The 57,671-nt window shown below is 42.6% G+C and carries 49 protein-coding genes and 2 pseudogenes (1 of these 51 running past the window's edge); 23 read left to right on the top strand and 28 right to left on the bottom strand.

The features are described 5' to 3' along the window. From phoB to O1D97_RS13900, 8 genes are all read right to left on the bottom strand, one after another. Positions 1-70, bottom strand: partial view of a phosphate regulon transcriptional regulator PhoB gene (gene phoB, locus O1D97_RS13935; RefSeq protein ID WP_269126487.1) — the 5' portion only. 629 nt of this gene lie to the left of the window's left edge; only the first 70 of its 699 coding nucleotides appear in the window; its start codon is at positions 68-70; its stop codon lies off the left edge, out of view. A gap of 143 nt (positions 71-213) precedes the next feature. Beyond that, a complete protein-coding gene (gene ubiA / locus O1D97_RS13930) occupies positions 214-1,008 on the bottom strand; it encodes a 4-hydroxybenzoate octaprenyltransferase (RefSeq protein ID WP_330221489.1) in 795 nt (264 codons plus the stop codon). After that, on the bottom strand, positions 1,005-1,565 hold the full coding sequence (locus O1D97_RS13925) for a chorismate--pyruvate lyase family protein (RefSeq protein ID WP_269126485.1): 561 nt from the start codon (positions 1,563-1,565) through the stop codon (positions 1,005-1,007). The genes ubiA and O1D97_RS13925 overlap by 4 nt, the downstream gene beginning before the upstream one ends. A gap of 49 nt (positions 1,566-1,614) precedes the next feature. Further along, positions 1,615-2,871, bottom strand: a complete 1,257-nt coding sequence (locus O1D97_RS13920; protein WP_269126483.1) for an HDOD domain-containing protein — start codon at positions 2,869-2,871, stop codon at positions 1,615-1,617. Between the two features lie 108 nt (positions 2,872-2,979). Beyond that, positions 2,980-3,759: an amino acid ABC transporter ATP-binding protein gene (locus O1D97_RS13915; protein WP_330221488.1), complete on the bottom strand. Its 780-nt coding sequence runs from the start codon at positions 3,757-3,759 to the stop codon at positions 2,980-2,982. A gap of 24 nt (positions 3,760-3,783) precedes the next feature. Beyond that, entirely contained in the window at positions 3,784-4,884 is a 1,101-nt protein-coding gene (locus O1D97_RS13910) for an amino acid ABC transporter permease (protein WP_269126481.1), read from the bottom strand. Positions 4,885-4,893: 9 nt separating this feature from the next. Continuing rightward, positions 4,894-6,069 carry an amino acid ABC transporter permease gene (locus tag O1D97_RS13905; RefSeq protein WP_269126480.1) on the bottom strand — a complete coding sequence of 392 codons (1,176 nt, stop codon included), beginning with the start codon at positions 6,067-6,069 and terminating at the stop codon, positions 4,894-4,896. Between the two features lie 101 nt (positions 6,070-6,170). After that, on the bottom strand, positions 6,171-7,193 hold the full coding sequence (locus O1D97_RS13900; RefSeq protein ID WP_269126478.1) for an amino acid ABC transporter substrate-binding protein: 1,023 nt from the start codon (positions 7,191-7,193) through the stop codon (positions 6,171-6,173). A gap of 561 nt (positions 7,194-7,754) precedes the next feature. Here O1D97_RS13900 and lrp point away from each other — a divergent pair. Next, the gene (lrp, locus tag O1D97_RS13895) at positions 7,755-8,231 is read left to right on the top strand and encodes a leucine-responsive transcriptional regulator Lrp (RefSeq protein ID WP_269126476.1); all 477 of its coding nucleotides are present in this window, start codon (positions 7,755-7,757) and stop codon (positions 8,229-8,231) included. A gap of 10 nt (positions 8,232-8,241) precedes the next feature. Here lrp and recG read toward each other — a convergent pair whose 3' ends face one another. Continuing rightward, positions 8,242-10,320: an ATP-dependent DNA helicase RecG gene (recG, locus tag O1D97_RS13890; protein WP_269126474.1), complete on the bottom strand. Its 2,079-nt coding sequence runs from the start codon at positions 10,318-10,320 to the stop codon at positions 8,242-8,244. 41 nt (positions 10,321-10,361) lie between these two features. Continuing rightward, positions 10,362-11,267 (bottom strand): hydrogen peroxide-inducible genes activator, encoded by a 906-nt coding sequence (locus O1D97_RS13885; RefSeq protein ID WP_269126472.1) that lies wholly within the window; start codon positions 11,265-11,267, stop codon positions 10,362-10,364. Positions 11,268-11,363: 96 nt separating this feature from the next. Here O1D97_RS13885 and O1D97_RS13880 point away from each other — a divergent pair, with 96 nt between their 5' ends. After that, positions 11,364-12,224, top strand: coding sequence for an NAD-dependent epimerase/dehydratase family protein (locus O1D97_RS13880; RefSeq protein WP_269126470.1), 861 nt, complete (start codon positions 11,364-11,366; stop codon positions 12,222-12,224). A 53-nt stretch (positions 12,225-12,277) separates the two neighbouring features. On the opposite strand, the gene O1D97_RS13875 is transcribed toward O1D97_RS13880, so the two are convergent. From O1D97_RS13875 to sbmA, 5 genes are all read right to left on the bottom strand, one after another. Then, positions 12,278-12,664, bottom strand: a complete 387-nt coding sequence (locus tag O1D97_RS13875) for a RidA family protein (RefSeq protein WP_269126468.1) — start codon at positions 12,662-12,664, stop codon at positions 12,278-12,280. A gap of 45 nt (positions 12,665-12,709) precedes the next feature. Then, positions 12,710-14,824, bottom strand: a complete 2,115-nt coding sequence (locus O1D97_RS13870) for a RelA/SpoT family protein (RefSeq protein WP_269126466.1) — start codon at positions 14,822-14,824, stop codon at positions 12,710-12,712. 58 nt (positions 14,825-14,882) lie between these two features. Beyond that, positions 14,883-15,107, bottom strand: a complete 225-nt coding sequence (gene rpoZ / locus O1D97_RS13865; RefSeq protein ID WP_269126464.1) for a DNA-directed RNA polymerase subunit omega — start codon at positions 15,105-15,107, stop codon at positions 14,883-14,885. 57 nt (positions 15,108-15,164) lie between these two features. Then, a complete protein-coding gene (gene gmk / locus O1D97_RS13860) occupies positions 15,165-15,788 on the bottom strand; it encodes a guanylate kinase (protein ID WP_269126462.1) in 624 nt (207 codons plus the stop codon). 214 nt (positions 15,789-16,002) lie between these two features. Continuing rightward, a complete protein-coding gene (gene sbmA, locus O1D97_RS13855) occupies positions 16,003-17,304 on the bottom strand; it encodes a peptide antibiotic transporter SbmA (RefSeq protein WP_428981129.1) in 1,302 nt (433 codons plus the stop codon). 462 nt (positions 17,305-17,766) lie between these two features. Between sbmA and O1D97_RS19955 the strand changes: the two genes are divergently transcribed. After that, a complete protein-coding gene (locus tag O1D97_RS19955; RefSeq protein WP_428981130.1) occupies positions 17,767-17,985 on the top strand; it encodes an AraC family transcriptional regulator in 219 nt (72 codons plus the stop codon). Beyond that, positions 17,943-18,596, top strand: a complete 654-nt coding sequence (locus O1D97_RS13850; RefSeq protein WP_269126460.1) for an AraC family transcriptional regulator — start codon at positions 17,943-17,945, stop codon at positions 18,594-18,596. Before O1D97_RS19955 ends, O1D97_RS13850 begins: the two co-directional genes overlap by 43 nt. Before the next feature lie 26 nt (positions 18,597-18,622). On the opposite strand, the gene O1D97_RS13845 is transcribed toward O1D97_RS13850, so the two are convergent. After that, positions 18,623-19,687: a zinc-binding metallopeptidase family protein gene (locus O1D97_RS13845; protein WP_269126458.1), complete on the bottom strand. Its 1,065-nt coding sequence runs from the start codon at positions 19,685-19,687 to the stop codon at positions 18,623-18,625. A gap of 142 nt (positions 19,688-19,829) precedes the next feature. Next, positions 19,830-21,038: a bifunctional alpha/beta hydrolase/OsmC family protein gene (locus tag O1D97_RS13840; protein ID WP_269126456.1), complete on the bottom strand. Its 1,209-nt coding sequence runs from the start codon at positions 21,036-21,038 to the stop codon at positions 19,830-19,832. Positions 21,039-21,211: 173 nt separating this feature from the next. Here O1D97_RS13840 and O1D97_RS13835 point away from each other — a divergent pair, with 173 nt between their 5' ends. Beyond that, complete coding sequence (locus tag O1D97_RS13835) at positions 21,212-22,156, top strand: SMP-30/gluconolactonase/LRE family protein (RefSeq protein ID WP_269126454.1); 945 nt, start codon at positions 21,212-21,214, stop codon at positions 22,154-22,156. Between the two features lie 95 nt (positions 22,157-22,251). Beyond that, a complete protein-coding gene (locus tag O1D97_RS13830) occupies positions 22,252-22,974 on the top strand; it encodes a siderophore-interacting protein (RefSeq protein ID WP_269126452.1) in 723 nt (240 codons plus the stop codon). Positions 22,975-23,071: 97 nt separating this feature from the next. On the opposite strand, the gene O1D97_RS13825 is transcribed toward O1D97_RS13830, so the two are convergent. Next, the gene (locus O1D97_RS13825) at positions 23,072-24,139 is read right to left on the bottom strand and encodes a substrate-binding domain-containing protein (RefSeq protein WP_269126450.1); all 1,068 of its coding nucleotides are present in this window, start codon (positions 24,137-24,139) and stop codon (positions 23,072-23,074) included. Positions 24,140-24,382: 243 nt separating this feature from the next. Between O1D97_RS13825 and O1D97_RS13820 the strand changes: the two genes are divergently transcribed. From O1D97_RS13820 to O1D97_RS13805, 4 genes are all read left to right on the top strand, one after another. Beyond that, positions 24,383-24,907, top strand: coding sequence for a formate dehydrogenase subunit gamma (locus tag O1D97_RS13820; RefSeq protein ID WP_269126448.1), 525 nt, complete (start codon positions 24,383-24,385; stop codon positions 24,905-24,907). Then, positions 24,904-26,472: a formate dehydrogenase beta subunit gene (locus O1D97_RS13815; RefSeq protein WP_269126447.1), complete on the top strand. Its 1,569-nt coding sequence runs from the start codon at positions 24,904-24,906 to the stop codon at positions 26,470-26,472. Before O1D97_RS13820 ends, O1D97_RS13815 begins: the two co-directional genes overlap by 4 nt. A gap of 1 nt (position 26,473) precedes the next feature. Further along, on the top strand, positions 26,474-29,344 hold the full coding sequence (gene fdhF / locus O1D97_RS13810; RefSeq protein WP_269126445.1) for a formate dehydrogenase subunit alpha: 2,871 nt from the start codon (positions 26,474-26,476) through the stop codon (positions 29,342-29,344). Positions 29,345-29,459: 115 nt separating this feature from the next. Next, positions 29,460-29,690 carry a formate dehydrogenase subunit delta gene (locus O1D97_RS13805; protein ID WP_269126443.1) on the top strand — a complete coding sequence of 77 codons (231 nt, stop codon included), beginning with the start codon at positions 29,460-29,462 and terminating at the stop codon, positions 29,688-29,690. 835 nt (positions 29,691-30,525) lie between these two features. Here O1D97_RS13805 and O1D97_RS13800 read toward each other — a convergent pair. Continuing rightward, complete coding sequence (locus O1D97_RS13800) at positions 30,526-31,464, bottom strand: LysR family transcriptional regulator (protein WP_269126441.1); 939 nt, start codon at positions 31,462-31,464, stop codon at positions 30,526-30,528. Positions 31,465-31,659: 195 nt separating this feature from the next. On the opposite strand from O1D97_RS13800, the gene O1D97_RS13795 reads away from it, so the two are divergent. The 7 genes from O1D97_RS13795 to O1D97_RS13765 all read left to right on the top strand — a co-directional run bounded on the left by O1D97_RS13795 (position 31,660) and on the right by O1D97_RS13765 (position 40,390). Further along, a complete protein-coding gene (locus tag O1D97_RS13795) occupies positions 31,660-32,589 on the top strand; it encodes a tripartite tricarboxylate transporter substrate binding protein (protein WP_269126439.1) in 930 nt (309 codons plus the stop codon). A 3-nt stretch (positions 32,590-32,592) separates the two neighbouring features. After that, positions 32,593-33,174: a tripartite tricarboxylate transporter TctB family protein gene (locus O1D97_RS13790; protein WP_269126437.1), complete on the top strand. Its 582-nt coding sequence runs from the start codon at positions 32,593-32,595 to the stop codon at positions 33,172-33,174. Between the two features lie 10 nt (positions 33,175-33,184). Continuing rightward, entirely contained in the window at positions 33,185-34,684 is a 1,500-nt protein-coding gene (locus O1D97_RS13785) for a tripartite tricarboxylate transporter permease (protein WP_269126435.1), read from the top strand. A 5-nt stretch (positions 34,685-34,689) separates the two neighbouring features. Continuing rightward, positions 34,690-35,892, top strand: coding sequence for a CaiB/BaiF CoA transferase family protein (locus O1D97_RS13780; protein ID WP_269126433.1), 1,203 nt, complete (start codon positions 34,690-34,692; stop codon positions 35,890-35,892). Next, positions 35,892-36,749: an HpcH/HpaI aldolase/citrate lyase family protein gene (locus tag O1D97_RS13775; RefSeq protein WP_269126431.1), complete on the top strand. Its 858-nt coding sequence runs from the start codon at positions 35,892-35,894 to the stop codon at positions 36,747-36,749. Before O1D97_RS13780 ends, O1D97_RS13775 begins: the two co-directional genes overlap by 1 nt. 1,198 nt (positions 36,750-37,947) lie before the next feature. After that, positions 37,948-38,505 carry a hypothetical protein gene (locus tag O1D97_RS13770; protein ID WP_269126429.1) on the top strand — a complete coding sequence of 186 codons (558 nt, stop codon included), beginning with the start codon at positions 37,948-37,950 and terminating at the stop codon, positions 38,503-38,505. A gap of 94 nt (positions 38,506-38,599) precedes the next feature. Then, on the top strand, positions 38,600-40,390 hold the full coding sequence (locus O1D97_RS13765; RefSeq protein ID WP_269126428.1) for a hypothetical protein: 1,791 nt from the start codon (positions 38,600-38,602) through the stop codon (positions 40,388-40,390). Positions 40,391-40,418: 28 nt separating this feature from the next. Here O1D97_RS13765 and O1D97_RS13760 read toward each other — a convergent pair. Then, positions 40,419-40,877 (bottom strand): annotated as a pseudogene (locus O1D97_RS13760) (transposase); the annotation flags it as partial. Continuing rightward, positions 40,819-41,079 (bottom strand): type II toxin-antitoxin system RelE/ParE family toxin, encoded by a 261-nt coding sequence (locus O1D97_RS13755; RefSeq protein WP_330221492.1) that lies wholly within the window; start codon positions 41,077-41,079, stop codon positions 40,819-40,821. The gene O1D97_RS13755 and the pseudogene O1D97_RS13760, both read right to left, overlap by 59 nt. A 95-nt stretch (positions 41,080-41,174) precedes the next feature. Here O1D97_RS13755 and O1D97_RS13750 point away from each other — a divergent pair, with 95 nt between their 5' ends. Beyond that, positions 41,175-41,789: a LysE family translocator gene (locus O1D97_RS13750; protein ID WP_269126424.1), complete on the top strand. Its 615-nt coding sequence runs from the start codon at positions 41,175-41,177 to the stop codon at positions 41,787-41,789. 91 nt (positions 41,790-41,880) lie between these two features. Here O1D97_RS13750 and O1D97_RS13745 read toward each other — a convergent pair whose 3' ends face one another. From O1D97_RS13745 to O1D97_RS13735, 3 genes and pseudogenes are all read right to left on the bottom strand, one after another. After that, positions 41,881-42,615 (bottom strand): GntR family transcriptional regulator, encoded by a 735-nt coding sequence (locus O1D97_RS13745; protein ID WP_269126422.1) that lies wholly within the window; start codon positions 42,613-42,615, stop codon positions 41,881-41,883. Positions 42,616-42,803: 188 nt separating this feature from the next. Then, positions 42,804-44,063 (bottom strand): putative bifunctional diguanylate cyclase/phosphodiesterase, encoded by a 1,260-nt coding sequence (locus tag O1D97_RS19705; RefSeq protein ID WP_341850062.1) that lies wholly within the window; start codon positions 44,061-44,063, stop codon positions 42,804-42,806. Positions 44,064-44,180: 117 nt separating this feature from the next. Further along, positions 44,181-45,823, bottom strand: a pseudogene (locus tag O1D97_RS13735) (ammonium transporter); the annotation flags it as partial. A gap of 528 nt (positions 45,824-46,351) precedes the next feature. Here O1D97_RS13735 and O1D97_RS13730 point away from each other — a divergent pair. Further along, positions 46,352-47,422 (top strand): TRAP transporter substrate-binding protein, encoded by a 1,071-nt coding sequence (locus O1D97_RS13730; RefSeq protein ID WP_269126420.1) that lies wholly within the window; start codon positions 46,352-46,354, stop codon positions 47,420-47,422. Positions 47,423-47,506: 84 nt separating this feature from the next. Here O1D97_RS13730 and O1D97_RS13725 read toward each other — a convergent pair whose 3' ends face one another. The 4 genes from O1D97_RS13725 to O1D97_RS13710 all read right to left on the bottom strand — a co-directional run bounded on the left by O1D97_RS13725 (position 47,507) and on the right by O1D97_RS13710 (position 52,765). Next, positions 47,507-48,403: a LysR family transcriptional regulator gene (locus tag O1D97_RS13725; protein WP_269126418.1), complete on the bottom strand. Its 897-nt coding sequence runs from the start codon at positions 48,401-48,403 to the stop codon at positions 47,507-47,509. A 118-nt stretch (positions 48,404-48,521) separates the two neighbouring features. After that, positions 48,522-49,445, bottom strand: a complete 924-nt coding sequence (gene gcvA, locus O1D97_RS13720; protein WP_269126416.1) for a transcriptional regulator GcvA — start codon at positions 49,443-49,445, stop codon at positions 48,522-48,524. 98 nt (positions 49,446-49,543) lie between these two features. Then, the gene (locus tag O1D97_RS13715; protein ID WP_269126414.1) at positions 49,544-51,145 is read right to left on the bottom strand and encodes a BCCT family transporter; all 1,602 of its coding nucleotides are present in this window, start codon (positions 51,143-51,145) and stop codon (positions 49,544-49,546) included. A gap of 384 nt (positions 51,146-51,529) precedes the next feature. After that, a complete protein-coding gene (locus O1D97_RS13710) occupies positions 51,530-52,765 on the bottom strand; it encodes a M24 family metallopeptidase (protein WP_269126412.1) in 1,236 nt (411 codons plus the stop codon). A 352-nt stretch (positions 52,766-53,117) separates the two neighbouring features. Between O1D97_RS13710 and O1D97_RS13705 the strand changes: the two genes are divergently transcribed. The 4 genes from O1D97_RS13705 to O1D97_RS13685 are packed head-to-tail and all read left to right on the top strand — an operon-like array spanning position 53,118 to position 57,601. Then, the gene (locus O1D97_RS13705; protein ID WP_269126410.1) at positions 53,118-54,311 is read left to right on the top strand and encodes an aromatic ring-hydroxylating oxygenase subunit alpha; all 1,194 of its coding nucleotides are present in this window, start codon (positions 53,118-53,120) and stop codon (positions 54,309-54,311) included. A 57-nt stretch (positions 54,312-54,368) separates the two neighbouring features. Beyond that, on the top strand, positions 54,369-55,817 hold the full coding sequence (locus O1D97_RS13700) for an aldehyde dehydrogenase family protein (RefSeq protein ID WP_269126408.1): 1,449 nt from the start codon (positions 54,369-54,371) through the stop codon (positions 55,815-55,817). Between the two features lie 41 nt (positions 55,818-55,858). Then, positions 55,859-57,223, top strand: coding sequence for an FAD-dependent oxidoreductase (locus O1D97_RS13690; protein ID WP_428981128.1), 1,365 nt, complete (start codon positions 55,859-55,861; stop codon positions 57,221-57,223). 24 nt (positions 57,224-57,247) lie between these two features. Continuing rightward, the gene (locus tag O1D97_RS13685) at positions 57,248-57,601 is read left to right on the top strand and encodes a cupin domain-containing protein (protein ID WP_269126407.1); all 354 of its coding nucleotides are present in this window, start codon (positions 57,248-57,250) and stop codon (positions 57,599-57,601) included. The last annotated feature ends 70 nt before the right edge of the window (positions 57,602-57,671 follow it).

Raw genomic sequence — 57,671 nt, 5'->3', positions numbered from 1 at the left:
CTAATGCAACAGCAATCATTTCTCGAATTGATGATTCATCATCAATAATCAGTACAGTTTTTTCAGTCACAGAATCTACCCCCAAATCATAATGCTTCTATTAAAGCCTGCAAATGTGACAGTTAGATGAAAGTGTCACATTTCTGTCTTATGTTTATAAAAGATAGTTCAAAAAAAGGCCTAGGAACACACAGTAGCCAACACGGTTATTATCTAAAAAGATTTGAAGCAAGCTTGGCGTTCTCTATTTTTGGCTTGCTTAAACTGCAAATAGAATAAAGCGGCCGCCACAATAAGACTAATAAAATAGGGCCAGTGGAAAGATTCAAGAATCCCAACCCACATTAATAATGAAAGGGCGAACCCTTGTAATAACGTAATGATAAACAAATCGTATTGCGCGAATAAAATCGCCGTTGATTTAATTCCCACTTTCAAATCATCATCTCGATCCACAATAGCATAGTAGGTATCGTAAGCAATTGTCCAAAAAGCATTAGCCACAAATATCATCCATAAAATAGGGTCACTTAGCGATCCTCCTTGAGCGCTATAGGCCATCGGAATCGCCCACGAAAATGCTAGCCCCAGAAAGAGTTGAGGAAGGTGAGTATAGCGCTTCATAAACGGATACAGTGCCGCTAATCCAAGTCCAATAAAAGACAATAGAACGGTTTGAGTATCCGTCATTAATACTAATGCAAAGCTGCATAGACAAAGTAGGGAAAAAAGGGTTAATGCTTCTTTTTCTGAGACGACTCCTGATGGAATCGGTCGGTTTTTTGTTCTTTCAACACTGCCATCAACATGTCTATCAGCATAATCATTAATAACGCAGCCAGCTGAGCGCATAAAACACACGCCCAGAATAAAAATAATAACGATTTTCCAATCAGGGCTGCCGCTACTTGCTATCCATAATGCCCATAAAGTGGGCCACAGTAGCAACAATGAGCCAATGGGTTTATGAAAACGGGTCAGGTGTAAGTAAGCTTGGAATTTTGTCATGGGAGCAAATGTGTCGCTGGTAATGTTTTGATGGCAGGTAAAAAGGCCTCACAAACTAGCACGCCTTTATTATATTGTTTGAAAACCGAGCGACGAGCCCAAACAATTTCATTTATATTGTGAAAGCAATTAACGGGAAGAAGGGCTATTTCAATGGGGCTGCGGAGGAGGTTTTTATTTTTGAAAAGATAACCTCCTAATGGCTGGTTTTTAAGCTGGCTAAGGTGGCGCCAATGACCAACCAGTGCTCTTGCTGGCACTATAGAGCGCGCGTAGATTACCGCCGTGCCATTCACCTTCAAAATCACTTCTCGAACTCTGGCCGCTTCACGGGGACGTAACCCTAAGGAGATTTGTTCTCTGTGGGTAGGCTGCCCCCACGTATCTTTAATAACATCAATGGATAAGCTCCCCATGCTCTTTAAGCGCGCCGTTAAAGAACCTGGCTCTGCAAGCCAGTACCTTAAATGTTTAGGAATACCTCCCATACGTGCCTGTGACAAAGGTTGCCAATGATAGTCAAATTGTTGGGTCGCACTGAAATTTAGCACAAACATTCTCTTTATTTTAAATAGTCATAGATGTCCAAACCAATGAATAAACCTATTACTTCAGTAGATTTACCATAGTTTGTAACTTACTGGAGGACGATTGTACTTCCTGGTAAACGGAAAGGCACTCCTCTTCTGATAAACCAATAATGTTAAATAGGTCTTTATCTATAGTTTGTTCATGGCATAAGCAATGACAACAGCGCAATAGACTGATGATAGTGTTTAATTCGCCGTCTTTTTTTATCTGTGGCGATTTTGCATAACGAATGGAGTTACAAATATTTTCTGGTAGTCCCCAATGTCGTAGTAACCATGAACCTAGTTGTTCTTTAGTGAATCGCAATAAATGCATTTCTATTAATTCTGTTGGAACATGAGCATTTGCTTCTAAATGGCGAGACAATACAGAAAAATGTGTTGGCATAACGTGACCAATAACGAGATAGCCAAAATTGTGCAGTAGACCCGCTAAATAAGCATGGCCAATTCTAGGTCGTTTCTTGGCAGGCATACGTTTTACTAATGACTCCATTAAACTAGAACGAAATACAGCGTTATACCAAAAATTTTGATAATGTCGAGGTCCATTTTTGGGTAAATCTAAGACATTTTTCATAGAAAGTCCTAGAGCTAAATTCATGACCATATCAAATCCTAATACTCGGATTATCGCGTCTTCTACGGATTCAATATCACCAGGTGCTCCATAGTAAGGCGAGGAGGCCCAACTTACGACTTGAGCGGCAAGGCTGGGATCGAGACTAATAACATCACATAACTCATCGGTGTCTACATTTTTTCGACTGCAGAGAGTAATGATTTTTTTAGCTGATACAGGTAGAGGAGGTAACTCTAATGTTTCTTCTAGTCTCTGCTTTAAGCGAATGGATTGAAAGCGCCCTAAAGCCTCGCTAAGGTACTCTTCATCAGAAGCGTGATGGCTATGTATTGGTGGAATAGTATGAGGTGGAATTGTAAAACTATCATATGAATAGGGTTGTGTTACAAACAGACCTTCAAATTCTTCTGTAGATAACTCGATAAAATCAGATTGCGAGTCATAAAGAATGGATACTTTTTCTTTAGATAGAATATTCCGATCAATTAGTGTGGGTATTTTTATTGAACGAGTAAAAGGATCCCCTTTTTCATTAAAAAGAGAGGTAGGCTCTAAGCGACGCTTTGTTATTCTCGCTATGGCAGAAAGGTCAAGTACATCTGTATCTGCAAAGATAACCTGTAGCTTCCCTGTACTGTCCCCTAAGTGCACTATTCTAACTGCGATAGTATCAGAGACCAATGTTTGCATATAAATTCTAATCTATGTAAAAAATCAAAAACCAATTTAGCAAAAATACACAAATAAAAAAGCCCCAATGAAGGGGCTTTTTTACAAAACTTGTTATTAAGTGTGGATTTAGTGGTTCAAAATCTGACTTAAGAAGTTTTGTGTACGGTCATGCTGAGGATTATTGAAGAATTCATGTGGCTCATTAGCTTCCACAATTTCACCTGCATCCATGAAGACAACTCTATCGGCTACGGTTTTAGCAAAGCCCATTTCGTGAGTTACACAAATCATGGTCATTCCTTCTTCCGCTAATTGAACCATGACATCCAGTACTTCTTTGATCATTTCAGGGTCAAGTGCGGAAGTTGGTTCATCAAATAACATGATGCGAGGCTTCATACAAAGACCACGAGCAATCGCAACACGTTGCTGCTGACCACCAGATAATTGACCTGGAAATTTAGCGGCTTGATTGGCAATCTTAACGCGTTCTAGATAATGCATCGCAATTTCTTCAGCTTCTTTTTTAGGTGTCTTACGAACCCAAATAGGTGCCAAAGTTAAGTTTTCCAAAATGGTAAGGTGTGGAAAAAGGTTAAAGTGTTGAAACACCATACCTACATCCTTACGAATGGCTTCAATGTTTTTCAAGTTATCATTCATGGTAATACCATCAACAATAATCTCGCCTTTTTGATGCTCTTCTAGACGGTTAATACAACGAGTCATGGTTGATTTACCGGAACCAGAAGGACCACAAACAACGATGCGCTCACCTGATTTTACACTGAAATTGATGTTTTTTAAGACGTGAAAATCACCGTACCATTTATTAACATCGTTAAACTCGATAATTGTTTTTTCGCCCTGCTCTAATTGAGCCAGTGCCATATTGTGTTCTGTCATTTTTATAGGCCTCAAATAAATTGTCTAATTCCGTTTGTGTCCGGTTTCTAATTTGCGTTCTATCGCCATAGAATATCGGGACATACCAAAACAGAAAGCCCAATAAACGAAACCAGCAAAGGCATAACCTTCAACTGTTGTACCAAGCCAATTGGCATCGTGGTTTGCTAATTGGATAATACCCAAGAAGTCAAACATACCTACGATATAGACCAGAGTAGTATCCTTAAACAAACCAATGAAGGTGTTTACGATACCTGGAATGACCAATTTCAAAGCTTGAGGTAAAATTACCAGAATCATTGACTGCCAATAGGTTAATCCCATTGCGTCTGCGGCTTCATATTGACCTTTTGGTATCGCTTGTAAACCACCACGAATTACTTCGGCCATGTAAGCTGCAGAGAACAGAGTGATACCAATTAATATGCGCAGTAGTTTATTAAAGTTCAAGCCTTCAGGTAAGAACAAAGGAATCATTACTGATGCCATAAACATGATGGTAATTAATGGAACCGCACGAATTGTCTCGATGAAAACAACACAAACAGATTTAGCAATTGGCATATCTGAGCGTCGACCCAAAGCGAGTAATACGCCCAATGGGAACGAAGCTACAATACCAATAATACCCAGTAGCATGGTTAAGAACAGGCCACCCCAAAGAGAGGTTTCTACGTGTTCAAGGCCAAAAATACCGCCAGAGAACAAAGTAAATGCAACAATTGGGTAAACAAGAACGATAGAAAGTGACACTATCATTTTGTTTAAGCTTTTAACAAAGAATAACCCGGTATTGATTATTAGGAGTACCAATGCAAGGTTTACACGCCAGTATTCTTCAGGTGGATAGAGACCATACATGAATTGGTCAAATCTTACCTTAATGAAGGTCCAGCATGCGCCTCCCCCTGTACACGCTGACTTGGTATCACCAGAGATGGTGGCATCAATGATGCCCCATTGGATCATAGGTGGTAATAACAAATACAAAATGTACGCACTAAACAAGGTTAAGAAAACGTTTAGTGGAGAGGATAATAAATTTTGTTTTATCCAAGCTACGGCACCAACTGAATTAACTGGAGGTGGCAAGCTTGGTGAAGGTTTAAATATAATCGCCATATTCGCCTCTTATCGTTCAGTTAATGACATTTTCTTGTTGTACCAGTTCATAAATAGAGAAATAGATAGACTCAAAGAACCGTACACCAACATACATAAACCAATCGTTTCAATTGCTTGACCTGTTTGGTTCAATGTTGTCCCCATGACGACAGCTACTAGCTCTGGATACGCAATTGCGGCACCTAAAGAAGAGTTTTTCGCTAAATTTAGATACTGACTGGTTAACGGTGGAATAATCACTCGCAATGCTTGCGGAAGTACGATTAAACGTTGAGTTAAGCTGTCTGCTAAACCTAGAGAACGCGCCGCTTCTGTTTGTCCCCAGTTTACTGACAGAATTCCTGCTCGCACAATTTCAGCGATGAAAGAACCCGTGTAAGTGGAAAGAGCAATCAATACAGCAACAAACTCTGGAGGTAACACCATACCACCAGTCACGTTAAAGCGACTTTTTTGTGGTAAATCGAACTCAATTGGCGATCCTGCAATCCAGTAAGCAAGTAAGGTTACAACAATAATGATACCTAGAGAGCCCCAATAGGCAGGAAACCATAGCCCGGTTCTTGTTTGGCGTTTTTTAGCCCACACGATCAGAGAGATCGATGCGATTATAGCAATAATAAAACCAGCGATAACCATACCAAAACCATCTTGAAAAATTGGGTTTGGAGAGTATATGCCACGTTTATTCAGCATGAAGTCGCCAAATAAGATACTGTTTTTTGGTGATGGTAATGTCGCTAATACAGCGAAATACCAGAAGAACATTTGCAGTAGTAAGGGGATGTTTCGTAGGGTTTCTATATACACAGTGGCTAATCTAGCAACTAACCAGTTACGAGATAATCTCGCTAAGCCCATTATGATGCCGATAATAGTAGCGAAGAAAATACCAATAAAAGAAATTACGAAGGTATTTATTAAGGCTACAACAAAGGCACGTCCATAGGTATCGGCTTCTGTGTATTCAATTAAGTGAATTAGAACTGGGAATCCAGCAGGTTGGTTAAAGAAAGTAAAACCTGTAGATATTCCTCGGTTCGCCAAGTTAGCTTGAAGATTGCTGAATAGGTAATAACCTACAAAAACAACCAAGGCTAAAAGTGCTATTTGAAAAATGAGGGCTCGGTTGCCGGCATCATTCAGAAAGCTATTGTTACTAGTCGAAGTTTTATCGCTCATCTCGTTTCAGGCAAAAAGAATTGCTCGTCAGATGGAAAGGAGGGAGATGCACAGCTACTGATTGTAGCTGTGCGGTACCGTGGTTAACTTATATCTTGATATTAACGAACTGGTGGCGCATACAATACACCGCCTTCAGTCCATAGATTGTTTACGCCACGTGGTAGGCCAACTGGCGTGTTAGGACCAACGTTACGTTCAAAGCTTTCACCGTAGTTACCAACTTGAGCAATTACGTCGTAAGCCCAGCTTGCAGTAAGACCTAGCTGCTCGCCCATATTACCTTCAGCACCTAGAAGACGACGGATGCCTGGATCTTTTGTTTCAGATTTGATTTTTGCAACATTTGCAGATGAAATGCCCATTTCTTCAGCGTTAATTTGAACGAAGATCGCCCAAGTTACGATATCTTTCCATTGGTTGTCGCCGTGACGAACAACAGGGCCTAAAGGCTCTTTAGAAATAGTTTCTGGAAGAATCATGTGAGCATTTGGATCAGAAAGTTTTGAACGGTGAGCCGCAAGACCTGATTTATCCGTAGTGAATACATCACAACGACCAGATGCATAAGCCGCTAATGCTTCATCCGCTTTCTGTACAATTACAGGCACATAAGACAAACCGTTTTTACGGAAGAAATCCGCCATGTTTAATTCAGTTGTTGTACCTTGCTCAGTACATACTGTTGCACCGTCAAGATCCTTAGCTGATTCAACACCTAGATCTTTACGAGCCATGAAACCCTGGCCATCATAAAAGTTTACTGTTGTGAAATCTAAACCCAAGGACGAATCACGAGTGTAGGTCCAAGTAGTGTTACGAGATAGAACGTCAATTTCACCTGATTGTAGAGCGGTAAAACGTTCTTTTGCAGAAAGAGGAGTGAATTTAACTTTCGTTGCGTCACCAAAAACAGCGGCAGCAGCGGCACGGCATGAATCAACATCAATACCTGTCCAGTTACCTTTATCGTCTGCGTTGGAGAAACCTGGAACGCCCTGACTTACACCACATTGAATAAAACCTTTAGCTTTAACATCGTCTAGCGTACCTGCAGTTGCTCCTGCACTAACAGTAACGGCAATTGCGGCGGTAGAAAGTAACTTACTTACATTCGATTTCATTTTTTGAGCCTCCCAGGGCATTCTTCCATTGTTAACATTTACGTTATTCTATATTTCGTTTAGATTTATAAAGCAAAGCATGTGCCAACATTTTGTTATTCTTTTTGTTGTATTTATACAGCGGATTATTCTGTGAATGTCTCCACTTGCTATATAGAATGACTGTTCAGGTGCTGTAGTCAAGAGAAAAATACGTTTTTAGGTCAGCATTTGTGTTATTTAAAGTAACTAGAGACTAAAAAACGATCAATTCATTTATAAATATAATCATTTAAAAAATATTCTTTAAAGAAAACTATACCTAAACTTGTAAAAAAATAGTGTACAGTAGGCTCTTATAGTTTAAAAAAAATTGTGATTTTATAGATCAAAAGTGTATTTAACTGCAATTTCTTTAGCGCATTCCTCATAAGGGTTGTTCTATTTTGGTGCAAAAACATCAAATGGAGCGATATTCATTCTAATTATTTGCATTGATTCATTTTAGGCTTTCCATTTCCTATTCTCGCAATATACTTAGAGCCAGTTTAACCTTATTTGCTATAAGGAGATCCATGAACGATGGATAACTCATCAAAGCCGCTTGATCGGCTTGATAAAAAAATTCTTCGAGAGTTACAAATTAATGGGCGACTTTCTAATGTTGAATTAGCCAGTCGAGTTGGTTTGAGTGCGACACCGTGTTTAGAACGTGTTCGAAGATTAGAACGTAACGGTTACATTACGGGTTATTGTGCCCTAGTGAACCCTAGAAAAGTGGAAGCAGGGTTGCTTGTTTTTGTTGAAATTCGACTAAAAACAACGTCTCCCGAAGGCTTTCATGAATTCAAAGATGCGGTCACTAAAATACCGGAGGTATTAGAGTGCCATCTAATAGCGGGTGATTTTGAATACCTATTAAAAGCACGTGTTTCTGATGTAGATGCTTATCGACAGTTATTAGGAGAGACGTTACTTACCCTACCACATGTAAGAGAATCAAGAACGTATGTTGCTATGGAGGAGGTTAAAAATACTACGGTAGTGAATATTCGATAAACCTTTCTCTTCAAACATTTAAATAATCTTGTTGTACGGGTAACCAACGAGACAATAAAGGCTCAATATGTTCGTGATGCGATTGATGTATCAGTAGAGCGGCACTTTGTACTTGCTCTAACATGGCTTTGTCTCGTTGTAGGTCTGCTACTTTAAACTCCATTAACCCGGTTTGCCTTGATCCTAATAATTCTCCAGGCCCTCGTATTTCTAAATCTTTTTCGGCAATTTTAAATCCATCCGATGTTTCTCTTATTATTCCTAAACGTACTTTGCCATGCTGGCTTAAAGGTGTCTTATATAATAAGACACAATGGCTGGCGGCTTGACCTCGACCAACCCGCCCTCTCAGCTGATGTAGCTGCGCAAGACCTAACCGTTCAGGGTTTTCAATAACCATCAAACTGGCGTTTGGCACGTCGACACCGACTTCAATAACGGTAGTTGCCACTAGAAGCTGGATGTTCCCTTGTTTGAATTGCCCCATTATTTCTGCTTTTTCTTGAGGCTTCAGGCGCCCATGAATTAACCCTATGCTTAGCTCGCTTAATGCTTCAGAGAGTCTAATGGCGGTATCCTCAGCCGCCTGACATTGCAGAGCTTCCGACTCTTCAACCAGCGTACACACCCAATAGGCTTGCTTGCCATCGTTGCAGGCCACTTTTACTCTTTCCATGACTTCATGGCGGCGCTGATCAGAAACCGCTATGGTCGTTACCGGTGTTCTTCCAGGTGGCAATTCATCAATGATGGAGCAGTCTAAGTCAGCATAAGCAGACATAGCTAAGGTTCTAGGGATGGGGGTGGCTGTCATTATTAGCTGATGGGGCTGCAGTTTCCCATCGATACCTTTTGCTCGTAATGCCATTCGTTGATGCACCCCAAATCGATGTTGTTCATCAATAATAGCGAGAGACAAATTCTTAAAGTGAACACTGTCCTGAAAAAGTGCATGAGTGCCAACAACAATTAATGCTGAGCCATTAGCGATACTTTCTAATTGTGATGCCCGTGCGTTGCCTTTTAATTTGCCAACTAACCAAGCAACCTCAACCCCTAAAGGTTCAAACCATTGTTTGAAATTATTGAAATGCTGCTCGGCTAAAATTTCAGTAGGGGCCATGATGGCCACTTGACGTTTTTTTTCAATAAAGGTGGCGGCAGACATCGCTGCCACAAGTGTTTTTCCTGATCCAACATCCCCTTGTACCAGTCGAAGCATTGGGTGTCCAGAAGATAAATCTAGCATGATCTCTTGAAAAACACGCTGTTGAGCTTTCGTCGGCTGAAAAGGTAATGATGCGATGAGTTTTTCTAGAAAGGCGCCTTCTTCTTCAATGATGGGTGCACGCTCGAGTTTGGCTTTCTGCTTTTTACTGATCAAACTTAATTGATGGGCAAGCAGCTCTTCAAATGATAGGCGAAACTGTGCAGGATGCTTCCCTGATGCAAGTAATTCCGTGTCGGCTTCGGCTGGCGGCTTATGTAAATAATGAATGGAGTCTACTAAGGGAGGCAATTGAAACTGATGACGAATGGATTCAGGTAACCATTCTATTACATTGTATGGCGTGACTCGCTCTAATGCTTGCTCGCAGAAAGATCGCATTTTAATTTGAGTTAACCCTTCCGTTAACGGATAGGTTGGTGTTAATTGAGCACTTTCTGTGGTTGTCGTGAATTCATCGGCTAAGGAGTATTCTGGATGAAACATTTCATAACCAAAGCTACCGCGTTTAACTTCGCCAAAACAGCGTATGGATTTTCCAGACTCAAGTTGTTTTTTTTGTCCTGCCGTAAAATGAAAAAAACGTAAAATAAGGGTGCCAGAATGATCTTTAACTCGGCATAAGAGGCTTCTTCTTTTCCCCATTACCACTTCACAGCCAATAACGTCTCCTTCTATAACCACTTCATCCCCTAGGCGAAGTCGCCCGATAGGCACCACTTTGGTTCTATCCTGGTAACGTATAGGCAAATGAAAAATAAGGTCCTGCAGACTATAAATGTTTAGCTTTGCGAGTTTCTCCGCAACGGCACTACCAACCCCTTTCAGTTCAGTAACGGGTATGGTTTCTAAGCCTGACATAGGACCTCCCTATTTCAATATGGTTATCAATTTGACTGGCATTATAAAGACAGCTTTTGACAAGCGTACTTGATCGATTGACTCAGTGCTTCAATGGCCTTTGGTCTAGGAAAGCTCACCCGCCAAGCTAATGCAACGGTTCTCCTTGGGACTGGCGCCGTGAAAGGACGAACTTCCAGTAACGTGTTATCAATATGTGTTACAGCTGACTTTGGTAATACCGTAACGCCTAAACCTGATGCAACCATGTAGCGTATCGTTTCTAAGGAGCTGCCATTAACGATGGTACGAGCATTACCGTACTCATCTTCGTTTAAAATTGGACACGCTTCCATAACTTGGTCGCTAAAACAGTGTCCTTTCCCTAAGACTAATAAGTTGTCTGTACTTAATTGATCTGTATGGATAGCCTCTAGCTTTGTCCAAGGGTGATCTTTTGGCATTAAGACCACAAACTCTTCTTCGTAAATAGATTGAGTAACGACATCAGGTTCTTTAAAAGGGAGTGCGACAATAATGGCATCAAGTTCGCCGTTACGAAGCTTTGGTCTCAGGTTTTCGGTTAAGTTTTCCTCTATCATTAATGGCATTCCTTCTGTCAAGGAGTGCAAGGAAGGGATAAGGTGAGGAAAAAGGTAGGGTGCAATAGTGTAAATCGCTCCGACTTTTAACGGGCTGGTCAGTTGATTTTTACCTGAAGCCGCCAATTCTTTGATCACATTTGCTTGCTCTAAAACTCTTTTCGCCTGTTGGATAATTTGACTGCCAAGAGGTGTAATATAAACCGAGTTTTTGCTTCTTTCAAAAATAGCAGCGCCCAGTTCCTCCTCTAACTTTTTTACAGCAACACTTAATGTTGGTTGAGAAACGTTGCAATTGTTTGCGGCACGACCAAAGTGCTGTTCATCCGCAAGCATGACTATGTATTTCAATTCCGTTAATGTCATGGTGATTGTGCCCTTTATTAGTTCATTACTAATAACTATGATAATACATATTTTGATAAAGTATACTCTAAAAAAAGGAGTAAACTAGGAGGTTTCATGGCAAGAATACTAATCGCTGGTTGTGGTGATATTGGCTCACGACTTGCGTCCAATTTTATTAAAATGGGGCACTCTGTTACAGGAATTCGCTATCAGGGCAGAGAATTTCCCGCAGGCGTGCTTGGTATTACGGGGGATCTAGTCTCCATGGATGTAGCACTTTTACCAGATACCGATATGGTGTTTTTAATTATGACGCCAAAAGGTAGGACGACGGAGGGCTATCGAGACGCTTACCTGAAGACTGCACAACGTTTACTTGACCGTTATAGGAATAAGAACAAATCTAACCTTAAAGTTTTTTTTGTTTCTAGTACCAGTGTCTATGGACAGAATGCTGGCGAGTCACTAGATGAGACAATCCTAGCGTTGCCGAGTCGTGCTACGGCCCAGATCTTGCTGAATGCTGAGTCGCTATTATCAGAACAATTTTCAACAACCAGTATTCGTTTTTCCGGTATCTATGGACCTGGGCGCTTGAGATTGATCGAATCGGTAGCGAATAGGGAATGTTGGGCCGTCAATCAATGGACCAATCGAATACACAGAGACGATTGCGTTCATATTCTGGCTTTCTTAGCGAATAAACATTTGAGCGGGGTGGCGTTGGACGCTATTTATATTGGCACCGATCATAATCCGGTCAGTCAATGGGAAGTGAAACTGTGGTTGGCTAATCAGTTAAAAGTAGAGCCTAATTTGCCAACAGAGCTTGGTGTAGCGGCATTTTTACCTGTATCAGGTAAACAGTTATCTAACCTCAGAATAGTGGATTTGGGGTATCAATTTATGTATCCGAATTATATGGCGGGTTATAGAGGGCTATTAGAAGAATATCAAAATCGAATTTCACACTAAAGTTAGCGGATAGTACTTAGCTTTAGTGTGAAATTGCAAAGCCGTCAGAAGAATTAGTCTTCTAAGACCATTACCCCTTCAATTTCAACAGCAACGTCTTTTGGTAAAGCTCGTACACCAAGAGCCGCTCGTGCAGGGTAAGGTTCTTGGAAGAATTCCATCATGACTTCATTTACGGTAGTAAAATTACCCAAATCAGTCATGTAGATATTCAGTTTTACGATGTCTTTTAAAGAGCCGCCAGCGGCTTCACAAACAGCCTGTAGGTTAGTAAATACCTGAGTCGTTTGCTCTTTTACATCATCGCTGATGATTTCCATTGTTTCTGGAACAAGAGGGATTTGACCTGAAAGGTACACAGTATTGCCTGCGCGAACCGCTTGTGAATACGGTCCAATGGCTTTTGGTGCTTTGTCAGTGAAAATAACTTCTTTAGACATCTTAAAACTCCCTAATATAACGGTTGATTATTAATTCAATAACCATCATTTCGCAATAATGGTTTCTCGGATAACTTTATCGACACAACGAACAGATTTAATACGACGCATCACATCCGCTAATCCTATGCGACTGGAAACAGTAATGTTTAATCGTAAACGGCTAATTCGACCTCGCTCTATGATGACGATATTAGAGACTTGATAGTCCGTGTCTCCTATGGAGCTTGCGATCTTAGAAACCGCACCTCTTTCATTATGGAAGCTAACTATCAGGCTAATGTTTAGATCTTCCTCTATCTCTTTACCCCAGGACATACGAATATAGCGTTCAGGGTTTTCGAGATGATCTTGGATATTAGGACAGTTCAGGTGATGGATGACTATGCCCTTGTCAACCTGCACATAGCCTGCAATTGGATCTCCAGGGATAGGGGAGCAGCATTTCGCGTAAGAAACCAGCATACCCTCAGACCCATTCAGTTTGAACGATGTCGGAGTGATTAACTCCTCTTCGTTAAAATTAGGAAATAATTGTCGAGCCACTAGGTAACCAACATGGCGCCCTTTACCAATAGACTCTAATAACTCATCGAGTGAAGACAGTTGATAAAACTCTAGAACTTGATTGATTTGTTCATCAACTAAATCATCGATATTGGTTTTAAAGGCGTTTAATGAACGAGTTAATAAACGACGGCCAACGGCAATGGCATTTTCTGTCTGTTTATCTTTAAGGTAGTGACGTATGTTTGTGCGTGCTTTACCCGTAATGGCAAAGCTTAGCCAGGCCACATTTGGTTGGGCATTTTTAGCGGTAATGATCTCTACCGTTTGGCCACTTTCTAACTGAGTACTTAATGGTGCAAGTCGTCGGTTAATACGGCAGGATATGCAGTTATTTCCTATTTCAGTATGGACACCGTAAGCAAAGTCAACAGGGGTCGCGCCCGTAGGCAACTCAACAATTTCCCCTTTTGGAGTAAAGACATAGACTTCTCCGGGGAATAAATCATTTTTAACATTATCAACAAAATCAACGGCATTACCTGCTTTTTGTTGAATTTCTATCAAACCTTGTGCCCATTTCATGGCTCTATCATGGCTAAATGAAACATTTGCCTGAGGATTGCTTGCTTTATATGCCCAATGGGCGGCAATACCATTGCTGGCGACCATTTCCATTTCTGTGGTCCGAATTTGCACTTCCATAGGCAATCCATTCGCCACCACCGTTGTATGCAAAGATTGGTAACCATTTGACTTTGGTACGGCAATATAGTCTTTAAAGCGACCTTCGACAGGTTTAAACAGAGAATGTACTATCCCTAAAATTCGATAACAGTTGTCCGATTTATCAGTAACAATTCTGACACCGAGGACATCCATAATTTCGCCCAGTGAACGACGTTTTTTCTGCATTTTTTGATAAATGCTGTAGATATGCTTTTCTCTGACACTAATACTAGCTTCGATATAATCTGCCGCTAGCTCCCCGTGAATATACTGCTCTAATGTTTCTTTGTCTTGAGCTCGTTGACCATAGCGTTTGTGGATGGCTCTTTGTAGCATACGAGAACGCATTGGGTAATAAGCATCAAAAGCGAGACTTTCTAAGTCAACTCGAAAATTATACATGCCTAAGCGGTTAGCTATGGGGGCGTAAATATCGAGCGTTTCTTTCGCTATACGACGTTTTTTGTGTGCTGGCATAGAATCTAGAGTACGCATATTGTGTAATCTATCCGCCAGTTTCACAAGGATCACTCGAATATCTTCCGCCATGGCCATGGCCATTTTCTGAAAGTTATGGGCTTGTTTTTCGACTTGATTATTGAATTCTAAATGGGTTAATTTGCTAACGCCATCTACTAGGCTCGCAACACTTTCTCCAAATTGTTCGGTAAGCGCCTCGCGACTGATGCCTGTATCTTCTATTACATCGTGTAGCAGTGCGGCGGTAAGTCCATCGCAATCCATACGTAGATCGGCAAGAATTTGAGCGACAGCTAAAGGATGAATGACATAAGGTTCGCCACTTTTTCGGCGTTGACCATCATGTGCTTGCTCAGCGTAGTAATACGCACGCTTTATGGTGGAAACTTGTTCGTAGGGGAGGTATTGACTTAGTGTGACCGCTAGGTCTTCAATGCGATACATCGCTCACTCCATTAATTAATTCAAACAGTATTTTGAAATGAGCGACCATCATGAACTTTTAAAACTCGTGAATAGGCTGTTTTTTGATATCAACATTTCCTGCATTTACTAGGTTTTCTGCAATTTCACGTAGTGCTACGACAGTCACTTTATCATTCTCAACATCGACTTTTGCTTCTTCACCACCAGTAGCTAGTTGGCGAGCACGTTTGGATGCAATCATTACAAGTTGAAAGCGGTTTTCTACATTTTCTAAGCAATCTTCTACTGTTACGCGAGCCATTCTAATTCCTATTTTTACAGATGATATAAATAATGTTCAATTCTACTTAACCGCTCATTATAATGACAAGAGATCATTGATAAGTTTGCTATGTTTTTGTTCAATTATGCGTTTTTGAGTGCGCATTGCTTTAAATATGGCACTCATTTCGACTAAAGCGGTCTGAAAATCGTCATTTACAATGACATAGTCATATTCGTTGTAATGTGACATCTCACTGACCGCCTTTGCCATGCGTCGATTAATCACGTCTTCAGAATCGGTTCCTCTATCTCGTAAACGATGTTCGAGTGCTTCTGTTGACGGAGGCAAAATAAAAATACTGATTGCATGTGGGTATTGCTGACGTACTTGTTTCGCGCCTTGCCAGTCTATTTCAAGGATGACATCTAGGCCTTGATCTAACATATCAAAGATGGCTTTTTTGGACGTGCCATAGTAGTTATCAAATACTTGGGCATGCTCGAAAAAGGCATCATCAGCAATCATGTCTAAAAAGTCGTCTACCTCAACAAAATAATACTCTCTTCCATTTTCTTCTCCAGCTCGGGGCTCTCGTGTGGTATGAGAAACTGAAATTTTCACTTGGGCATCATCAGCAATTAATGCCTTGTATAAGGAAGATTTTCCAGCACCCGACGGCGCTGAAAGAATAAAAAGGTTTCCTTTTGATTGATTCATTTGATTATGAGTTCTCTATGCAATCAGTGAATTTATTACCACGGAAAGAGAATAATAGCATAATAAATACAGAGTAAAAAAAGCTTATCTAATTTGTTTTCGAGCGCTATGTAGAAGTAATAGGCAGAAGCTTGAGGTGTCGTAGTAGAGAGTAATGTAAGGGAAGCTTCTAATGTAATTAAAGAAGCCTCCCTTACGGAAGACCTTATTGATTTTATTCAGTAGAATTATGTTTTAAATACATTTGATCAATTTCAGGTAAAGGTTGATCTTCAATGGCCGCCTCAAACGCTTTCAGACGTTTATAGATAGATTGTAGTTCAACAATAGTTGTCCAAGAATTTACTAAGAATTGAAAAGAGGATTCAACTTGATTAAATGCATTGGTTACACGTTGCATCACGCCAAGAGTAAAGGCCCCTGCAATGATGGATGGGGCTAAAATGACTAATGGCATAAAATTCCCTGCCTGCAAGTACCCATAGCGTACGATATTAAAGTACAGGTAATTTTTATAAAGTCTAAAGTAATTTTGGCGAATATTACTAAATAATTCTTTTAGTTCAGGCGGTTGCGCTCTATTCTCATAGTCTTCGCCATACACCAACTCTTTACGAAAAGCCGCTTCGACGCGTTGATTCTTAAATTCTAACCCTGGCAGTTTAAGACCCGCTAGGGCTAATAAAAAGGTACCAAAAATAGACCAAGTGATAGCAACAAACACCAATGCTTGTGGTACTTCTCCTATTAGAGGTAAAGAAGTTACATAAGACGATAGACCCCATAGTATGGGGAGGAAGGCAATGAGTGTCATAATGGAATCGAGGAAGCGAACACCAAGTCCTTCCATAATAGAGGCAAAGCGCATGGTATCTTCTTGAATCCGCTGCGATGCCCCTTCAATATGACGTACTTGCTCCCATTTACTGGTGTAATAGTCATTCATGGCCGTACGCCAGCGGAAAACATAGTGACTGACAAAAAAGCTATTGAGTACGGCAACCGTCACCGCAATCATAAGTAATACCACTACCGAAGATAGCTGGCCATAATATTCTTCTGCCGTAATACTTTGTGGTTCTGATAAGGCGCGTTGAATTAAATCGTAAAAGCTTCCATACCATTCATTTAACATGACACTGACTTGGACTTGAAACCAAGTAATGAAAACAATGATGCCAGACCCAATAACGGACCAACGTCCCCACTTTTGCCCTCCATAAACCATCCAACCACCGACAAAAAGACCATAGCAGAGCAGCATATATTGATATAACCACAGGTCGAGGGCACTCGCAAAGGCGGTGTTATACAGCGCTTGTGCAGCGGCATCGGCTTCTTCTGCTAAAGCCTCAGGAAACCCATGCCCAAAGAGGCTTCCTAGACTGAGCGTTGGCCCCCAATCTTGAACAAATAGATACCAAGAAACAACAGACAGTAATGCCCAGACGGCAAAGCTGAGGAAAAATAATTTTGGCTTTGGAAAGAAAGAAAAGAACACCTTAGTTATACTCACATCAGATGACAGATGAAATTCGACCTAAATAAATAAGATAGTTTATTTAGACAACCGCTCGTCAGCTTACACTAGGCCTATAAGAAGGACAATTAAGGCATGGCATCTTGACGAATTGTTTATAAAAATCAGAGGAAGGAGGAGGAAATAAGAATCTATCTCCTAATCAGATAAAATGTATGGAATTAAATAGAGGCAAGCATCAATTTGTAAGTTTACTCGTTTGCAGTGTCTAGAATTCAATATTAGTCCCTAGCTTACAAAGGGTTGAAGTAAAAAAAATCTTGGAATGAGCAACTTTGGTCAGGAGAGGATTAGGCTATCGCGTTAATCTTTTGTCTTCAGTGGGTGTTTGAAGTAACGATTTTAAATGGCCCTAGTTAAATATGATTGTTTTCAGTGCTGACTACTGGATATAGGAAGAGACAATTGACATCACAAAACCACTCTTATGATCAACGGATGCAAGCCGTTTGTGAATACATTTATCAACATCTCGATGATGATTTAACGATAGAGCAATTGAGTGTCGTTGCTTGTTTTTCAAAGCATCACTTTCATAGGCAGTTTTCACACTACATGGGGATGAGTACGGCGAAATTTATCCAGCAATTACGGTTAAAAAAGCGTCTTATGAATTGGTCTTTCAAGAGGACAAATCCATTATTAATATTGCGATGACGGCTCGTTTTGAATACCCGGAATCTTTTTCTAGAGCGTTCAAAAAGCGTTTTTTTCAATCTCCCACTGAATTTCGTAATCAACCTAATTGGCTATTATGGCATCAAGCGTATCAGCCTATAGAAAATCGAATGGAGCAAATGATGGATGTAAAAATAACGCAGCTGGAAACCATAAATGTAGCGGTTTTAGAGCATCATGGTGCCGCCGAAAAAGTGATGGAAACGGCGGGTAAATTTATTCAATGGCGTAAGCAGACAGGGCTATCTCCTGTACTGACAAGTAGAACCTTTGGCATTATTTACCATGATCCTGATGAGGTGCCCGCAGACGCATTTCGTTTTGATATTGCCGGTGAAGTCAATGAGCCCATAGAGCAAAACGACTTCTCGGTGGTGAACAAACAGATTGCGGGTGGACGTTATGCGGTGATACGTCACTTAGGGTCCCATGACCATCTAGGTAAAGCCGTTTATTACCTATATGGAACCTGGTTACCGCAAAGTGGGGAAGAGTTAAGAGATGAACCTTGTTTCTTTCATTACCAAAACTTCTTCCCAGAAGTAGAAGAACATCAGTTAATTACCGATGTTTACCTGCCAATTAATTAATTACCTGTAGGCAAAGGAATGCCAACCTATAATTGCTGTAGGAGCGAATGGATAAAATGCAGTTTCTCTCTCACACTGGGCACCAATACAAAGGGATACAAATCCGGTTGTCCCATGCCTCTGTTTAAGCTATTTACCGCAAAGGTTAAAGGCATGTATTGCGCTAAGATATCGTCAAAATTGTTGTGCTCATAGGGTGTAATGTTAGACACGACGTTAAGGCTACTCAACTTCTCCGAAGGAGGGCACAAGCTCACCCCAAGTTGCGTTGTCGTTTCCAATGTATCGACAATATGTAGATAGTGCGCCCAAGTTTCTGCCCAATCCTCCCATGGATGAGAAGAAGCGTAAACACTGATATAGTTTTCTTTCCAGTTCTCATTTGGGGTTTCATAATGTACTTTTAAAGAGTCAGCATAACTGACTCGTTCGTCCCCAAACAGTTGTCTAAATGCTCTTAACCCTTTTCTGTTTTTCAGAATTAAACGATCCCAATAATAATGACCCACTTCATGGCGGAAGTGACCAATAAGGGTACGATAAGACTCATTTAAATCTTCGCGCATTTGCTCTCTTTCTGAGCTATTCGCTTCGGACGCATTAATCGTAACTTGGCCAAGGGCGTGGCCGGTTGTGGATTGGGCGTCTTCAGGAATGACGTTATTTTCTGAAATAAAATCAAATGACAAACCGGTTTCTGGTTCATCCTGCTTACTGATTAAGGGTAATTTTAGTCGCAGTAGAGAATACACTAAGCGGTGCTTGGCAAATTCTAATCGCTGCCAAGCGGTACGTTCTTCGATTTTCCCTAAATTAGGGATGTGACGATTTAATTCGCAAGCTTCACAAAAGGTATCGTCACTTGCGATATCTACTAACCAATTACACACGTTATGCTGGTGGTTTTCGCAATATTTCCAACGCCTTTCATTGTTCGTATCGGCGAGTGCAACATAGGCATCACCATCCAATTCTAGGGCGCTTAATTCAAGTTGGTCCGCAAGAAAGCCTAATTCAGATTTGCATTGTTCACAGTGCGTATTTTCGAATAACAAGATTTGAGCGCATTTCTGGCAATTAAATAATTTCATGCTGTTCCTACCACTTCTAAAGTGTGTATAAAGGAATTAAATAGACTGTCAGTATCGGCTTTTTATACGAAATCGCAATGTATATTTTGCCTAAAAAGTAAGTTTTTAAAGGCCTACTTTTCTGACACTTACGTTAGTAAAACTAACGCTTATTAACCAAGGTACTAACGACTTTCGGTGCGTTATGTAATGTTTTATGGACGGGGCATTTATCAGCAATCTCCAACAAACGAAGACGTTGCTCATCCGTTAAGTCCCCAATAAGAGTAATGTTACGTGTAATGGCTTCAATCTTTCCCGTTTGCTCGCTGTCATCACAGTCCTGATGGTAATCTCGAGTGTGTGCCAGTTCTACTTTGATATGATCTAAAGGCAGGTTTTTACGTTCAGCATACATGCGTAACGTCATGGAAGTACAAGCTCCTACACTGGCTAGCAGATGATCATAAGGATCTGGACCTAAATTACGACCACCTACTTTTAAAGGTTCATCGGCGAGCCAGGTGTGATCTTTGGTACTGACAAATTGGGTAAATGCATGGTCTTTTTCTTCTACTAAGACAGAGCCATCTGTGAGTATGGGTTGGTAGGCCGTGCTGTCATTGTCCACATAACGGGTTGACCATGAAGCAATGACTTCAGCAACATAATCAGAGTCCGCTTTGTTTGTTAACAAGTGATCGGCGTTATCAAGGCTAATAAAGCTTTTAGGGTGTTTGGCTGTTGAGTAAATTTTTTCCGCTTCCCGGATATTCACTACTTCATCAATAGGAGAGTGCATAATTAACACGGCTTTTTTTAAGAGACTGATATGGTTGCGATCATAGTGAGCCAGATCCTCTATGAATTGCTTTTTAATGGTAAATTGTCGTCCTGCCAAACGGACAGAGGCTTTGCCTGATGTGTTTATTTCCTCTAAATGGGCGGCAAAATTATGGACTACATGCTGAGCATCTGAAGGCGCACCAATGGTTGCAATCGCCATGGCCTCTGGAATATGTTCGGCCGCGGCTAAAACCGCTGCACCGCCCAAGCTATGACCAATTAATAATTGCGGGGCATTAAAGTGGCTTCGTAAATGGTTGGCCGCGGCAATTAAATCTTGGATATTCGATGAGAAGTTGCTGTTTGCAAAATCACCGTCACTGTTGCCTAACCCGGTAAAATCAAAACGTAAAACGGCAATACCCTGCTGGGTTAACGCACGACTGATACGACTTGCCGCCGCAATGTCTTTGCCACAAGTAAAACAATGGGCAAATAAGGCGAAGAATTTAATGGGACTATCTGGAAGTTCGAGTTGACCTGCTAGTTCGATGTCCCCACTTTTGAATGAGATTTTTTGACGCATATTGTTGCCTTCTTTGTTAGATTACACAAAAGGGTAATCGCAGTTTATATTGTCTTACTGCAATACTAGGACAGTTTTGGGCGTTTAACCTAGGCGAGAACGCGCAATGAATAAGTAACTAATCAGGATTTAATCTCTTTAATGGTTGGTATGACTGGATAGGATGTACCGTAATGATTGAACAATATGATCCTCTAGCAAAAACCTTGTTTATCGATGGCTGCCAGCTAGAAAAAATCAGCCATGGTGCTGTTTGGAATGAAGGTCCTGTGTGGTTGCCTGAATCACAAACGCTTTTATGGAGTGATATACCAAACAACCGAATAGTAAGCTGGAACCAACAGACCGGGTCTTCTGTGTGGCGCTCGCCCGCTAATTTTACCAATGGCCACTACCTTGATTTGGAGGGGAATCTACTGCATTGCTGTCACGGCGGTCGTTGTATTCTAAAAACCAATTTAAGGACGAATCAGGTAACCACGCTGGTTAGTCATTATCGAGGCAAACCCTTAAACTCCCCGAATGACCTAGTGGTGAAAGCGGATGGCAGTATTTGGTTTACCGATCCCCCTTATGGCATCTTATCTGATTACGAAGGCTATAAAGCGGATGTGGAACAAGCGGGTAATTTTGTCTATTGCTATTATCCAAAAACCAATCGATTGACGCTTGTCTGCGATAGTATGGAAGGGCCGAATGGGTTAGCATTTTCAGTAGACGAGTCGCAACTCTACATTTCAGATACCTCCATTACTTTACCTGATCAGACCATTGGTCATCATCATATTATGAGGTATGACGTTAGTTCGAATACCTTAGGGGAGTATCAGTTAACCAACGGTGAGGTGTTTATTGAGATCCATCCTGGTGTTGCTGATGGCTTTCGTTTGGATCGAAACGGTTGGATTTTCTCTTCTTCAGCGGAAGGCATTCATGTCTATCACCCTGATAGAAGGCTGCTTGCTAAAATTTTAGTGCCTGAAATTGTATCAAACTGTACCTTTGGTGGTATGGAAGGTGACACTTTATTTATTACGGCATCAAGCTCGGTGTATCGTATTCGACTCAATACGGTTGGAATACAAGCGTACCAATGTGGATCTACTGTGAGCAAATAAGTAAAGAAACAGGATTTAGGCGAGAGGTTTTGTCTTTTAGTTTGTAATAGGTTTAAAATGAGAACAATTCTTATTCGTCTTAATTCGGAGTTACTATGAAAAAGCCAAGAAATTTGAGTGTTGTACGGAAGTCGTTTGTTACACCTCATATGATACGGGTCACATTAGGAGGGGAGGACGTTCAAACTTTGCCTCAGGATCAAGAAAGTGCCTATGTAAAGTTGATTTTTCAGGAGCAAGACAAACGCCTGATGAGAACGTACACCATTCGTTCTCAAAGAGCTGAAGAAATTGATATTGACTTTATGCTGCATGAAGACGGAGGCCCAGCGTCTACATGGGCGAAAGAGGCTAACGTAGGTGATACCATTTTAGTCGGCGGGCCAGGCCCTAGAAAGATGATTGAGACCAATGCGGACTGGTATCTGTTGGTTGGTGACATGACGGCGTTACCGGCAATCAGTGTGAATTTAGAGTTTTTACCGGATAATGCTAAAGGCTATGCTGTCATAGAAGTGGTTTCAGAAGCCGATATTCAAACGTTAAAGCACCCTGAAGGTATGGATATTAAATGGGTGATTAACGCTTCCCCCGGTGAAAATGATCAAGCTTTATTAGAGCAAGTTAAATCCCTTACATGGTTAAATGGTCAAGCCTCTGTTTGGGCCGCTTGTGAATTTAATAGCATGAAAGCTCTACGTCCTTTCTTTAAGGTGGAAAAAGAGATCGCTAAAGAAAACCTCTATATTTCGAGTTATTGGAAATTAGGTAATAACGAAGATCAACATAAAGTGATTAAACAGCAAGATATTGAGTAACGGGGTTGTTAACCAGGTGAAATGTCCCACAAAACGCCATCCTAAGTGACTGTGACTGGGGTTCTGTGGGCTCTTGTCTAAGGCAAGTAGAAGGAGCTTAGCCTGGCATAAAATGCGAAATATCTTCAATTACCCCTAAATGCTTCCCTTCATAACCCGCTAATGTATGTATTTTTTCATGGAAGGCGTTGCTTTCAATGGTTCTAATGAATTCGACCATAGCGGCTTTGTTTAAGCTTTTTTGATGACAAACGAAGACATAATCTTCTGTGCAAATAGGGATAAAGCGGAGGCCAAACTTATGTGCGGCTTGCTCGACACCAAATCCCGCATCGGCCATATTAGACGCAACATAGGCGGCGACGGCCGAATGGGTAAATTCTCGGTTGTTGTAACCAATAATATGCTTGCTGGAAAGCGTATTTTCTAAGAGTAATTGATCAAACAAGGCTCGGGTTCCTGAGTCTTCTTGGCGATTAATGAAGCGTACACCATTCGTCGTGAGATCTTCTAAGCAATTGATCTCTAAAGGGCAATCTTGACGTACCATTAAACCCTGTCGGCGAGTGATGAAGCGAATGATTTTATGGGCCCTTGGTTTGAGCAATTGTTGATACTGTTTAAGCAGCTTCTTAATGACGATGCCACTTGGCACATGAAATCCCGCAAGGTCACAAGCATCACGATTTAACGCCGATAATGCTTCTAAAGGGCTACTGTATTGTAGGTCTAATTGTAGCTCAGTACAGGCATCAGGTAATAAAGCAACGGCATAACCATGGCTGGCTTGGATGCGCAGTAGCGGGGTTAAATTGACCAAGGCTTTTTGAATCTCAATATTTAATTCTGAGGCTAAGCTTTCCATTTGTGGTTGAAAGCGAGCGGATACCCTTTGTTCTGCCCACAAGAGCTTTTCCCCTAGCGCCGTTAAATAAGCCCCACGCCCCTTTTCTAATGAAACTAATGGCGTGCCAAAAAAATCAGCCCATTTATTGAGTAAATTCCAACTGTGACGATAAGAAATGCCTGCGCTTTTTGATGCCGCGGTGAGCTTTTTATGATGGTAAATTTCGGCAAGCAAGCGAAATAATTGAGGGTCTAGCGTGTTACCCGCTTCATCTCGGAAGAGCCACGCGGGGTCAATATGGATGCGTTTTGACGTCATATTTATCCGATCTATTTGAGAGTGATTATCCTTTCGTAGAAGGTATAGACAGGCCTTCTTAAATAGGATGTTTTGTGCATATATAAATTAGAATATAGCACTTTATCCATTAAGAATAGCAGCTTATAAGTATTAAACGTATATATGCACATATTTTCATATTTGTAGAGTGAGTCGACAGTGGTAACTTAGGTCGATAACTCAAACCTTACGCTTCCGACGACTGCTGGATAGGTAATAAAAATGACAAACCGCACCCAATGGAATTTAGAACAGGTGACGCAAATAATTGCTTCGCTGAAAGACACGCCTGGAGCCATGCTTCCTATATTGCATGGCATTCAAGACACCCAAGGCTATGTGCCGCCTGATGCGGTTCCCATGATAGCGGAAGCCTTAAACCAAACACGTGCAGAAGTGCATGGAGTGATCTCTTTTTACCATCTTTTTCGCACCACACCGCCAGGTAAACATGTCGTACAAATTTGTCGTGCTGAAGCGTGTCAAGCTCGAGGTGCTCGAGCGCTAGAGGCGCATGTAAAAGCAAAATTACACATAGACTATAACAACACAACATTAGATCAAGAGTTCACCCTAGAGCCGATTTACTGTTTAGGTAACTGCGCTTGTGGCCCTTCTATTCGAGTGGATGATGACATCGTGGGTCGAGTAACAACGGATAAATTTGATTTGATAGTGGATGAATTAACAACAGTAGCGTTGGATTTAGCCCCGTTAAACCCTGTTAGACAGGAGAAAAAAGCATGAGTATTAAGGTTTATGTACCTCGTGATACCACAACCCTTTCTTTAGATGGCAACAGAGTGGCCTTGGAAATTATTAAAGAAGCGGAATCTCGTGGTGAAGACATCCAGCTGATTCGCAATGGCTCCCGTGGTGTGTTTTGGTTAGAGCCTATGGTGGAAGTGGAAACGAATCAAGGTCGAGTCGCCTATGGACCCGTTGAAGTGCGTGATGTTACCCGCTTATTTGATGCTGGTTTTTTAGCTGGAAGCGATAGCCATAAATTGTCTTTGGGGAAACCAGAAGAACTGCCTTACCTTAAAAAGCAGCAGCGCTTAACCTTTGCCCGTGCAGGTATTATTGATCCGGTTTCCATAGACGATTATAAAGCATTAGAGGGTTTTAAAGGGTTAGCAAGAAGCTTACAGCTGACCGGTCAAGAAATTGTTGATGAAGTGAAAGCGTCAGGTCTACGAGGACGTGGAGGCGCCGCTTTTCCAACAGGCATTAAATGGCAAACCGTGCATGACTGTCCACCGGATCAAAAATACATTGTGTGTAATGCCGATGAAGGGGATTCAGGCACCTTTGCCGATCGTATGGTAATGGAAGCCGATCCTTTTATGTTGATTGAGGGCATGACCATTGCTGGCTTAGCGGTTGGAGCGACTCAGGGTTATATTTATCTACGTTCAGAATACCCAGTCGCTTATGACATTCTTAAAGAAGCCATCGACAATGCTTATGCGGCAGGGTATTTAGGTAGCGATTTATTAGGCAGTGGTAAAACGTTTGATTTAGAAGTGCGTTTAGGCGCCGCCGCCTATATCTGTGGTGAAGAAACCTCCTTACTTGAAAGCCTGGAAGGCAAGCGTGGTTTAGTCCGCTTTAAGCCTCCATTGCCAGCGATTGAGGGATTATTTGGTAAACCGACGATCGTGAACAACGTTTTATCCTTAGCCGCCGTGCCTTATATCATGTCAGAAGGTGGTCAGGCATATGCAGATTACGGCATGGGTCGTTCTCGTGGCACCTTGCCTTTCCAACTCGCCGGGAATGTGCAGCAGGGTGGCTTGATTGAGTTAGCTTTTGGTCCAACATTACGTCAATTGATCGATGACTTTGGTGGCGGTACGGCATCAGGTCGTCCAATGAAGGCGATTCAAGTCGGTGGGCCATTAGGGGCTTATTTACCTGAGAGTCAATGGGATACGCCATTAGACTATGAAGCCTTTGCTGCCATTGAAGCCGTGTTAGGTCATGGTGGTATTGTGATTTTTGATGATACGGTCGACATGACAGAGCAAGCACGTTTTTCCATGGAATTTTGTGTAGAAGAGTCCTGTGGTAAATGCACACCTTGTCGAATTGGCTCAACTCGCGGAGTCGAAGTGATTGATAAAATTCGTTCTGGCGTCAATGTGGAGGCGAATCTAACACTCTTAGATGATTTGTGTGACACCATGATCCACGGCTCTCTCTGTGCCATGGGCGGCATGACGCCTTTTCCGGTACAAAGCGCCTTTAAACACTTCCCAGAAGATATAGACAAAGCCATCGCCCACTCTACGTCAGCCGAGGTACATTGATATGTTGCATTATTTTGAACCGACAAAAAGTGATCCAAATAAAGATTACGGAACGGCCGCTAGCCTTTCTAAAGAATTAGTAACATTAGAAATTGATGGCATTGAGGTAACGGTTCCTGAAGGCACATCCGTGATGCGAGCGGCCGCGATTGCCGATATTACGATTCCAAAGCTGTGTGCGACGGACAATCTGGAAGCCTTTGGTTCTTGTCGTTTATGTACAGTACAAATAGAAGGTCGACGAGGTTTCCCTGCATCCTGTACCACGCCTGTTAACGCGGGCATGAAAGTCGTAACGCAAAATGAAAAAATTGCCAAACTGCGTCGTAATGTCATGGAGCTGTATATTTCTGATCATCCGCTGGACTGCTTAACCTGCCCGGCTAATGGCGACTGTGAACTGCAAGATATGGCCGGTGCAGTGGGTCTGCGTGAAGTGCGTTATGGTTTTGATGGACATAATCATCTGGATGCGGAAAAAGACACATCGAATCCGTATTTTACCTTTGACCCAAGTAAATGCATTGTATGCTCTCGTTGTGTACGTGCCTGCGAAGAGGTTCAAGGCACCTTTGCCTTGACCATTGATGGGCGTGGATTCGACTCGAAAGTGGCCGCGGGACAGGATGAAAGCTTTTTAGATTCCGACTGCGTTTCCTGTGGTGCTTGTGTGCAAGCTTGCCCAACATCAACGCTGGTCGAAAATAGCATCATTGATATGGGACAACCAGAACACAGTGTGGTAACAACCTGTGCTTACTGTGGTGTGGGTTGTTCATTCAAAGCGGAAATGAAAGGCGATCAAGTGGTACGTATGGTGCCTTTCAAAGGAGGGGATGCCAACCAGGGTCATTCCTGTGTGAAAGGGCGCTTTGCCTTTGGTTATGCCACTCATAAAGACCGCATCAAAGAACCTATGATTCGCGACACGATTGATGAACCTTGGCGTGCGGTGAGTTGGGAAGAAGCCTTGACGTTTGCCGCGACTCGTCTAAAAGGCATTCAAGCGAAATATGGTCGCGAAAGCATCGGCGGTATCACGTCATCTCGTTGTACGAATGAAGAAACTTATTTAGTTCAAAAACTGATTCGAGCGGCGTTTGGTAATAATAATACCGATACCTGTGCTCGTGTTTGCCATAGCCCAACGGGGTACGGGTTAAAAACAACGCTAGGCGAATCGGCGGGAACACAAACCTTTGATTCCATTCGTCAAACGGATGTGATGTTGGTTATTGGCGCGAACCCAACAGATGCACACCCTGTGTTTGGTTCTATGATGCGTCGTCGTTTACGTGAAGGTGCAAAGCTTATTGTTGCGGACCCTCGTAAAATTGATCTTTTGAAAACTCCTCATTTAAAAGGCGCTTTGCATTTACCATTGCGTCCTGGTACGAACGTTGCGCTAGTGAATTCCATCGCGCACGTTATTATTGAGGAAGGCTTAGAGGATACGGACTTTATTCATGAACGCTGTGAAGATAAGGCGTATCAAGCCTGGCGCTCTTTTATTAGCGAGCCGATTAACTCTCCTGAAACGATGGAAAGCATCACTGGTGTAGCGGCTGAAGACGTTCGACGTGCGGCACGGGTGTATGCTGAAGGTAAGAATGGCGCCATTTTTTATGGCTTAGGTGTGACGGAGCACAGTCAAGGCTCAACCATGGTAATGGGGATTGCCAACCTTGCGTTAGCTACGGGTAATATTGGCCGCGAAGGCGTTGGTGTGAATCCATTGCGCGGACAAAATAATGTCCAAGGTTCCTGTGATATGGGCTCTTTCCCGCATGAATTACCGGGTTACCAACACGTTTCAGACGATGTGGCGCGTGGTAATTTTGAAGCGGTTTGGGGTGTTAAGTTAGACAATGAACCTGGGCTACGTATTCCTAATATGTTTGATTCTGCCATCGCAGGTCAATTTAAAGGCATGTACGTTCAAGGAGAAGACATTGCTCAGTCTGACCCAAATACGCATCATGTCGAAGCGGCTCTAAAATCATTAGAATGCTTGGTTGTACAAGATATTTTCCTAAATGAAACGGCGAAATTTGCCCACGTTCTTCTACCGGGTTCAACCTTCTTGGAGAAAAACGGCACCTTCACCAATGCGGAACGTCGTATTAATCGTGTCCGTAAAGTAATGCCACCGTTGGCAGGCAAAGAAGATTGGGAAGTCACAGTGGCGCTATCGAATGCGCTTGGTTACCCAATGGATTACCAGCATCCTTCTGAAATCATGGATGAAATTGCGCAGCTTACTCCTTCGTTTACGGGGGTCAGCTATCAACTATTGGAAGAACAAGGCAGTATTCAATGGCCTTGTAATGAAGAGCATCCATTGGGCACGCCTATTATGCATGAAGTGGACTTCCCTATTGGAAAAGGCAATTTTGCGGTCACGGAATACGTTGCGACTGAAGAGCGTGCGAGTCGTCGTTTCCCATTATTACTGACAACGGGACGTATTTTGTCGCAGTACAATGTGGGTGCTCAAACTCGTCGAACAGACAATCAAGTATGGCACGATGAAGATGTGCTTGAAGTGCATCCTCATGATGCAGAAGAGCGAGGCATTAAAGATGGCGATTGGTTAGGTATTAGTAGCCGAGCGGGTCATACCGTATTGCGTGCTGTTGTGAGTGAGCGCATGCAAGCGGGTGTGGTCTACACAACTTTTCACCACCCTGGCAGCGGTGCAAACGTCATTACTACCGATAACTCGGATTGGGCGACCAACTGTCCTGAATATAAGGTAACGGCCGTGCAAGTCGAAAAAGTCAGCCAGCCATCCCAGTGGCAGCGAGATTTTGTTGCCTTTGATAAAAAGCAGCAAGCGTTCCTTAAAAAACAGAGTCAAGTAGGCGCTTAAAACGGCATAATCAATTGATTGTGTCTTCTTAACAACCTATTGAGGACGCGCAAGGCCGCTGCCTCAATAGATTGTTTTTATCATAGAAAAGTTCAAGGTGAAGGAGAATAGCGTTATGGGTCATTCTCAGCTAGATCAATTAGTCAGCATGGCAAATCAAATAGCGGATAATAATGAGCACCAAGGCGATGAGAATGTAGTGGCCGCTTTTGTTGCGTTGCACTTAAAGCGCTTTTGGGCCCGTTCTATGAAGCAGCAGATCATTGACTACAGTAAAACAGAAAATAATCAGCTAAAGCCGATGGCGGCTAAGGCCATCGCGTTATTGGCAAAAGAATACGCTTAAAAAGGGCTGACGAACAAGATGACGGTAATCATACCCAGTGGATACATAGACGTACGAAATCCATTGGGTTGCTACTCCGTCTTCCAAAGGGCATGTAGGTCGCGTCTTTAGACCGACAACGCTATCTAGCGGCTCAAAATACCCTTTAAATACAAAAGCCTACGTCTTTTCTGCTTGCGTCACTGTCGTCGTCAGCGCAGAAAAGTCGTAGGTTTTTTTATGTATATAGTTCAAATTGTGGACTATCTATCACACCCACTTGGTTGTTCATTTTCTAAAGGGCAAGGTCGCGTCTTTAGACCGACAAACGCTATCTAGCGGCTCAAAATACCATTGAAATACAAAAGCCTACGTCTTTTCTGCTTGCGTCACTGTCGTCGTCAGCGCAGAAAAGTCGTAGGTTTTTTTATGTATATAGTTCAAATTGTGGACTATCTATCACACCCACTGGGTTGTTCACCTTTTAAAGGGCATGTAGGTCGCGTCTTTAGACCGACAACGCTATCTAGCGGCTCAAAATACCCTTGAAATACAAAAGCCTACGCCTTTTCTGCTTGCGTCACTGTCGTCGTCCGCGCAGAAAAGACGTAGTTTTTTTATGTATATAGTGCTAATAGCATCAACTTAGAGGTATGTGGACAATTTTAAATAAACTGTGTGCCTATAATTTTTTTTAATCTGACCGAATCTTGCTCGTTTTTCCACTTTTGAACTTTGTGGGTGATTTTATAAAAATATTAATTTTCAATGATTTATAAGGATATTAATGAGGTTTTAGATCCTATCTAAGCTGATGGCGATTCCTGTCGGTAATATCAGGCTGAAAGAGTGTAGATCAAAACTCTTTTTCTGTGATGCGGTCAAACTGCCAGGCTTCGTTCTCAGTAATGTTGAGCATAATTGTCTTCATTAAGTCACGGATGGCTTGTCGTGGTGAATCTGTCATTAGGCGTTTGCTTTCACACAGACAGATCTTACGTTGTACAGGTGGATTCTCGATGGCCACGCTAGAAAGTAGGTTATGTTCTATATAATTACGAATTGGTGCGTGAGAGAGAATGGAGTAGGCATGGCCCTCTAACGCCATTGTTAATAGGCCATAGGGTGTATCCATCTCATATACAACATTGAGATTAATGCCGGCATCGTTAGCCCAACGATCCAGAACCAGACGCAAACCATGAGGAGAGCGAGTCGAGGCAATGGGTAGTTGAGTCAGTTGTTTGGCTTCAATACTGCCGCTTTGCAGTAGGGGGTCATTGAGCTGTCCAACTAAGTGTAAGTTTTCACTTAAAAGACTCTCTGCATAATAATCGTCGGTTTCACTGACGTTAAATAATACGGCCAAATCTAGCCGTCCTTCTCGCAGTAAGCCGGCTAAATCACCACTCATTAATTCGGAAACGATTAACTTGATATCTGGGTATTTTTTCTTTGCTGTGACGATTAGCTCTGGCACAAAGATAGGACAGATCGACCCCGGTAGACCTATTTTAACCTCTCCGTATAAGGTGTCAGATGACGCACTGAACTCCCGTTGTGTCTGATTGGTTAGCTCTACAATCTGTCGAGCACGAATGGAAAATTTTTGTCCGGCAGGTGTCGCGTTTACCCCTCTGGGACTTCTTTTTAGTAGTTTGATTCCTAAGCGATCCTCTAGGATACGAACATGCTGACTCAATGCGGGTTGGGCGATGTTAAGTGAGCGTGCCGCACGGGAAAAACTACCCAGATCCAGTACCCGCAAAAAGCTCTTGATATGTTTTAGTTCCATTCTACTTCCCCTTAGTCTCTGGTTAATTTATTCAAATTACCAGATCGATCTATTATTTCAAATTAAAATAATTAGTATTTTAATATTGTATTTCTTTATATCTAGATGACTCTATATAGTTTAGAAGTGAGGTGCTGAGCTAATGCATCGTTCCCATTAGATAGAAGGATAATAAAAATGAAACTAATGACATTGATGAAGGGTGTACTGGGTACCTCTTTAATTCTTGGTATGACTGCCCCTGCGTTGGCTGAGTTTCCAGAAAAGCCGATCACTATGGTCGTAGGTTTTAAAGCCGGTGGCGGAAGTGACACGGCAGCCCGTTTAATGGCCTCTGAGTTAGAAAAATCCCTAGGCCAGAAAATTATTGTTACCAACCGAGGCGGTGCTGGTGGCGGTGTCGCAGCGGCCTATATTCGCCAGCAACCCAAAGATGGTTACACTATAGGTTTTGCCGTCGCGACGACCTTTGCCTTTGACCCTCTACTGGGGAATGTGGCTCACGGTTTAAACGATTTTAGCTATATTGCGGCTCCCCATGGTTATCGTAGTGTGTTTGTCAGTCCGATTGATGCCCCTTACAAGGACTTTAAAGGAATGATCAGCTACGCAAAAGAGCGCGGATGGCTGAACTATGCTTCTATTATTCCTCTGGATCGTATGATCATGAATTATATCGGCAAGCAAGAGGGGCTGAAGGTTAATATCGTACCGACCCGAGGTGGCGCTGGTGCCCGTCAGGCAGTACTGGGTGGACATGTGGATGTTAGCTTCTCAGGTTCAAATGCATTGCCAATGCACGAGCAAGGCGCAGTAAGAATTGTCGCATCTGCTTTACCGACAGGGATGCCTGATTATCCTGATATCCCTTCTCTAAAATCCCTGGGTTATGACATTTACTCTCGTAACTATGCGGTATTTTTTGGTCCAAAAGATATCGATGAACAGGCCCGTAAAAAGCTAGAGATGGCTATGGCTCGTGCCGTGCGTTCCCCGGTTTACTCTGATTATGTGCGTAATAAATTCCGTGGCCGTGAGATCTTTCTTTCCGGAGGTGAGTTAAAGGCAGAGCTTGAGATGCAAGCAAAGGACTTCCGTCATCTGCTTAAAGCGACGGAGGAGTAAGTTGTGAATAACGATTCCGCATCATTACCACCTGATAGCCCCCGTAGGGAGCTATCAGGATCAAAAAGAGATGCTTGGATTGGTCTCGTTATGATTTTGTTTTCTGGCTTAATGCTGTTATGGGGGATACCGGCACAGATTTCAGATCGAGGTAGCTTTGGCGTACCACCCAGCTTTGCTCCACGGGTACTCAGTGGCTTGATCCTTATTCTGGGTAGTTATTTAGTGCTGAGTAACTTCTGGGCTCTGATACCACAGCGCTCGAGACAGCAGCCAGCGCTGCAACAAACACCAAACCAGATATCTGATAAAACAGGAAAGGCACAGGAGCTGACTCTGGCCAACCTAGCACATCTAGCATTGTGTATCGGTTCGGGGGTTGGAATGTTACTGCTGATGAAGGTGATTGGAGATATATCAGGGCAAGCCAACTGGGGCTTTTTGATAGCAGCTCCTTTGGGTTTGATCGCTTTCACCGCAATTCACCGTGGCGCACCACTGAAAGCCTATCTGTTTAACTCGGTTGTGATGCCCTTGGTGATCTTTTCTGTTTTCTGGTTGGGCTTAAGCCTGCCATTACCATAGGAGCTGCCTGATGGACGTTATGATTAATGCGATTTTAGACTCCCTATCTCTGGCAACCTTACTATCCGTGGCATTGGGTGTAGTGCTGGGCATTATAATTGGTGCCATTCCTGGTTTGAATGCTCCTATGGCGATTGCTATTGCGATCCCTTTGACTTTTACCATGTCACCACTGTCTGCTATTGGTATGTTGATCGGGGTGATGAAAGGCGGCGGTTTTGGTGGTGCGGTAGGGGCTATCTTATTAAATACCCCCGGTGAGCCTCATTCGGCAGCCACCACCTTGGATGGTTATCCATTGGCTAGATCTGGTAAGCCACGTAAAGCGTTGCAAACTGCGCTTTACTCCTCGGTGATTGGTGATAGCTGCTCAGATATTGTGCTGATTTTATTGGCACCTACCCTAGCTATTTTTGCTTTGAAAGCGGGTCCGGTTGAGTTAGCGGCGATTCTAATACTGTCACTGACCTTAATCGCCTCGCTGTCGGGAAACTCCCTGGCAAAAGGTTTTTTTGCGACCGCTTTTGGTGCATTGCTGGCTACAGTGGGGATGGATCCTGAGACGGCGACACCGCGTTTCACCTTTGGTTATGTTGAGCTGTTTGATGGCTTACCATTGGCTGCCATTGCGATTGGTGTTTTAGCCGTACCTGAAATTATTATGCGCCTAGAAGAGGGTCGACATTACGGCAAACATAAGCCAACTCTACATGATCAACATAAAGGTGATGATCAATTAAAAACGAAAGAGTTTTTCGGCTTACGTAAAACTATTTTTCGCGGTGCTGCCATAGGTACAGTAATTGGTGCATTACCTGGACTAGGCACTACGCTGGCCGCCTTTTTAAGTTACGCCTCGGCCAAACGTTTCTCTAAAACGCCGGAACAGTTTGGTAAAGGCTCACTGGAAGGCATTGCTTCTACAGAGAGTGCCAACTCAGCAGTGTCAGGAGCTAACCTGATCCCTCTGTTAACCCTGGGAATTCCTGGCAATTTAACCGCGGCTTTGTTGGTGGGGGCTTTTCTGATTCACGGTGTGACCCCGGGACCAATGATTTTTGAGCGGGATGCGGATCTGATCTACGGCCTGTTTGCCGCCATGATTATGGCTAATGTGATGGTGCTGTTGATCGGTCGTACCGGGCTACAGTTTTTTGCTCTGATTACTAAGGTACCGCCTTACGTGATTTACCCAGTTGTTTTATTGCTCTGTGTGGTGGGTATCTATGTCTCTCAGGGCGGTTTTTTTGCAGTATGGCTGATGCTGGGCTTTGCCGTGTTAGGTTATCTGATGATCAAGCTGGATATCTCGGTGGTGTGTTTTCTTATCGGTCTGGTTTTGGGACCCATGATTGAGCTGTCGATTCGTCAGTCCGTGGTGCTGTTAAGTCAGAGCCCATCTTCCATTTTTGACTATGTTTTTGCGCTATCCCTACTATGTGCCACACCTATGGTGGCCTGGATTCTTATTCGAGACCGTAAGCGCGCGGGAAGCAACCAAAAGGAGTAGAAAACATGATAACGCCTTATCAACCTGACACTAAAGGTCCTCTGGAGGGCATTCGAGTGCTGGATATGACACGCCTGGCGGCAGGTAACATGATGACCCATATGCTGGCAGATTTTGGTGCTGATGTGATCAAAATTGAGCGCCCTGGCAAGGGTGACGACCTACGTTACTTTGGTGCGGGGGGGACCTGGTGGAAAGTTTATGCTCGCTCGAAAAAGAGTCTGACCCTGAATATCCGCAGTGATGAGGGTAAAGCTTTATTGCTTAAACTGGTGGAAACCGCCGATGTACTGGTGGAAAACTTCGTACCAGGCACTTTGGAAAAGTGGGGCCTGAGCCCGGAAAAGCTTTGGCAGCATCAGGAGAATCTGGTGATTGCCCGTATCTCCGGTTGGGGGCAAACAGGTCCTTATGCCCATAAACCGGGTTTTGGTACCCTGATTGAAGGTATGTCGGGCTTTGCTTCTATGACCGGCTGGGAAGATCGTGATCCTCTGCTACCGCCATTGGCACTGGCAGATATGGTCTCCGGCATGACAGGCTTTGGTGGCACCTTGGCGGCATTGTTGGCGATCAAGTCGGGTCAAGCTAAGGGACAGGTTGTCGATCTGTCATTGTTTGAACCGCTATTTGGCATTCTGGGGCCGTGGGCAGCGACCTATCAGGTTACAGGAGAAGTGCCCAAGCGCCAGGGTAACCGCAGTGATGTGGCAGCCCCACGTAATGTTTACCCCTGTAAAGACGGTAAACATCTGGCGATGTCAGCGTCGATGCAATCCATGTGGGAGAAACTAGCTCAGGCGATAAATCGGCCTGATCTGTTGGATGATCCTCGTTTTGCCACCCCTGGAGCTCGTATCGACAACGCCGAAGTGCTGGATGAGATTATCTCGGCGGTTATGGCAACCCGGACTCTGGAAGAGAACCTGAACTACTACGAGCAAGCAGGCGTCACCGTGGGGCCTATTTGTGATATTTCGGATCTGATGAACCATGAATATGTGCGGGGTCGAGGGGTATTACAGGACTTCGCCGATGTTGATATGGGGCAGGTGTCCATGCATAACGTTTTTCCTCGCTTGAGTGAAACACCTGGTGCTGTACGGGCTCCTGCTCCATCTCTGGGGCAGCATAATCGTGAGATTTTATCCGAGCTGGGCTTTAGTACAGCTCAGCAGTCTGAGTTAGTGGATCAAGGTGTTATCTGATGTGGAATTCTCTGCTTTTTATTCCTGTGCTTGAGGAACGTTTTATAGCCAAAGCCCCTGAGCGGGGTGCCAGTGCCATCGTTTTGGATCTGGAAGCCAGTATCGCACATGAGCGCAAAGATGAGGCCAGAGCCGCTCTATTTGCTGCGGTGGAGCATTTACGACCCCATACTCAAGTGACAGTGCGTATAAATTCTTGTTGGTTGGATGCCTATAAAGACTTAGAGGCATGCATAATTGAAGGGGTTTCTGCCGTACATCTGGCTAACTGCCAGTCCCCTGCTGAGATTGAGGCCATTGATGGCCTGATCTCTGAGTTGGAACAGGTCAGAGGACTTAAACCCGGAGCCATTCAGGTTGTGGCGATGTTGGAAAGTCCGGTTGGAGTACGACAAGCTTATGAGATCGCTACAGCTTCCGAGCGAGTTGTCGCCCTGACTCTGGGTGTTGAAGATTACGCCACTGAAATGGGTACTAAGGCCACCGAAAGCCTGTTAAGGCCTGCCGCTTATAACGTGATCCAAGCGGCGAGAGCGGCAGGGGTATCACCCTTGGTCGTACCGGCTTCAATGGCGAATTTTAGTGACTTTGAGGCACTGGAACGAGCGGCTGAATATGGTAAATCCTTGGGATCGGTGGGCGGTTATGCTGTACATCCAGGTCAGGTAGTAGTGCTCAATAAAGTGTTTACCCCTACTGAGCAGGAGATTAGCCAAGCAAAGCGTATTCTTGAGGCTGCCGAGCAAGCCGCTATTGAGGGTAAAGGTGTGTTTAAAGTGGATGGTTGTATGATTGATTTGCCTCTGATTAAGCGGGCGGAAGCCTTATTAAAGTCGGTACCGAAAGCATTTTGCTAGGGCATGTAGGTCGCGTCTTTAGACCGACAACGCTATCTAGCGGCTCAAAATCCGCTTGGAATACAAAAGCCTACGCCTTTTCAGCTTGCGTCACTGTCGTCGTCCGCGCAGAAAAGGTGTAGGTTTTTTTATGTATATAGTTCAAATTGCGGACTATCTATCACACCCACTGGGTTGTTCATCTTCTAAAGGGCATGTAGGTCGCGTCTTTAGACCGACAACGCAATCCAGCGGCTAAAAATACCCTTGGAATACAAAAGCCTACGTCTTCTCGGCTTGCGTCACTGTCGTCGTCCGCGCAGAAAAAACGTAGGATTTTTATGTATCTAGTTTAAATTGTGGACTATCTATCACACCCACTGGGTTGTTCATTTTCTAAAGGGTATGTAGGTCGCGTCTTTAGACCGACAGAGCCATCTAGCATCTCAAAATACCCTTGGAATACAAAAGCCTACGCCTTTTCAGCTTGCGTCATTGTCGTCGTCCGCGCAGAAAAAACGTAGGATTTTTATGTATCTAGTTTAATTGTGGACTATCTATCACACCCACTGGGTTGTTCACCTTTTAAAGGACATGTAGGTCGCGTCTTTAGACCGACAACGCTATCTAGCGGCTCAAAATATCCTTGGAATACAAAAGCCTACGCCTTCTCGGCTTGCGTCACTGTCGTCGTCAGCGCAGAAAAGACGTAGGATTTTTATGTATCTAGTTTAAATTTTGGACTATCTATCACGCCAAGCGTATGAGCAAGGAGCGTTATCGACGATTGAAAAGGCAACGTTGGATGGCACACTGAGTCACTAACAGGGTGCCGATGCCCATCCTGTGGTGAATCAAAGGGAGTTTATCTAGGAGATAACAACCATGATACTCAGTTGAGGTTAAATAGCAGTTAGAAAAGAATGGATTAAGTCATGACAAGGGAAAAAATATCAGGTAGTGAGACCTGAGGGCTCTTACTTGCCTAATACTTAGAATTCGAGTAAAAGTATTAGGCAGCAATATGAAAAAATCTAAAAACACGAAGGGTTTTTAAAAGAAACCTTTGAAGAGTACAAAAAAACACCGCGATTTAAACAGGGACGTCGCCAATCTTGAAAAAGCAAATTCCCTATAAATAAAGCGGCCGTTCAACAGACGGTTATAGCCATGGCTTCGCCACTGTATAACCGCTTAGTAGTTAGGTGCAAGGATAGGTATGCAGAACACTCTTATAACTCTGGCTCAATTTCATTATGAGCTTGGATATATTGGACACGACGAATACCGAGAGCGTGTTGATGTTGCGCTCTGGTTATCAGGCGAGATTGATGACGAAGATCCAAGGTCAGAACATCAAGAAGAGGAGCTCGATAATAATCGAGAACGCTGTGATACGATGAACGACGCTTTCGTAGTTAAGAGTGATTCGGGGGAAAAATTCCCTACGGGAAATGAAGATAATTGGCTAAAGTTTCTCTGTCTAAACATATGGGTCTTTACAAAGGCAGATCCAGACTCTTACCCGTCTGTGCCTCACGGGCATTACAAAAGTCAAAATAAAGCGTGGCCTAAACTAAACCCTTATACAGGTCGTGTTTTTAGCTCAAAACACCAGGAAGATAAAAGTCTGCGACTGTCTCAAAAAGAAATGAAGCTCATTTGGAATGATGAAAAGTTTAAAAGTTTTTGTCGTGAAATGATTGTTTGGTATCAAGAGCAGTTTCCATACTATGGGTTTCATGTACGGCACACGCTGAGATTTCCTCGGTGGTGATTCCGCCTAACAAGCGCATGTTGCCGGATTGGTTTTCCGCTGCGCTCCAAACCAGCCGCAAATGCGGGCGTTATACCTCTCAAAAGGATAGTTGATGTTTCGACGAAAAAAACATGAAGACTCTGTTAGTAGTGATACTAAAGAATTCATTGAACCACAGGAGCAAGTTATTCATGATTCCCCTCAAATATGCTTGTTTGATTTTGAAGATGATATTACCGAAACGTTAAAGGGGGCTTCATATAGCTGTAGCGAAGGAACTTTAGGGAAGTTAGTAAGGGTTCCAAATAATCAAAGAAATCAACAGCATTTTTTAAGCTTAAATTCATCATCCCCAGTAAATATCCATGAGTACGATATTCTTGCTTTTAATATGTCTTATTTCGAAGAGGCTGATTATGAAGATAACCAAGTTTCTTTGGATAACGTAACTGGTAAGGCCACATACGCTTTGCTGAGTGCTTTTCCGGAAAAGGTATTTAACCCAAGACCTTACGCTACTAGTATTTTATCCAAAGACATAAACGAGATCTTAAAAAAAGAATCTATTATCATCATTTTTGCAGACAAAAATGAGAGTGTTCATTATCAAGAAGTTGAGATAGGTTCTTATGAAAATAGAATCACTAAACAGCATGAATTAACTAACACATGTTTTTATGATGGATTTCCATACTGTTATAATAAATCTGGCCTAAAAATGAAAGCACCAGAAAAGGAAACTAAGCTAACTCCTCTTCTGTTAAAGTATTCTAAAGATGCAGCATATGAAATCGCTTTTCATCACCCGACTCATTGGGATAACCGTAAACAAGAAAAAGATAATAATTTCATTCCACTATTGGTAAACAATGATGATGAAATAATTTCCTTTTATCATGCACACTCCAAAGGAGCTGTTCTTGTATTTCCTGATATTAAAGATAAAAAAGGCTTTTTATTAGAGCTCTTTAATAATCACTTATCCGAAATGTTTCCAAATATATTTCCTTTTCATGGTCAATTTGGTTGGCTTGATAATGGTGACTATTTATTGCCAGGAGAAGCTAAATTAATTGAAGAAAGAACGGAAATTGAAAAGCAATATAGCAAGGCAGTCCTCAATAATGAAAATGCTATTTTAGAGCTAAAGGATGAATTTAAGTTTTTAAGAGACTTGATTTCCGAATCAGGAGATAACTTAGTTTCTGCTGTAGAACATTATTTGAAATGGCTAGGCTTCCCTAGTGTTATAAATTTTGATGATACTAACCCTGAAATACTCGAAGAGGATATTCAAGTAGATTGTGGTGATAGATTTTTGGTTGTGGAAATAAAAGGAATTGGTGGTACTTCGACAGATAAAGATTGCTCCCAAATTAGTAAAATACGTTATCGACGAGCAGAGCAAAGAGGTAAGTTTGATGTTTTTGGGTTATACATTGTAAATCATCAACGATACACGCCACCAGAATCACGATGTAACCCTCCCTTCACGGAAAATCAAATAAATGACGCACGATTAGATAAGCGCGGATTAATAACGACATACAGTTTATATAAAGCTTATGAACAGATCGAAAATGGCGTTCTTACCAAAGAAGAGGTACGTGAAAATTTATTTGAGCATGGTCTAATTGAACCTAAACCGACTAATTTAATTTCCCTAGGTAAACCAGCTGAATTCTTTATGTCAGGCCAAGTGGCTATTGTAAATTTACAGGAAACAAAGTTGACTAAAGGAATGGATGTATTTATAAACAAAAATGGTGTTTTCAATAAAATACAAATATCGTCGCTAAAAGTTGATGATAAAAATGTTGATGAAATTTCTGATGGGGAAGTAGGTATTAAGTTTAATGGAGTTGTTAAGAAGAACTCTGAACTCTTAATAAAAGAGGTATAACAAGTGACTATGGTGTCAATTCCTAATGTTAAACCATTTTAGGATCCCACATGACACCATCTCTCACCATCGAATTTATGATCACTACGAGCTTTCTGATACAGGCAATAATAGCGACCTTTTTAGGTTTTCCAGCCGCGACCATTCGATGATAAAACTCTTTGAATTTCGGGTTACATTGAATCGCTGACATCATTGCCATATACATTGCTGTTCTGATTTTAGGTCTTCCTCCACGTAGCATTCGTTTGCCTTGATAAGCTCCACTCTCTCGATTAAATGGCGCTACGCCAACTAAGGGTGCAGCTTCTTTATTGTTTACATAGCCGAGCTCTGGCATGTCGCTGAGTAGGTTAAACGCAACCACATTTCCAACACCGGGCACACTTTGAATAATGTCATTCTTGGCTTTGTGTTCATCACATTCTTCAATCAGTTTTTGTAGTTTTGAATCTACTTTTTCTATCTGATTCTTCAATGCCGTTAATTTTCAGCTCTACAACACCCGCCCCAACACTATTTAAATGCTCAATTGTCAGCGCTGGATCTTGTCCATACTGGATTCGCCTTAAGTCCTTTCCGAACTCATCCTGGATATCTTCAGGTAACGCCTTGTATTCGCGTTCAGCCGCATCGCTCACGAAGGCAAATCTTTTCACTTTTAATCCTTTGCATAAATAAAAAAGCATTGTACCTTGTAGCGAATATAAAATATCACAAAGCAAGCAACCGGACGGTTTCACCGCCGGTTCTTTAGGCGCCCCCACTCAATCAAGGAGTCCATATGATTAGCACCGAATTTTTAATTACCTCCCTAATCGTTGTTTTACTTCCTGGTACAGGCGTTATTTATACCATTTCAATAGGCCTTTTGCAGAACGCGCGTGCAAGTACATTTGCCGCGTTTGGGTGTACCGCTGGCATCATTCCTTCACTACTGGCCTGTATCTTGGGATTGGCGGCGGTGATCCATACCAGTGCATTACTATTCCAAATCATAAAATTTATAGGTGTTGCGTATTTACTCTATCTAGCGTGGGGTATGTGGAAAGAAACTGGCGGATTAGTTCTAGACGATAACGGTGATAAAGCCAGTATGCTCGCGGTTGGCACCAAAGGGTTCCTTATCAACATTCTAAACCCAAAATTGTCGGTATTTTTCTTGGCTTTTCTTCCTCAGTTTGTCCCTGCACAAGCCGAATCGCCTTTAATAAATATGCTTGTTTTAGGTGTCGTTTTCATGGCTATGACTTTGTTTGTTTTCATTTTTTATGGCTTGTTAGCTAACAGTGTCAGCACATATGTTGTACGTTCTCCCAAGATAATGAAATATGTACAACGTGCTTTTTCAGCAACATTTGCCATGTTAGCGGCAAAGCTAGCCTTTGCTGAGCGTTAAGTCATGGTCAAAAGGTATAATAAGTGCAGGTTGTCGGAGCCAATAATAGAAGCCATGGGTCATACGATCGAGGCGAGTAATCGAGGAATCATTAAGTTATTTTGACTTCATAGTGGAGATTTTTGCTGTGTGCACGGCTAATACTGTATTCCACTAAGCGACCATCCAGTGCGGTGGCAACTCGTGCGACTTCTAGCAAAGGTTGGCCAACCTCAATATTGAGCAATTTGGCGTCAGTTGCATTACTTAGGTCTGCCGTGATGGAGTCTACAGCGTTATGAATCGTAATATTAAACGTATTTTGATAAAAATTATAAAGAGCATGGGGCAGTGCCGCTTCTAGATGTAAATCCCCAAAATAATGATGGGGTAAATAAATCAGCTCTCTAATACAAGGGTCGCCATTAATGATTCTCACCCTATGTAAACGTATGACTTTATCATCACTTGCTAGGTTTAAGGCCAGTGCTACTTTTGGTTCTGCCCCCATAATTTGTAGGTCGATTATATCTGCTGTTGGTAGGTCGGCACTTTCTCCGAGATGGTGCTTAAAACGGAAAAAGTGAAAAAGCATTTCTTGTAAGGTATGTTTAGAGACAAAGGTTCCAACGCCTTGACGCCGAAAGACAACGTTTTCTTCGGTGAGTGTATTGAGTGCCTTTCTGACAGTGCCTTGGCTGACGTTCAGCATATCCGCTAATTGAAACTCACTTGGTAATACTTCTCCCGGTTTCCATACTCCTCCGACAATACGCTCAATAATGAGCTCTTTAACTTGCTCGTAAAGAGGTTTGAATTGTGGTGATGGTCGGTTTTCTTGAGTCATGGAACGCCTTATAAGAAAGAGAGGTAACCTATTGTTTTAGAATACAGAAAACACAGTAACAATTCTGCAATTATATGCAATTGCTTATTTGACAGAAAGGAGAGTATTGCAGACGTTCGCCCTAAAGGGCAATGTTATTGTAATGTAACGAGCTTACTTGTTACGGCAGTATGATTTTATTCGCGTGCTCATGGCTTATGGTAAGCATGTATGTTTGAATCGCTGAGTAAACGGGTTATGACCTCACTTGGCATGGGCTTATAAAAATAATAGCCTTGGAATATTTGGCATCCAAGCGATTTTAACGTGTCTACTTGCTGGCTGGTTTCCACCCCTTCAGCCACGGCCGTTAAATCTAAATTTTGGGCTAAATTTAATATGGTGCCACAAATTTTTGCGTCTTCAGCATGACTGGCGCATTCTTCCACAAAAGATTGATCAATTTTCAAAACATCAAGAGGGAGGCGTTTTAAATAACTGAGAGAGGAGTATCCCGTGCCAAAATCATCCACTGAAATTTGTATGTTTAGGGCTTTTAAGTCCCTCATAACCTCGATACAGCGTTCAATATCGTGTAGTAGCACACCTTCCGTTATTTCAATTTCTAAAAAATGCCCCTCCAGGTTATAAAACTTTAACCATTCCGAAATAAAGGGGACCAGTGAGTCGGACACGAGATGTCGTCCAGAGAGGTTAATGGCAACAGGTACAATATCTACGCCCTGTTGACGCCATTCAAATAGCTGCTTTAGCGCTTGAGTGATAACCCATTCATCAATTTTAATAATGAGACGAGACTCTTCTGCGACAGGAATAAAGTCGGAAGGCAAAATAAAGCCTTTAATTGGGTGCTGCCAACGAATTAAGGCCTCTAGCCCTAATATATTGTCTTTAGTCATAAAGACTTTTGGTTGGAACACCAGGTAAAATTGATCAGAAGACAGTGCTTCTTTGATTTCTTTATCAAGTTCGAACTTGGTATTCACTGTATTCGCCATAGAAGAGGTAAAAAATTGTGCATTATCTCGGCCTTTGTCTTTGGCGCAATACATGGCGATATCGGCCTGTTGAATCAGTTTCTCGGCATCAATCTCCTGGTTGTTTGACAGTGAGACGCCAATACTCGTTGGTATGGTTAATGACTGATTATTAAGAGTGACAGGCTTTCTCATGGCATCTAAAACTTGCTGGGATCGATACTTTAATTGGTGATCTGTTACTTCTTCCTGCATCATGATGACAAATTCATCACCTCCCCAGCGAGCAATAATATCGGATTCTTTTGATACCGAGATGAGTCTGTTTGCGACTTCACATAGGAGCTCATCACCCGCTTTATGACCCAATGTGTCATTGATGATTTTGAAGTTATCTAAGTCTAAAAAGAGTAAACCGACGTTGCTTTTTTTCTTAGATGCAAGAAGTAGCGTATTGACTAGCTTGTCCATTAAATAGGTACGATTATACAAATGAGTAAGTGGATCCCTATAAGCTAAAAACTTGAGTCTTTCTTGTAATTTTATCGGTTGAGACATATCTCGAATATGTAACGTGTATTCATTTCTTAGTGATGATTCATAGTTGGCTTTAGTAATGGTAATTTCGGCTGGGAAATGATGATTTGGGTCTCTTTGTAAGTGGAACGGGTTTCGTCGATTTAGAATCAACCCTCCAGAGGTAGAAAATCCAGACTTGAGGCTGGCAAGAATGACAGCTTGGTCTTCTTGTAAAATAAACAGTTCAATAAAGCTTTTACCTTCAACTTGTTTTTTGAGACACCCAAAAGTGCGTTCTGCCGCCGGGTTGAACTCAATAATCATACCAAGGTGATCGATTGAGACAATTGAATCCATAGACGAGTTTAAGATGGCCGATTTACGCGTTTCACTTTCTTGAAAACGGGTTAGAGCTTCATCTCGTTGGGTAATTTCAGAGCTGACTCTATTTATGACTTGATTATATTGGCGCGCAATTTGGCCCACTTCGGTAAAAGGTTCTTCCGGTACTGGGCTTGAAAAGTCAGCATTACTTTGTTGGTGTTGCATAGAAGAAAGTAAATTAAATAATTCCGTTGAAGCGCGGTGTTCCGCTACATTTAACCCTTGTTCTTCTTGCTCTTTAGTGGCGCGTAATGGAATAACGCGATCTATTAACTTGATCGCCACATAGCCTACTAGGAAGCAGTACAAGCCGATGCTGATGACCGCGAGAGATTGCACTCCCAATTGCTCAACAAAGCTGAGGCCATTATTAATTTTTTCTGTTTGGCCGAACAATGCAACGCTTAAGGTACCCCATATACCGGCAAATAAGTGGACAGGGACGACATCTAGAGCATCGTCTATTCTCCATTTCTCTAGTAATAAACTACCGTAATACATGATAGCGCCAGAAATCGCACCAATAATGATGGCATCACCAGGAGAAACAATATGACAAGCGGCGGTAATTCCCACTAAGCCTGCGATAGAGCCATTCATAATAAACCCAACTTCCATATAGCCATCTCGGAAGTAATGAATACCTGCGGCAATAAGCCCCCCCACGCGGCGGAAATAAAGGTGTTTAGAATGATCATTGGCACATCATTATTGAGCGTTAACGTGCTGCCTCCATTAAAACCAAACCAACCAAACCAAATCAGTAGGGTACCTAACGCGGATAGAGGTAAGTTGTTTCCTGGTGGTAATCGTATCCCTTCTTCAAACCGCCCTAATCTGGGGCCGATAATAATCACTGAAACTAAAGCGATCCAGCCGCCAACCGAGTGCACCACGGTTGCACCAGCAAAGTCGATAAAACCAAGAGATTCAAGCCAACCAGGGGAATTTTGAGCGCTATACGCACTTGCCCAGGACCAATGTCCCACTACAGGGTAAATGATTGAGCTCAATACGAGGGTAATGGCGATGTAACCTAAAAAGGTCATGCGTTCGGCTACCGCTCCCGAAGTGAGGGTCGCGGCTGTGCCACAAAACATCATTTGGAAAAGAAAAAAGCTTACCTCCCAAGCAGAATGATGTTCACTAAAGAAGAAATCAGTACCACCAAATAGGCCGGCAACAGAATCCCCAAACATGATACCAAAGCCAAAAAGCCAAAATAACGTTGTGGAAAGAATAAAGTCTGAAATGTTTTTGGCAGCGACATTGATACTATTTTTGCTACGAATACGACCACTTTCTAAACATAAAAAGCCGGCTTGCATCATAAATACAAGGGAAGATGTGATAAGTAACCAATAAAAATCAGACATAGACTCCTTTGGTGAGCAAGTGCACCATAATGGCGACCATGAAAAAAGCTTGCTCTATAATTGGGCGTATTGGTGAAAAATGGCTTCCCAGGCATCTAAAGGTAGTGCTTAAACCTTACTGGTGGAGAGATTAATTCAATTGTTGTGCCAACTAATGGTGAGGGCTAAATTGCTTACATGAAGACTAAACCATCCTATTATTTTTAACTTTATCTGCATAAAAATGTTTTATGAGCTAAATTTAGAGTAAATAAAATCGCTTAATAAAAGGCGAGATATGTAAAAAAGTGAAAAAAATGTGACTCTTTGGTTGTGTTTCAGGTCTTATGTAAGATATAAAATACATATGAAATCATCATGAGTATTGGTAAATACACATGAAACCAGTTGAAAAAGAATGATTAGATGCACTTATGCTACTTTGTTCAGCTTGTATAAGTTCAGATTAGCGTTACAAAATAATAACGGAGCTTCATAATAATGAAAAAAAACAATCTCTTAAAAACCACGTTAACGACGTTAGCACCGACTCTATTAGCAGCAGGTATTGCGGCTGCTTCTTTACCAGCAATGGCGGCTGACTTTAATATCAATGTTGTCCATTTATCAAATACAAGTGATGAAGATTATGATGGTGCTTTGGTTTTAAAGGACTATGTTGAAGCTCAATCAAATGGTCGTATTGAGGTGACTATTTATTCTGGTGGTCAGTTGTGTGGTAACGGTACTGAATGTATTGAAGCGCTACAAGCGAACCTAATTCAAGTGTTCAATACGACAACGGGAGGACTTTCTAGTGTTTTCCCTGAAATCCAAGCCCTTGATATTCCTTATATGTTCCCAAGTGATCGTATTGCTGAATGTGCGTTAGACAGCGAATTACTTGCTGGCTCCATTCGTAAAGAATTGCTAGACCGTACAGGCTCTATGCGCCTTATGACCATTGGTAATACGGGTGGCTGGCGTAACTTTGCGACAACGGATCGTCAAATTAAAACACCTGCAGACGTTAAAGGTGCCAAAATTCGTACGATTAATTCTCCGATTCAAATGGAGCTAGTTCGTGCAATGGGTGGTAGCCCAACGGCCGTGCCATGGCCTGAGGTGTACACATCGTTAGCGACAGGTCTGGTGGCGGGTACTAAAAATGGTATCACGGATATCATGGGCATGAAGTTTAACGAACACATCAAATACATGACATTGGATGGCCATGCTTACATGGGATCTATGTGGTGGATGAACGATGACGCCTTCAGTGAAATGCCTGAAGACTTACAAAAAATCATGTCAGATGGTTTTGACTCTTTGAGAATGGTGACCACGGTTATGCCTAAACGTCGTCAAATCGAAGCTTATAATGCGTTTAAAGCTGGCGGTGGTACCATTTACGCACCAACAGCAGCTGAAAAGAAACTCTTCCAAGAAGCCGCGCTACCTGTACGTGACTGGTTCAAAAACGAATACGGTGCGAAATGGATGGACATCACTCAAAGCGCCGTTGATGCCTGTGAAGCGTCTTTAGACGAAAGATACATGGCCGCTAAATAGCGTTCTATCGAAAGAGCCACGAATGGTATTTTTGTGGTTCACTCAATGCCCGCTGACTCCTTGAGTGAGCGGGCATTTTTATATCTAATGTCGCTCGTTTACATGCTCTAGCATGTGCTCCATAAAACGCAGCATTAACGGTGTTTCCCTTTCCGCTTTCCAAACCATGTGTATTTCAAGGTCAGGTAACTTGTCTGTAATCGGTCGATAAACGAGTCCCTCACGTTGATCGTACTGGGTTGATTCAGGCACAATGGCAATCCCAACGCCCGCGGCGACTAAGGTCCGTGTTGTTTGTGTCACCTTCGCAATTTGCACAATATTCGGCTGTACACTGGCCGCATGTAAGCTATTCATTATTTGATCGTAGAGAGAAGGGTGAGATGATCTAGCGAACATAATAAAAGATTCTCCCTTTAAGTCAGATAATGAGACTTCGGTTTTATTCGAGAGGGGGTGGTCTTCATGTAATGCTAAGAGGTTATCTTGGTGTTCGTAGTGACAATTTTTAAAGAGAGAAACGTCAACACTGGGATTTAAAAAGACAAAGGCGAGATCGATTTTATCTAAGGCTAATCCCTGTAACGCATCGACGGTACTCATACTCTCTAAATTAAGCGTTGCTTTAGCGTATTTCTTTTTAAAGTCACCAATACCTTTTGAAAAGTGCGGCGTTCCTGTTGCCCAAATAAATCCAACGGACAAATTACCTTCTTCGCCTTTAGAGACGGCTTTTACTTGCTCTTGAGTATTTTGCCACATTTGCAGCAAACTTTTTGCTTGGGGTAACAGGGCCTCACCAGCTTTAGTGAGGGTGACTCGCTGGCTCGTTCGATCAAATAATGTGGCTTCAAGTTCGTCTTCTAAACTTTTGATTTGCTGAGACAGCGGGGGTTGAGAAATATGTAAACGCTGAGCGGCTCTACCAAAATGGAGCTCTTCAGCGACGGTAACAAAATAATGAAGTTTTCTAAATCGCATGCTTTTATCTTTAATATGTTTTTTGTATTAAGCTATATTAAAAGATAGGTGAATTTAACTCGTTAGTCGAGTTTACTCTGTAGTAGGTAAGACGTTTGCTGTGTCTTTTTCAGGCTATTCAAGGCCAAGTTTTGGCTTCCGCTTCTTCCATGATGGATACCAACCACTTTCGAAAACATTCAACGCCCTTCTTTTGTCTAAAAATTTGCGGTGGTTGCAACATATAAAACTGTGATTGTGTCTTCATGGTTAAATCGACAGGGCACACTAATAATCCACTGGCAAGATAATCATCGACTAAGTTTGACCAGCCTAAAGCGAGCCCTTGACCATTCAACGCCGCCTGAATCACTAAAAGATAATTGTTGATATTCAATTTTCGCCCTGTACCGGCCGTTGGCGTAATATTGGTTTGTCTAAACCAGTCAGACCAGGTGACCCAATCTTCGCTTATATCCAAAGACAACAAAGTACCATGACTGATCTTATTTGGATCGGCTATCTCAGGGTGCTGTTGTAAATAGCGAGGACTACAAACAGGAAAGACGGTTTCACTAAACAAAGGCGTTGCATCTAAACCTTGGGGAGGAGTACGACAATAGAATAGTGCAATATCAAACTCACTGTTGCGAATACCTCTAATAGAGTCGACGGCAAGAATGCGTAGATCAATCTCTGGGTGAGCGGCCTGAAATTCACTGAATCTAGGTAATAACCAAAAAGACGCCATGGCATTGGTTGTCATTACAGTAACCTGCTGCTCTCCTTGCCATTGGATAATATTGCTTGTGGTTGCCGATATGCTTAATAATGCGGGCTCGATGCTTTGATAATACTCATTGCCCGTAGGCGTTAAAATTAAACTGCGCTTATCTCTAATAAACAGGGCTCGACCCAGGTAATCTTCAAGATGCTTGATTTGCCTACTAATAGCGCCTTGGGTGACGTTAAGTTCTGCTGCCGCTTGAGTAAAGCTCAAGTAACGGGCGGCGGCTTCAAAAGCAACCAGACTATTTAATGGTGGTAAGGGCTTCATGCGCATAAGATAGTACTCAAATTAAATGTAAAGAAACAAGAGCAAAAAGAACGCTAAGTCATCCTTAGCGTTCTTTTTTTGTTCATATGAACGACATGGATATGTTATGAGTTTATAGCATGTACTACTTCCTTGCGTAATGCTTTATGTATTGCAAGTGCCATCATAATAACAAGGAACGCAGCTGGTAACGCCGCACAAATAGTCGCCGTTTGGACCGTTTTTAGACCCCCAGCCCATAATAATCCTGCGGCAATAATACCAACCGTCAGCCCCCAAATAATTCTACTGGCTCTAGGTGGTTCTAAGCTTCCATGAGAGCTTAATGTGCAAAGAACTAAAGTACCTGAATCGGCAGAAGTAACAAAGTATGTGACCAACAAAAAGGTCGCTAATGCACTGAATATAGTCGCAATATTAACACCTGAATCGATTTCTATTTTTTCGAAGAGGGTGAAAATAGCTTGAGTAGAGTCGGCTTTTGTTGCTGTTAGTATATCGCCTCCAGTAAAAGCGGCCGCCTCTCCCGTGAGTTGTTGTTCAGTGACTTGAGTTTGATGGTTTTGCTTATCTTCATTCTCGTAATGCATAGCGGCGCCACCAAGTGTGGCTATCCATAAGAAGCCAAATAAGGTGGGAACGATAAGGGCACCGCCAATCAGTTCACGAATGGTTCTACCACGAGAAATTCGAGCAATAAACATACCGACAAATGGAGCCCAAGTAAGCCACCACGCCCAATAGAATGCGGTCCACCAGTTCTGCCATTGCGAATCTTCTTGAGTATCACTCCATAGACTTAAGCCAATAACATTTTGCACGTAGTCTGCTGTCCCTTCTAAGTAAATATGCAAAATATAGCGTGTAGGACCAAATAAAAGTACGCCTGCTAGAATGACAGCAGAAAGAATCATATTCCAAACGGAGAGAATTTTTATCCCTTTGCCAACACCTGAAATGACCGAGAGGATGGCAATAAAAGAAATGATGGCAATCATAATAATTTGATTGGCGATGGTGATTTTAACACCAAAGAGTAACTCCATACCGGTACTCATTTGTATTACGCCTAGTCCAAACGAGGTAGCAATACCAAAGGCGGTAATGGTGACAATGAGAATATCGATGGTGTTGCCTAACCATCCGTCAAGTCGCTTTTCTCCAAATAAAGGAATGAGTGCCGAGCGAATAGTAAGCGGTTTCCCTTTACGATAAGAAAAATAAGCGAGCCCAAGAGCGGTCATAATATAGAGAGCCCAAGGGTGCAGTCCCCAATGGAAAAAACTTAATCTTATGGCTGTCTGCGCGGATTCATTACTTAAAGGGGTTTCAGAGAAGGGGTTGCCTGCATAATGCCACATAGGTTCGGCAACAGACCAAAAGAGTAGCCCAATTCCCATGCCTGCACTGAACAACATGGATAACCAAGAACCTAAACTAAACTCTGGCTTTTCATCATCGGTTCCTAATTTAATATTGCCATATCGACTGACCATTAAATACAGCAAGAAAACCAGTATGGCTGAGGCCGTAATAAGATAAAACCATTTAAAGTTATACAATATGGCGGCTGAGACCTGAGTAAATAAGGCTCCAGCTTCTTCTGCAAGTATGGCGCAAACTATGACAAAGCCAATAATTAGCACTTTTGAGATCAAGGTCACGGTAGGGTCAATACCGCGAAACATCCCACTATTAATTTTCATTATGTGTCTCCATTGTTGTTATTTTAGATCGACTTAAGCTTTAGAGGCGTGTCAATGACGCTTTAAATGATTTCTAGCTCCTTTTGTTAGGGTTGAGTTCGTTAAAAAGAGCAAACAATATTGTTGAAAAGCCTGATCTGTATCAAACGACTTTTTGGTTAGATGCTTATGAGTAAATGTAATGAATTCTATAATAGAGGTTTTGAGTAGAGGTAGAACAGGCTCTTCGAGAATAGGGGATTAGCTGAACAAGAGGGCTGATAATGAAGAATTTTAATGATCAGAAGGTGAAGGTTGTCATCAATCTAGCCTATGAAGCATGATGCAAAATTTGGCCAAAAGTATCATGCCTACCTAACGGCAATGTTTAGGTAGGCATGAGTTTTACAACCAGTTCTCTTCCCATGGATAGGTCGACAATTCAATAATACCGTCTTTTGTTATTAAAACTTGTTGCTCTAACTTGATGCCTTCCCGTCCATCTTTGGCGCCAATGTAACTTTCGACACAAACTACCATATTTTCTTCGAATAGGCCGTCGTAACCAGAGCTGTTCCAATCGTTGCCTTGATGAGCAATGGCCGGATACTCATCCGCCAAGCCGATACCATGAGCAAGGCAGCAATATCGGTTTGGATAATATTCAGCTGGAATTTTCCATGCTTTCTGGGAAAACTCTTTATAAGAAAGCCCTGCTTTTAATAGGCTCATATTATATTGAACCTGCTCATAGGCTAACTGATAAATGTGACGCTGTTCTGGTGTCGGTGGCACGTGACCAACCGTCCATGCTCGAGAAATATCAGCACAATACCCATAAGGCCCTATGAGATCTGTGTCGAATGACAGGATTTCACCTGTTTGCATGATGCGATTGCTCGATTCTTGCATCCAGGGATTGGTTCTTGGTCCACTTGATAACAGCCGGGTTTCTATCCATTCACCTCCATGACGAATGTTCTCGTAATGTAACCAAGCCCATAATGCATTTTCTGTCATACCTGGCTTCAGTTCATCGTACATTCGCTGAATGCCTTTCTCACAGACTTGAATAGTCCACTGCATTAGTGCAATCTCAGCCGCGGATTTAATTTTGCGAGCCTGCTCCATTAAGCTATGACCTTCCACGACACGAAGGCCTTTTTCTCTAAGGCAATCAATACCTTCAATATCGGCTTTATCTAAAGCTAAGCGACGATTATCAGGGCTGTGCTGGGTTATAAGATGCGCAATTTCCTCGGCCCATAGCTTTACTCTTTCGTCAATGCGTGAGCCCGCGCCAAAAAAACTCCAATTGATGGCTGTACGAATTTCATCAATTTGTTGGTTGCCGGAGAGTAAATGTTCACAATTATGAAACTCCCAATGAATCACTGGCCCTTCCGCAAAGACTAGGGTGTAGCGAGCAAAATTGTGCAAAGTCCACACTTGCATATTGGAACTGTCTGTTGCATAGCGAATATTGACAGGATCGTACAACAAGATCGCGCCGCAATCATGCTCCACAAGTTGTTGTTTTACTCTGGCTAAACGGTATTTTTGAGCCGCCTGTAATGTTTCTTCTGCAACAGGGTTCACCAATGCGGCACTTCCAAAGGAGTCACGAGATATTTGGGTCATAAAGCCTTCCTTTAAGATGATTATGATGAGCGTATTAAGTGAGTAGTTCATCGTTAAGTAAAACGATAAAAACTCACGAGCTCATTATGAAAGCTCATCGATTGTTGACATTATCGACGACGGCTTTATTGACGAACGCTTTTACTTACCCTTTTTAATATCAATAGAAATTTTATCGTGTGCTGTGCCTATTCATCGAATAAAAAAGTTGATGAGTTTTTGTCATGGGTTTCTAGCGTAAAAGTCGTTTGTTGAGGATGCTTTTTCGTCAGTAATATTTACCTCGTAAACAGACCTGTAAAACAATAACAAACGCGCTCTTGCAAAGCGCCTATTTACTCGAGGTGTCAAGGTGAAAACAATTCAGCAAAACCGTATTTCAGTTGCCGATCTAAATGCTGTCCATCAACCCATTCATCAAGCCAAAGGCATGCCCAACGCAGCGTACGATGATCCTCAATTATTTGAGTTTGAGAGAGATCAAGTACTTGGAAAGACTTGGGCAGGTTTGGTATTTGCCAGTGAGCTTCCAAAAAATGGTTTTGCTAAACCTGTCGATTTTATGGGATTGCCTTTGGCTGTTATGCGCAATCGATCCGGTGAACTAAAAGTATTTCATAATATTTGTAGCCACCGCGGTATGGTGTTATTGAGAGAAGAAACAGAAGTAGAAGGTATGGTTCGTTGTCCTTACCATTCTTGGACATATGATCTCGACGGTAACCTTAAAGGAACGCCTCATATTGGCGGCGTAGGTAAGCATAAAGCGGAAGGTTTTGTATGTGAAAAACATGGATTAAAAGAAATCCGTGCTGCGGTTTGGAATGGTATTGTTTTTATTAATCTATCTGGTGATGCCGTTGATTTTGAAGACTTTATTCAACCGCTTGTAAGCCGTTGGGAGGCATTTACTGGGGCGGGTGGATTTGATCAAGTAAGAGTTGCTCCAACAGGAAGCACTATGGCATTAACGGTGAATTCAAATTGGAAATTAGCCGTTGAAAACTATTGTGAGTCATACCACTTGCCATGGGTACACCCAAGTTTGAACTCATATTCTCCTTTAGATCAGCATTATAATTTGATTGTTAATGATGATGCATCAGGGCAGGGCAGCTACACCTACAGTTTGTCTGATGTGGCTGGCACCAGTCTGCCTCAGTTTAAAGATTGGCCGCAGGATAAAATTCGTCAAGCTGAGTACGTGTCTCTGTATCCAAATATCCTACTGGGAGTGCAAGCTGACCACGTATTTTCAATTATCTTGCACCCTCAAGCGCACAATAAAACACTGGAAAAACTGGAGCTAGCTTATGTTGGTGATGAGGCTATTGGAGACAAGTATGCGGCTTGTCGAACCGCTGTCTTAGAAAGTTGGAAAGTCGTCTTCCAAGAAGATATTTTTGCTGTAGAAGGTATGCAAAATGGGCGTAAATCACCCGCTTTCCAAGGGGGCGTTTTTTCTCCTGTGCTAGATGGGCCTACCCACCACTTCCATCAATGGATCTCTAATCAATATTTGAACAGCAGCGAAAAATCTTCTTAACAATTCAGAGCGTATTGGGGTGATGTTCACCCCAAAATCCCTAGGGGTGAACATATTATGACGACTACAAATACACATTGGCATAACTTTATCGCCGGCGAATGGGTGGATGCGAAAGAAAGCACTCAAATCTATAATCCGGCCACAGGGGAAGTATTCGCTACGATAGCGTGTGCGACAAAAAGCGATGTTGAACGTGCTATTTCCGCCGCGAGAGCGTGTGTGGAATCTGGCGTATTGACGGACTGCCGACCGGCTCAACGGGCTGAATTAATGTACCGGATTGCGACAGAGATTCGTCTAATTGCAGAAGAAGCCGCACCATTGCTGTGTCAAGAGAATGGAAAGTCTTTGAGTGATGCAAAAGAAGAGTTTTTGATTGCTGCTCGTTACTTTGAGTATTACGCGGGAATGGCGGACAAAATTGAAGGTAAGTCGATTCCCTTAGGTAAAGATTATGTTGATTTTACCTACTATGAGCCTGTTGGCATCTCGGCTCAAATTGTTCCATGGAATTTCCCCGTGGATATTTGTGCTCGTTCATTGGCTCCTGCGTTAGCGGCTGGTAATGCGGTGATTGTAAAATCGCCTGAAATTACGCCTTTAGCGATGACTTGGCTGGCAACAGCGTGCACTCGTGCTGGATTACCGAATGGCGCGTTAAGTATTTTGAGTGGTCCGGGAAGGGAAATTGGAGCTGCCTTGGTAGCGCATCCGCAAGTCAATCAAATTGTCTTTACTGGTTCAGTGGCAACAGGGCAGAGTATTTTAAAAGCGGCTGCGGAACATGCCACTCCGAGTGTTATGGAGTTAGGTGGAAAATCGGCGGCTGTCGTCTTTCAAGATGCGGACATTGATGAAGTGCTGGAAAGTGTTCGTTGGGGCATCTTTTTTAATGCCGGACAAGTGTGTTCTGCTATGTCGCGTTTATTGGTGCATAAAGACCGTTACGCTGAAGTGGTAGAGAAAGTAGCCGCATTGGCACAAGATTTATCTGTCGGTGCCGGCATGGATAATGCCGATTTAACGCCTGTAGTGTCATTACAACAGCAGCAGCAAATACTGGACATATGTCAGCAGGCTGAAACTCAAGGTGCTCGCCTTGTTTGCGGTGGTAAGGCTCCTGACCGTGCGGGTTATTTTGTAGAAGCCACCGTGTTTGCTGATGTGACGCCTGATATGAGCCTGTTTACAGACGAAGTATTTGGTCCAGTATTGGCTATTACTCCTTTTGAAAGTGAAGAAGAGGCATGGCAGCTCGCAAATGCAACTCAATTTGGATTGGTTGCCGGTGTGTTTACGCATGACTTAACTCGTGCGATACGCGCTAGTCGAGCATTAAAAGCGGGTCAGGTATTCGTTAATGAATGGTATGCCGGAGGTATTGAAACACCATTTGGAGGCATTGGTTTATCTGGATTTGGCCGTGAAAAGGGTCAGGAAGCGCTTTATAGCTATGTAAATACAAAAAATGTGGCGATACGAGTCACGGCTGAGAATCGATAACGACGCTGTGAGTTGTTCTTGCTGAGCATTAGGAGAGAGACATGAAAAAGTGGCTATGTATTATTTGTGGTTGGATCTATGACGAAGCCAAAGGTTGGCCATCGGATGGAATTGCACCAGGTACTCGCTGGCAGGATATTCCTGATGATTGGTTGTGCCCAGAATGCGGTGTAGGTAAAGCCGATTTTGAGATGATAGAAGTAAGTCATACGCAGGCTGAGTCATCAATACCGGTGAATTTGCCTCTAGCGACACCTCCTATCGTAATTATTGGTACGGGTTATGCCGGTTATAACTTGGCTCAAGCCATTCGTGAACGCTCTCCAGATGCGAATATTGTTTTATTTACAACGGATGACGGCAGCAATTATTCGAAACCTGGGCTTTCAAACGCTTTTGCACGTGGGCTTGATGCAAAAGGGCTGATAACAGAAACTCTGTTGCAAGTAGAAGCGCGTTTAAATGTACGTATTTATGGTCACTGTCAGATTACCCATATCGATACTCAGAAGAAGTTGGTGACCAGTCGTTATGGAGAGCAAACCTACAGCAAGCTAGTGTTAGCTCAAGGTGCTCAACCCATACAGCTCTCTTTTCAAGGTGATGCCAGTGGTGATGTGATGAGTGTTAATAACTTGCTTGATTACCATCACTTTAGAGAAGCCATTGCAGATAAAAAACACATTACTGTTATTGGAAATGGCCTAATTGGATGTGAATTTGCGAATGACCTGTGCGCAAATGGCTACAAGGTGTCGGTAGTGGGGTTATCAGACTGGCCTATGGATCGACTGATTCCAAAGGACATTGGGGAACAACTACAAGCAAATTTAAGCGAAATTGGAACCGATTGGTACCTGAACACCAGCGTTGAAAGAATTGAGAGGAAGGGGCAAGGCTACCTATTAACCTTGACTAATGGTGAAACCCTGACAACGGATTTTATTATGTCGGCGGTGGGTTTAAAAGCACGGACTCAATTGGCGCAAAGTGCTGGTATTGATTGTAATCTGGGGATTATTGTCAATGGCGGCTTGAGAACAAGTGTTCCAGATGTTTATGCGATTGGTGATTGTGCCGAGATACAAGGGCAAGTACTCCCTTATATTGCACCTATCAACTATGGCATCCGTGCATTGGCAAATTGTTTATTGGCTAAGCCAACTATGGCTCAGTATCCACTGATGCCAGTAATGGTGAAAACGCCGGTTTTGCCACTAACCTTATTGACGCCTCCGATACATACTCAAGGTCACTGGCAAGTAACAAAAGAGGGTAATGGTATACGTGCTTTGTATCTTGTTGATGACAAAGTGATGGGGTTCGCCTTAGCTGGAAACGTAACCTCTGAGCGGCAGCAATGGTTAGATAGAGTCGCTGAAAATAGATCGTCGTCGGTTTCTTAATATAGAGCAATAAAGAGAGTTTTTATGAGTAAAGTGACCTTAATCAAAGGAGAAAACATTCAGTTTAACCATCGAGGAGGGCCTCCTGGGATGGCTCAAGTCGGACGTGCTGTGTCAACAGAAATGAGTTCGAGTATGGGGGCTGGAATCGCGCATTTTGATGCTTGCTCTGTTGCTTGGACTGTTTTATACGATGAAGTAGTTTATGTCATCGATGGCGTTTTTAGGTTGCAAACAAACGCTGGCCCAGTGGAAGGAAAGGCAGGGGATGTCCTCTGGATTCCAAATGGAACTGAGCTCTGTTATGAAGGCGAAAAAGCGAGTATTTTTTACGCTGTCTACCCGGGTAACTGGAAAGAGCTGTTAGCAGAAAAGTAGTAATTAGACTCAATTTGATCGGCTTATACTGTGGTTTAATCTCGTTCAAATTGAGTCATTTTTCAGTATC

This window comes from Marinomonas phaeophyticola (assembly GCF_026966905.1).
Classification (GTDB): domain Bacteria; phylum Pseudomonadota; class Gammaproteobacteria; order Pseudomonadales; family Marinomonadaceae; genus Marinomonas; species Marinomonas phaeophyticola.
The sequence above is the reverse complement of the archived record's forward strand: the minus strand, read 5'-3'. Positions and strand labels throughout refer to the sequence as shown.

Excerpts from the sequence above, each read along its gene's own strand:
- gmk (WP_269126462.1), bottom strand. The coding sequence starts at position 15,788 with ATGAATCAATCAAAAGGAAACCTTTTTATTCTTTCAGCGCCGTCGGGT.
- ubiA (WP_330221489.1), bottom strand. The coding sequence starts at position 1,008 with ATGACAAAATTCCAAGCTTACTTACACCTGACCCGTTTTCATAAACCC.
- O1D97_RS13830 (WP_269126452.1), top strand. The coding sequence starts at position 22,252 with ATGAAAAAGCCAAGAAATTTGAGTGTTGTACGGAAGTCGTTTGTTACA.
- O1D97_RS13730 (WP_269126420.1), top strand. The coding sequence starts at position 46,352 with ATGAAAAAAAACAATCTCTTAAAAACCACGTTAACGACGTTAGCACCG.
- O1D97_RS13690 (WP_428981128.1), top strand. The coding sequence starts at position 55,859 with ATGAAAAAGTGGCTATGTATTATTTGTGGTTGGATCTATGACGAAGCC.
- O1D97_RS13910 (WP_269126481.1), bottom strand. The coding sequence starts at position 4,884 with ATGGCGATTATATTTAAACCTTCACCAAGCTTGCCACCTCCAGTTAAT.
- O1D97_RS13770 (WP_269126429.1), top strand. The coding sequence starts at position 37,948 with ATGCAGAACACTCTTATAACTCTGGCTCAATTTCATTATGAGCTTGGA.
- O1D97_RS13780 (WP_269126433.1), top strand. The coding sequence starts at position 34,690 with ATGATAACGCCTTATCAACCTGACACTAAAGGTCCTCTGGAGGGCATT.
- O1D97_RS13880 (WP_269126470.1), top strand. The coding sequence starts at position 11,364 with ATGGCAAGAATACTAATCGCTGGTTGTGGTGATATTGGCTCACGACTT.
- O1D97_RS13795 (WP_269126439.1), top strand. The coding sequence starts at position 31,660 with ATGAAGGGTGTACTGGGTACCTCTTTAATTCTTGGTATGACTGCCCCT.
- rpoZ (WP_269126464.1), bottom strand. The coding sequence starts at position 15,107 with ATGGCTCGCGTAACAGTAGAAGATTGCTTAGAAAATGTAGAAAACCGC.
- O1D97_RS13755 (WP_330221492.1), bottom strand. The coding sequence starts at position 41,079 with ATGCTTTTTTATTTATGCAAAGGATTAAAAGTGAAAAGATTTGCCTTC.
- O1D97_RS13835 (WP_269126454.1), top strand. The coding sequence starts at position 21,212 with ATGATTGAACAATATGATCCTCTAGCAAAAACCTTGTTTATCGATGGC.
- O1D97_RS13805 (WP_269126443.1), top strand. The coding sequence starts at position 29,460 with ATGGGTCATTCTCAGCTAGATCAATTAGTCAGCATGGCAAATCAAATA.
- O1D97_RS13825 (WP_269126450.1), bottom strand. The coding sequence starts at position 24,139 with ATGACGTCAAAACGCATCCATATTGACCCCGCGTGGCTCTTCCGAGAT.
- O1D97_RS13885 (WP_269126472.1), bottom strand. The coding sequence starts at position 11,267 with ATGACATTAACGGAATTGAAATACATAGTCATGCTTGCGGATGAACAG.
- O1D97_RS13900 (WP_269126478.1), bottom strand. The coding sequence starts at position 7,193 with ATGAAATCGAATGTAAGTAAGTTACTTTCTACCGCCGCAATTGCCGTT.
- O1D97_RS13785 (WP_269126435.1), top strand. The coding sequence starts at position 33,185 with ATGGACGTTATGATTAATGCGATTTTAGACTCCCTATCTCTGGCAACC.
- O1D97_RS13800 (WP_269126441.1), bottom strand. The coding sequence starts at position 31,464 with ATGGAACTAAAACATATCAAGAGCTTTTTGCGGGTACTGGATCTGGGT.
- O1D97_RS13845 (WP_269126458.1), bottom strand. The coding sequence starts at position 19,687 with ATGAAATTATTTAATTGCCAGAAATGCGCTCAAATCTTGTTATTCGAA.
- O1D97_RS13875 (WP_269126468.1), bottom strand. The coding sequence starts at position 12,664 with ATGTCTAAAGAAGTTATTTTCACTGACAAAGCACCAAAAGCCATTGGA.
- O1D97_RS13750 (WP_269126424.1), top strand. The coding sequence starts at position 41,175 with ATGATTAGCACCGAATTTTTAATTACCTCCCTAATCGTTGTTTTACTT.
- O1D97_RS13725 (WP_269126418.1), bottom strand. The coding sequence starts at position 48,403 with ATGCGATTTAGAAAACTTCATTATTTTGTTACCGTCGCTGAAGAGCTC.
- O1D97_RS13905 (WP_269126480.1), bottom strand. The coding sequence starts at position 6,069 with ATGAGCGATAAAACTTCGACTAGTAACAATAGCTTTCTGAATGATGCC.
- O1D97_RS13840 (WP_269126456.1), bottom strand. The coding sequence starts at position 21,038 with ATGCGTCAAAAAATCTCATTCAAAAGTGGGGACATCGAACTAGCAGGT.
- O1D97_RS19955 (WP_428981130.1), top strand. The coding sequence starts at position 17,767 with ATGCAAGCCGTTTGTGAATACATTTATCAACATCTCGATGATGATTTA.
- O1D97_RS13710 (WP_269126412.1), bottom strand. The coding sequence starts at position 52,765 with ATGACCCAAATATCTCGTGACTCCTTTGGAAGTGCCGCATTGGTGAAC.
- O1D97_RS13715 (WP_269126414.1), bottom strand. The coding sequence starts at position 51,145 with ATGAAAATTAATAGTGGGATGTTTCGCGGTATTGACCCTACCGTGACC.
- O1D97_RS13745 (WP_269126422.1), bottom strand. The coding sequence starts at position 42,615 with ATGACTCAAGAAAACCGACCATCACCACAATTCAAACCTCTTTACGAG.
- O1D97_RS13920 (WP_269126483.1), bottom strand. The coding sequence starts at position 2,871 with ATGCAAACATTGGTCTCTGATACTATCGCAGTTAGAATAGTGCACTTA.
- O1D97_RS13765 (WP_269126428.1), top strand. The coding sequence starts at position 38,600 with ATGTTTCGACGAAAAAAACATGAAGACTCTGTTAGTAGTGATACTAAA.
- O1D97_RS13820 (WP_269126448.1), top strand. The coding sequence starts at position 24,383 with ATGACAAACCGCACCCAATGGAATTTAGAACAGGTGACGCAAATAATT.
- O1D97_RS13925 (WP_269126485.1), bottom strand. The coding sequence starts at position 1,565 with ATGTTTGTGCTAAATTTCAGTGCGACCCAACAATTTGACTATCATTGG.
- O1D97_RS13700 (WP_269126408.1), top strand. The coding sequence starts at position 54,369 with ATGACGACTACAAATACACATTGGCATAACTTTATCGCCGGCGAATGG.
- O1D97_RS13915 (WP_330221488.1), bottom strand. The coding sequence starts at position 3,759 with ATGACAGAACACAATATGGCACTGGCTCAATTAGAGCAGGGCGAAAAA.
- O1D97_RS13815 (WP_269126447.1), top strand. The coding sequence starts at position 24,904 with ATGAGTATTAAGGTTTATGTACCTCGTGATACCACAACCCTTTCTTTA.
- fdhF (WP_269126445.1), top strand. The coding sequence starts at position 26,474 with ATGTTGCATTATTTTGAACCGACAAAAAGTGATCCAAATAAAGATTAC.
- O1D97_RS13775 (WP_269126431.1), top strand. The coding sequence starts at position 35,892 with ATGTGGAATTCTCTGCTTTTTATTCCTGTGCTTGAGGAACGTTTTATA.
- lrp (WP_269126476.1), top strand. The coding sequence starts at position 7,755 with ATGGATAACTCATCAAAGCCGCTTGATCGGCTTGATAAAAAAATTCTT.
- O1D97_RS13685 (WP_269126407.1), top strand. The coding sequence starts at position 57,248 with ATGAGTAAAGTGACCTTAATCAAAGGAGAAAACATTCAGTTTAACCAT.
- O1D97_RS19705 (WP_341850062.1), bottom strand. The coding sequence starts at position 44,063 with ATGGACAAGCTAGTCAATACGCTACTTCTTGCATCTAAGAAAAAAAGC.
- recG (WP_269126474.1), bottom strand. The coding sequence starts at position 10,320 with ATGTCAGGCTTAGAAACCATACCCGTTACTGAACTGAAAGGGGTTGGT.
- O1D97_RS13870 (WP_269126466.1), bottom strand. The coding sequence starts at position 14,824 with ATGTATCGCATTGAAGACCTAGCGGTCACACTAAGTCAATACCTCCCC.
- gcvA (WP_269126416.1), bottom strand. The coding sequence starts at position 49,445 with ATGCGCATGAAGCCCTTACCACCATTAAATAGTCTGGTTGCTTTTGAA.